The following is a 57,671-nucleotide window of genomic DNA, read 5'->3' as shown; positions in this document are numbered from 1 at the left end:
CCAGACCACGGCCGTGTGATCGACCTGGCGGGGGCCGCCGTGTGGGGTCTGGTCCGTGCCGCGCAGGCGGAGGACCCCGGCAGGTTCGTGCTCGTCGACCTCGACCTGCCGGGGGAGCCGTCCAAGGCGCTGCTGTCGGCCGTGCTGGCCTGCGGTGAGCCGCAGGTCGCGGTGCGCGACGGGGTGCTGAGCGTGGCGCGCCTGGCGCCGGTGGCGCCGGGCGAGGACGACGGCGACACCGCACGGCGGTGGGACCCCGAGGGCACGGTGCTGATCACCGGTGGTACGGGCGGTCTCGGCGTCGAGGTGGCGCGGCATCTGGTGAGTGGGCACGGGGTACGGCATCTGCTGCTGGCGGGCCGCCGGGGGCCGGAGGCGCCGGGCGCCCCCGCGCTGCGGGACGAGCTGGCCAGGTACGGTGCCGAGGTCACCATCGCCACGTGCGACGTGTCCGACCGGGACGCGCTCGCAGGACTGCTGGCCGCCGTCCCCGCCGAGCATCCGCTGACCGCGGTCGTCCACGCGGCAGGGGTGCTGGACGACGCGACGATTCCCTCCCTGACGCCTGAGCGGCTGGACACCGTGCTGTTGCCCAAGGCGGGTGCCGCCTGGCACCTGCACGAGCTCACCCAGGGCATGGATCTCACCGCGTTCGTGCTCTTCTCGTCGGTGGCCGGCCTGGCCGGGGGCGCGGGACAGGGCAACTACGCCGCGGCCAACGCCTTCCTCGACGGCCTGGCCCACCACCGGCGGGCCGCCGGGCTGCCCGCGACGTCGCTGGCCTGGGGGCCCTGGGCGCAGGACACCGGGATGACCGGTGGCATGACCGGCGGGCTTGACGACACCGATCGGCGGCGGATGGCGCGCGCGGGTATCCGCCCGCTGTCGGTGAGGCAGGGGCTCCGGCTGTTCGACGCGGCCGTCGCCGTGGACCGCCCGGTGCTGGCGCCGGTCCGGCTCGACCTGCCGGCGCTGCGGGCGGGTGAGGACGTTCCGCCGCTGCTGCGGGGCCTGGTATCCGCCAGGCGCCGTACGGCCACGGGCGGGCGGCGACAGGAACCGGAGACCCTGGTGCGCGGCCTGACCACGCTCGGTGCCGCCGAGCGTGCCGAGGTGCTCCTGGATCTCGTACGCGTCCAGGTGGCGGGCGTGCTCGGGCATGCCCGAGCCGACTCCGTCGAACCGGACCGCGCCTTCAAGGAACTGGGCTTCGACTCGCTCACCGCCGTCGAGCTGCGCAACCGGCTGAACGGCGCCACCGGGCTGCGCCTGCCGGTCACCCTGGTGTTCGACCACCCCACGCCGCTCGCTCTCGTGGACCACCTGCTCGACCGGCTCGGCCTGACCGAGCTGACGGGGTCCGCGGCGCTCCTGGCCGAGCTCGCGAAACTGGAGAAGGCCTTCACCGAGATGACCGTCGACATCGATGTGCACAAGCAGGTCGCGGCGCGGCTGGATATCTTGAAGGCCAAATGGGCGGCGCTGTCGCACGATTCCAGCGGCACGGACTTCGACCTCGATTCGGCCACGGACAGCGAGATGTTCGAGATCCTCGACAACGAGCTCGGCCTGTCGTGAACCCGTCACCGTTCCGGGTCGTGCGGAAGCCGGCCAGATCATGAAGGCGCCGGTGATCGCCCCGCATGTCGCCTGCGCCGAGAATCGGGGCGGGGCCTCCCGTCCGGCACGGCCGGCCGCACCGGCCTCCGAACTCACGCCATGATCGAGGCTCTGCTGCCCTGCGGGATCATCTCGTCGGAGGCGTTCGACGATTCGCGGCCGTGCGCCCTGTTCCTCGCCGAGGAGGCAGTGATCAGCGGGGCGGTGGAGAAGCGCCGCCGCGAGTTCACCACGGCGCGCTGGTGCGCCCGCGACGCCCTGGGCCATCTGGGATACCCGCCGGTGCCGGTGCTGCCGGGAGCGAAGGGCGCACCGGTCTGGCCCTCGGGGGTCGTCGGCAGCATCACCCACTGCGCCGGATACCGTGCCGCCGCCGTCGCCCGGGCCGACGACGTCGCGACCCTGGGGATCGACGCCGAGCCGAACAAGCCGCTGCCCTCCGGTGTCCTGGAGGTCATCACGGTCGACGAGGAGCTGCGCCGGGTGACGGACCTGCTGCGGCGCGACCCATCGGTGCGGTGGGACCGGCTGCTGTTCAGCGCCAAGGAGTCCGTCTACAAGGCGTGGTTCCCACTGGCCCCGCTGCGGGAACCGCGCCTCGACTTCACGGAGGCGTCGATCACCTTCGATCCGGTCTGGGGCGGCTTCCAGGCCCGGCTGCTGGGCGAGGGACCGAGGCTGAGCGACGGTGTCGAGTTGACGGAGTTCTCCGGTCGCTGGCTGGTGGGCAGAGGTCTTGTGATCACGGCTGTCGCGGTCGTGGCCGCTCCCTCGGACGCCTGGGACACCCCGGGGAGTTCGGACGACCGGGATCCTGCCTCGCGCGGAGTCGCCGAGCGACAAAGTATCCGTTTCTGACCGGTGAGGTCACCGGTTTCGGCGGCGGATCGCAAGGCGCCCGGCCGTGAGCTCGTGACCACTTCCGAACGAAGCGCTCCAGGCCGATCCGGCTCCGGGGCGGGCTCGAAGGGTGGTGCAGGCGGTTCCGTTCAGTGCGAAAGCCGCCGACGACGGGGCTTGGACTTCGTGCTGCCACTGTCCTGGAGATCGGCGAGGTGGCCGTCGTTGTCTGTCGGGGGTTCCGGTGGCGTCGGTGAGATCTTCAGCGGATACGCGGCCCAGGCTTTCCTGAAGGCCTTCGGACACAGCCTGCGAGGCGAAGCGTCGGCCCGCGTGTCCGTCCTTTGCCGCACCGACGCCACCGTGCCCCCGGCGGTAAGAGTGCCCCGATCGAATTCCGGCCGCAACACCTTTTGGTCCTGGCTGAAAAGGGGCGACCGGCCTTGCGCGGCCGCGATCCGCTACCGGCGAGTTTGAGATCTCGGCGGTGGCGGAGAAGGCGCGACGAGCGCCGACAGCGTGAACGTCAGCCGAAACCCCGGGGGGCGTTTCTGGCGATACTGGTGTATTACGGAGTGAATCAATGACCTGAATTGGCTAGCAAAAATCTAATATCCGGTCACAGAACATACCTCTTGACGCGAAAGTCCACAGGGGTAAAAATATGGTGACATCGTCTAGAAACCCGATATGTACTCTCCTTAACCATATTGCGGACTTAGTGTTTCATTTCGGGTGGCTTGACAGGCTGGCGCAAGGCCATTCCGGCCCATCGGACTCGCGACCGCCGCCCGTCGAGTCCCTCCAGCCTGCCGACGAAACCCAACCTGAAGGTGTGAAGGAGAGACCTGTGTTGTCGGTCATCGAGAGGCTCAGCGACCGGTTACTCACCCGCTTCGTCCCCAGGGCGGAGGCTTCCGCCGGAAGCTGTACGTGCAACTGCGCTTACAACTATTACTACAGCTGCAAGAACTGCGTTAAGTGTTACCGCTGCACCGACTGCACGTCCGGTGGGACCTGCCTGCGGTGCAGCGACTGGGACGCCTGCTGCTGACCTCGGTGAACTACCTCTCCATCGGCTGCGCCTGCCTGACCGTCGCCGTCTTCGCGCTGTCGGCGTTGAGTAAGGTGCGCAGCCGCAAGGCGTTCGGCGAGTTCCTGGCGGCGACGCGGACGCTGCTCGCCACCTCGGTCCGGGCGTCTCAGGTGAGCGGCACCGCAGCCAGGACCGCAGGGATGATGGTCGTCGCCGCCGAGGTGGCGATCACCGTGCTGGTCGCCTTGCCGTCGACCGCCCGTGCCGGGTTCGGCGTGGCGGCTCTCCTGCTCCTCTGCTTCAGCGTGGCCATCGTGGCGACCCTGCGCCGCGGTGTCCGTACGGAATGCCGGTGTTTCGGCCCGTCATCGGCACCGCTCTCTCGTCGGCATTTGGTGCGCAATGGGGTGTTGCTGGCGGTCGCACTCGGCGGACTGATCACAGCCGAAGGGCGTGGGGAGCGGGTTCACCCCGCCGGCGTGGCCATCGCGGTCGGTGCCGCGCTGGTGGCCGCCGCGCTGGTGGTCCGCTTCGATGACCTGGCCGATCTGTTCGTGACCCCCGCCAACGAGCGCCGGGAATCATAGCGAAGGGAACACGATGCCGTTTCTCACCGCCGCGGTGCTCCTGGTGGGGATGCTGTGCCTGCTGGATCTGCTGCTGACCTTCGGAGTCATCCGGCGGCTCCGGGAGCACACGGCGCACCTGGAAAAACTCCTGGGTGACTCCCGGAGCAACGATCCCTTCCCGGTGCTCGGGGAGCGGGTCGGTGAGTTCGCCGCGACGACCACTGACGGCGAGCCGGTCTCCCGCGACCTGCTGGCCGGGGAGACCGTGGTGGCCTTCTTCAGCCCCGGCTGCGGGCCGTGCCGGGAGAAGGTGCCGGTCTTCGTCGAGCTCGCCCGGGAACGGTCTCTTGACCGGCAGCGGATCCTCGCGGTCGTCGTCGACGAGACCAAGGAGCCTGCGGGAACGGCGGGAACGGCGGGAACGGCGGGAACGGCGGGAACACAGTCGGGGGGCGTCGAGGCGAAGGAGATGGCCGAGGCGCTGGCACCGGTCGCCCGGGTCGTGCTGGAGGGCGAGGAGCACCCTGTGGCGACGGCTTTCACGGTGCATGCCTTCCCGGCGTTCTGCCTGGTCGACGCCGACGGCGTGGTGCGGGCGGTCACATCCGACCTGGACCGGCTCCTGGTCGCGGCGCAGTCGTGAGCGTCGGCCAGGCCGCCCCCGGCGGTGTCCGGCCTGGCCGACGGGCACTGCTGGTCAGCGGGACGAAGGCGCTGCGGCTGGTGTGGCGTTCCGCACCGGGCCAGATGCTGGGCTTCTCGGCGATCGCCGTGGCAGGCGGAGTCATCCCGATCGTGGCGGCGTGGTCAACCAAGATTGTTCTCGACCGCCTGGTCTCCCCGGGACCGGTCGGCGTCGTGGTCGGTCTCGCGATCGGCCTGGCCTGCGTCGGGGTGATCGGCGCGGTGAGCGCGCAACTCGGCCGGTATCTGCAGGGAGAGGTGGACCGGCGGGTCGGACTGCGTGCCCAGGACGAGCTGTTCACCGCCGTGGAGGGGTTCGCCGGCCTGGGCAGGTTCGAGGACCCGGCCTTCCTGGACCGGTTGCGGCTCGCGCAGCGGAGCGCCGACTCGGCCGGGCAGATCGTGAACTCGGTGTTCGGTCTGGGCCGCGACGCGATCACCCTCACCGGATTCGTCGGCTCGCTGGCGGTGATCAGCCCGGTGTTCACGGCGGTCGTCGTGGCGGCCGCGATTCCCGCACTGATCGTCGAGCTCCGGGCCTCCCGGCGGCGGGCCGAGATGATGGTGCGGATCGGACCCGCCGAACGGTGGCGGTTCTTCTACGGCAACCTGCTCACGACGGTCGACGCCGCCAAGGAGATCCGGCTGTTCGGCCTCGGCCCCTACCTGCGCGGCCGGATGAACGACCAGCTGCGGACGGCCGACGCCGCGCACCGGGACATGGACCGGCGGGAGCTGGCCACCCAGGGCGTCCTGGCTCTGGCGTCGGCGCTCATCTCCGGCGGCGGGCTGATCTGGATCCTGGTGGTCGCGGGCCGGCAGGGGTTCACCGTCGGCGACGTGTCCGTCTTCGTCGCGGCGACGGCCGGTGTGCAGAGCGCATTGGGCGGCCTGGTTCGCACCACCGCCATGACTCATCGGCAACTGCTGCTCTTCGATCACTACGTCGCGATCGTCGGGGCCTGCCCGGATCTCCCGGAGCCGGTGGCATCGCGGAGTCTGCCGCCGCTGCGCCACGGCATCGAGTTGTGCGACGTGTGGTTCCGCTACAGCGACGAGCATCCCTGGGTGCTGCGCGGCGTCGACCTGTACATCCCGTACGGCCGCTCGGTGGCGCTGGTCGGCCGCAACGGGGCCGGTAAGAGCACGCTGGTCAAGTTGCTGTGCCGGTTCTACGACCCGACGAAGGGCACGATCCGGTGGGACGGTGTGGACATCCGGGATGTGCCCGTCACCGAGTTGCGTGAGCGCGTCGGCGCGGTCTTCCAGGACTTCGTGGCGTACGACTTCAGCGCCGCGGACAACATCGCGATGGGCGATCTGGGCGCGATCGGCGACACCTCCCGGATCGAGGGCGCGGCCCGCCACGCCGGCGTCCATTACACCCTCGCGGCGCTGCCGCACGGCTACGACACGCTGCTGACCCGGACGTTCGCGAGCGCGTCCATCGACGACGACCCGCAGGTCGGCGTCACGTTGTCGGGCGGGCAGTGGCAGCGGGTGGCGCTGGCCAGGGCCTTCCTGCGCGAAGACCGGGACCTGATGATTCTGGACGAGCCCAGCGCCGGACTGGACGCCGAGGCCGAGCACGACGTCCACACGAGGCTGCGGCAGGTGCGAGCCGGTCGTACCAGCGTGCTCATCACCCATCGGCTCGGCGCCGTACGGGACGCCGATCTCATCGTCGTCATCTCCGGCGAGGAGATCATCGAACAGGGCGACCACCCGGAACTGATGGCCGCGGGCGGCGCCTACGCCCGGATGTTCGCCCTGCAGGCGGCCGGCTACGTCGCCGCGCGGGAGACCCCGGTGGACTCCGCCGATCTCAGCGGGGAGCGGCGATGAGCGCCCGGCCGGTCGCCGTCGTGGCGGTGTGCGGTCCACTGCTCCTCGCCGCCGCCACACTGCTGTGGCTGCGCCGTCGCTACGTAGTGATCACGGTGAACGGGCTGAGCATGCATCCCACCTACGGTGACGGCGAGCGGGTGCTGATCCGACGGGTCCCGGTCCCCGCAGTGCGGCCCGGCCAGGTCGTGGTCTTCGCCGCGCTACCTGACCGCGCGCGGCAGGAACTGGAAGCCGAGGCGGGCGGCCGGGGATCGCCTGAGGATCCCGTCCGCGTCGATGTTCCCCGATGGATGATCAAGCGGGCGATCGCGGTTCCCGGCGACCTCGTGCCGCGGCGAGAGTGCCCGGCGCTGCGTTCCGTTCCCGAGCCGACCGTTCCCGCCGGCCACCTCGTCGTTCTCGGCGACAATCCGAAATGGTCGTACGACTCACGGCAGTCCGGCTACGTGGCGCCGGGCAGGCTGATGGGTGTCGTCGTGCGCCGCCTGTCACTTCCGCCCGGGAGCGCCCAGCGCGTAGACCAGGGTCGCGGGCACCGGCCGGCCGATGTGCCCCCACCGCCTCTCGATCTCGAAGCCCGCGCCGTCGGGCAGCGGGATCCGCATGCCGTTGAACCTCCACGAGCGGCGTCGTGTCCGAAGTGATCGGTGAGCGTATCTGGTGCGCGCTCTCGGCGCGGCTCCACCGCGTTCTGACGGCCATTCAGATGTGAGGTATTCCGAAACTTTCACTCCCCTGATTACGCATTTCCAGGTCAGCTTGATGTGATCTTAATGGCGCTTGATGGTTGAAATATTTCTGTGATGCTCAGAAGGTTTCAAGAAGAGGAGAGCAGATGAAACGACTCCTGGGCATCGTGGCGGCGTTGCTCGTCGCCGTCGGCCTGATGACGGCGCCGCCAGCCGGGGCCGCCTCGCTCGTCGAGGTGACAGGCTTCGGCACGAACCCGACCAACCTTCGCATGCACCTGTACGTCCCGAACAACGTCGCCGCGCGTCCCGCGATCCTGGTGGCCGTGCACTACTGCACCGGGTCGGGGCCGGCGTTCTACTCCGGCACCGAGTTCGCGTCGCTGGCCGACCGGTACGGCTTCATCGTCATCTACCCGTCGGCCACCCGCAGTGGCTCCTGCTTCGACGTCTACTCGCCCGGAGCCCTCACCCGCAACGGCAACAGCGACCCCGTCGGCATCGTGTCGATGGTCAACTACGTGACGTCCCGCTACAACGCCGACACCGGCCGGGTGTTCGTCACGGGCGCCTCCTCCGGCGGCATGATGACCAACGTCCTGCTGGGCGACTACCCCGATGTGTTCAAGGCCGGGGCGGCGTTCATGGGTGTGCCGTTCGGCTGCTTCGCCACGACCGACGGCTCGACGTGGAACAGCGCCTGCGCCAACGGGCAGGTGACGAAGACGCCGCAGCAGTGGGGAGACCTGGTCCGCGGTGCCTATCCGGGCTACACGGGGGCGCGCCCGAGGATGCAGGTCTGGCACGGCACCGAGGACACGACGCTGCGCTACCCGAACTTCACCGAGGAGATCAAGCAGTGGACCAACGTCCACGGCCTCTCCCAGACCCCCACCTCCACCGACAATCCCCAGCCGACCTGGACCCGCACCCGGTACGGGTCCGCCGTCGAGGCCATCAGCCTCCAGGGGGTGGGGCACAACCTGCCGCTGGGCGGCCAGGCCGCGATGGTCGTCTCGTTCTTCGGCCTGGACGGCACGCCCTCGCCGAACCCGACCCCCACCCCGACCCCCACCCCGGGAACCGCGCCCTGCCGGGTCGCCTACACCACCAACGCGTGGAACACCGGCCTCACCGCCTCGGTGATCGTCACCAACACCGGCAGCTCCGCGATCAACGGCTGGACCCTGGGCTTCACGCTTCCTTCGGGCCAGACCGTCACCTCGGCGTGGAACGCCACGATCACGCCCGGGAGCGGCGCCGTGACCGCGAGGAACATGAGCTACAACGCGGCCATCCCGGCGGGCGGTTCGACCTCGTTCGGCTTCCAGGCCGGCCACACCGGCAACACCGGTGTACCGGCATCGTTCACCCTCAACGGCACGAACTGCACCACCTGATATCCGGCGGGCCGCCGACGCCGGGCACCGCCGTCGGCGAATGCCCGGTGGACCAGTCGTCGCGGCCCCCGCGGGGTTCCACGGCCCGACGCGACATCCGCCCGGTCGATGTCCCGCTCCTGCCGCGTCGGCTGAGGCCGGCCCGCCCCGGTGCCGTGAACGGTCCACGGCACCGGGGCGCCCCCCTCAGGCGAGAGCGCACCCCGCCACCGGCGCTGGCTCCGTAGAACGGTTGGGACCCGGTGTCATCGCCGTGCTCGGTGTGACCGCTCGGCCGAGGCCGATGAGCGGCTAGGTACAGGCCGAGTGAATCGATCACGGAGTGCCTGAGTATCTTGGCAAGGCCAGGCGCTACCGGCACGGGTCGCGCGGAATCGATCCGGAAGGAACAGCCGATGGCCGAGCTCCACGGGACCGGCGTACCGCCGCTCATCACCAAGGGGGAGGACCGGGCGCTCACCGGTGCGGGCCGCGCGCGCTCTTTCGGAGGCCGCGGATGAGCGCCACCCGCGCCGCCTACCTCGTCTCCGGGGTCCGCACCCCTGTCGGCAGGTACGCCGGCGCCCTCGCCGAGGTACGCCCCGACGACCTCGCGGCCCACGTCGTCCGCGAGCTGACCACCCGGTACGGCGGTATCGACTGGGAGGCGACCGACGAGGTCGTCTTCGGCTGCGCCAACCAGGCGGGGGAGGACAACCGCAACGTCGCCCGGATGGCCGCCCTGCTGGCCGGCCTGCCGGTGGCCGTGCCGGGGGTGACGGTGAACCGGCTCTGCGGGTCCGGCCTCGACGCCGTGGCATATGGAGCCCGCGCCATCGTCGCGGGCGACGCCGACCTCGTCATCGCGGGCGGCACGGAGAGCATGAGCCGGGCGCCGTTCGTGCAGCCGAAGGCGGCCACCGCCTTCGGCCGTACCGCGGAGATCCACGACACGACGATCGGCTGGCGCTTCGTCAACCCCGAGATGCAGCGGACGTACGGCACGGACGCCATGCCGCGCACCGCGCAGAACGTCGCAGACGACCACGGCATCAGCCGCGAGGACCAGGACGCCTTCGCGCTGCGCTCCCAGGAACGGGCGGCGAAGGCACAGGCGAGCGGACGTCTGGGGCGCGAGATCGTCCCCGTGCCGGTGCCCCGGCGCAAGGGCGACCCCGTGATCGTCGCCGACGACGAGCATCCCCGCGAGACCTCGCTGGAGCGGCTCGCCGCGCTGCGGCCCCTCTTCGAGGGGGGCTCCGTCACCGCGGGCAACTCCTCAGGGGTCAACGACGGCGCCGCCGCCCTGCTCCTGGCCTCGGAGCGGGCGGTGTCACGCCACGGCCTGGAACCTCTGGCGCGGATCGTCGCGACGACGAGCGTGGGCGTGGCGCCGCGGGTCATGGGCATCGGCCCGGTACCCGCGGTGCGGCGGCTCACCGAGCGGACCGGTGTCGGCCTGGACCGGGTCGGGACCATCGAGCTCAACGAGGCCTTCGCCGCCCAGTCCCTGGCGGTGCTGCGCGGGCTCGGGCTGCCCGATGACGCCGAACACGTCAACCCGCACGGTGGCGCGATCGCGCTCGGCCACCCGCTCGGCATGAGCGGCGCCCGCCTGGCGCTGAGCGCCGCGATGACCATGGCCGACGAGGGACACGAGCACGCCATCGCCACGATGTGCGTCGGCGTGGGGCAGGGGATCGCGACCCTTCTCGCACGCCCGTGACGCGCGGTGGCCGCCGGATCGGACGTCGCGTCCTGGTCCGGCGGCCACCGGAGCGACCGCCGGGTCCTGGATCCTCCGCTCCCGGCAGCCGGCCGGCAGGCGGGCGTGCCGGGGAGGCGTCACGCGTAGAGGAACCAGAGGCCGTTCTGAGGGGTGCAGGTGTAGGAGGTCCACCAGCCCTCCTGGATGCCGAGGTTCCCGACCCGGTGGCAGTCCCAGTCGTAGTAGTAGACGTTCCTGAGTGTGGCGGCCTGCGCGGGCAGCACGCCAACGGACAATGCCAGGCCGGTGGCCAGGAAGACCGAAACGAGTAAAGCTCGCACTCTGCGCATCAATTCTCCTGCGGCATCAACGAAGTGTGTTTCCCGGCACCGGAAGTATCACATCGGCGGCCGCTCGAAGGTAGGCGGCCACCAGCGCCGACTTCCGGTACGGGGATGACCTGCCAAAGCTTCGAAAAGGCGTGCGACGAGCATGAAACATTCATCTTGCAAGCGTTTCGCAATGGACCGCCCGTCACGGCGGACGGCCGAAGGGACGTGCCCTCCCGCTGGGAGGAGGCGCCGCGACCGGCCGGGGAAGGACCGCTGTATCTGTTGGATGACCAGCGGATATCGTGTCCTCTGTGTCAGAGTCCCACTCCCCCCTGCCCGCCGTCGATCTTGCCCGTACGGTCGTCTTCGCCGCCTTCATCGCAGTGCTCGGGATCTTTCCCGGAATCTACGTCGGCGGTTCGAGCGTCCCCATCGTGATCCAGAACGCCGGACCGTTGCTGGCCGGCAGCATCCTGGGCGCACGCCGTGGCGCCGCGTCCGTCGTGCTGTTCCTCGGGCTGGTCGCGATCGGCCTGCCGCTGCTCTCCGGCGGGCGGGGTGGTATCGCCTCGTTCTCCGTGCCGAGCAGTGGATTCCTGATCGGCTGGGTCCTGTCGGCGCTGGTCGCAGGTCTGATCGTGTCGCGCGCCAGGCGCGTCGGGCTGCCGGTGCTGCTGCTGGCCAACGTGGCAGGGCTGGCCGCCGACTACCTGATCGGCATCCCCTTCCTCGGCGTGTACATCGGGGACCTGCCGGCGGCCGCGCTGCAGTCGCTGATCTTCGTGCCGGGTGATCTGGTCAAGGTGGTGGCCGCCGCGCTGATCGCCGGCGTGGTGCATCGCGCCCTGCCGGGCCTGTCGGCGAGACCGGTGACGCGGACCGGATGACGCTCGTGATCCCCCGCTCCCGGACGAGGTGGAAGACGGCTCCGTGATCGAGTTCGAGAATGTCGGGCACAGCTACGGCGAGCGGGTCGTGCTGTCCGAGGTGAACCTCCGCCTGTCCGAGCGGCGGGTGGCCTTCGTCGGCGCGAACGGTTCCGGCAAGTCCACCCTGGCCCGCATGATCAACGGCCTGGTGCTGCCGAGCGCGGGCCGGGTGCTGGTCGACGGGCTCGACCCGAGCCGCAAGGGCCGTGAGGTACGGCGGCGCGTCGGGTTCGTCTTCACCAATCCGGACAGCCAGATCGTGATGCCGACCGCGGGGGAGGACGTCGCCTTCTCCCTGCGGCGCAGCGGGCTTTCCGCCGGGGAGCGGGCCGCGCGGGCGGCCGAGATCCTGGCCGAACACGGGCTCGGCGGCTACGCGGACCACCCCGCGCACCAGCTCTCCGGCGGGCAGAAGCAGTTGCTCGCGCTGTGCGGGATGCTCGTGCTCGACCCCGACGTGCTCGTCTGTGACGAGCCGACGACGCTGCTCGACCTGCGGAACAAGAGGCGGTTCTGCGCCCTGCTCGCGGGGCTGAGGCAGCGGGTGGTGCTGGTTACCCATGATCTCGACCTGCTCGGCGACTTCGACCGGGTGATCGTGCTCGACGGGGGCCGGGTGGTGGCCGACGACGAGCCGGAACCCGCGCTGCGCCACTACCGGAAGCTCGTCGGCTGATGGTGGGCGGATGGTACGAGCCGGGATCGAGCCCGCTGCACCGGACACCGGCCGGCTGGAAGCTCCTCGCCCTGCTCGGGCTCGCGGCGGTGGTGTTCGTCCTGCGCTCTCCCGCCTGGCTCGGCGGGATCTGCGCCGTCGTGGTCCTGGGATACGCGCTGGCACGGGTCTCGCCCGGGCGCTGCCTGCGCCTCGCCCGCACGCTCGGGACGCTGGTGGCGTTCATGTTCGCGCTGCAGTGGTGGCTGCTCGGCCTGGACGCGGCCGTGCTGGTATGCCTGCGGATCGTGGCCGCGCTGACCGCGGCGAACCTGTTCACGATCACCACCAGGGTCGACGACGTGGTGTCCGCCGTCGGGCGCGGGCTGCGGTCGCTGCGGCGGTTCGGGGTGCGTCCGGACCGGGTCGGCCTGCTCGTCGGGCTCACCCTGCAGTCGGTGGCCGTGCTGTCCAAGATCGCCGCTGAGGTGGGCGAGGCGGCGAGGGCCCGTGGGGCGCAGCGCTCGGTCATCGCGTTCGCGGTGCCGTTCCTGATCCGTACCCTGCGGCACGCCGACGAGCTGGGCGAGGCCCTCGCCGCACGCGGCGAGGGCGACCGCTGAGCCGGCGTCACCCGCCCACCGGGTCGTACGCCCGGTACGCCAGGTCGCGGATCAGCGAGGTGTCAAGGTGGTCCAGGCCGGCTTGGAGCAGCTTGCCGATCTGGGCGAGCCGGTATCGCGGGCTGTCGCGGTGCGTGTGCAGAGCCTGGGACGTCGTGTGCTGTCCGGAATCCAGCCGCAGACAGGTCCGCGGGGTGTGGAGCAGCTCGCCGCCGGCCTCGGCGTCGTGATCGATCGGCTGTGTCCCGGCGTGGAACGCCCCGGTCGTCCGTCCGGACGACTCCGGTCCGGGCTCCCCCCGTTGGAGCCGGGACCGGGGCGCTCAGCCGGTCACCAGGTGCTCGGCCTCGTGGTGCAGTACCTCGACCAGGATCAGCTCCAGACGGAGGTCCTGGTCCGCGACCATCTCGGATGATGCCATCGAATAACCTCCAGCCTCGCTGGTGGGGACGCTTCGCGCGCCGTGCGGGTTATCCGTCATAGCGGGCCGGTATGGACGGTGAGCGCCCGCCGGGAGCGGTAGGTCCCGGCGGGCCGGCCGAGAAGGCGGGTCAGCGGCCGGTGGCGAGGACGGCCGCGTGCATGAGCCGTCCCGGATCGGTGTCGGGGTCGTCGCGGACGACCGCCACGTCCAGGCCGGCGGCGGCCAGGCGGCCGAGTGACGCGGCGGCGTCGGCGGCCGTCCCGGCGGCGGCGAACAGGTCGAGCAGCGCGTCGTCGACGAGGTCGGTGCGCGGAGCGTCGGAAAGCCACCCCTCGCGGAACGCGGCGCACAACCCCGCGTCGAGTCCCGCGGTTCTGGTGATCTCGTGGTCGCCGTGCACGCCGAGGTAGGTCGCCACCATGGGGCGCAGCCGGTCGCGGGCCGCGCGCGCGTCCTCGCCCACCGACAGGCCGACGTAGGCGGCCAGTTCCACCCCGGCTCCGACGCGCTCGCGGACCGAGGAGACGTAGGGCGCGGAGGAGAGGATGGACAGCAGCAGGCCGTCCGCCCGCTCGGCGGCCAGGGCCAGCGCCCGCGGACCCTTGACCCCCAGCACGATCGGCGGGGTGCGGCGTGGCGGGGTGAAGGACAGCCCGGCCGACACGCGGAAGTGCTCGCCCCGGTGGTCGACGCGCTCGCCGGTCATCATCGCCCTGACGACGTCGACCGCCTCGGCCAGGCGGCCGATCGGCCGGTCGAAGGGGATGCCGAGCTGGTCGGTCATCCAGCGGGAGTTGCTCGCGCCGAGGCCGAGGATCGCGCGCCCGCCGCTGATCTCCTCCAGGGCGGCGAGCTCCATGGCGATCAGCGCCGGGTGGCGGGTCCAGGGATTGACCACCCCGATGCCCACCCGGATCCGCCCGGTGACCGCGGCGATCGCGCCGGCCAGCGCGAAGGCGCCGCGCTCGCAGTAGTCCTCGGTGATCCACACGGTGTCGAACCCGGCGTCCTCGGCGAGTCTGGCGACCGCGACGGCGGAGGCGGCGTCGCGGTGCCCGGAGATGGAGAACGCGAGTCTCATCGGTCGCCCTCCGCGCCGAGGCCGCCGCCCCGCCGGTCGAGTGCGGCGAGCCCCCGGTCGAGCGCGGCGGGCGTGGGTTCCACGACGGGCACCGGCGGCAGGGTGGCGGCGGTGGCCCCGACGTCCTTCAGGCCGGTGGAGGTGCCGACCACGACCACCGTGGCGTCGGCGGGCAGCGCGCCGGAACCGGCCAGGTCCTCCACCGCGACCAGCGCGGTGACGGACGAGGCCTCCAGGTACAGGCCGGCCTCCCGGCCGAGCCTGCCCTGCGCGCCGAGGATGCGCGCGTCGTCGGGGACGGACACCGCCCGGCCGCCGGTCGCCCGCAGCGCGGCCAGGCCCTGGAAGGTCCCGTACGGCGAGGCGATGGAGAACGCGACCGACGAGGTGATCGGCACCGGTCCCGCGGTGTCCGTGCCGGCGGCCAGAGCGGTGCCGTGCGGGCCGAACGGCTCGGCCGCGACGAGGACCGGCATCCGGTCGGCCAGCCCGGCCTCCACGAGGTCGGCGAAGCCGCGCCGGATCCCGGCCAGCCCGTCGGCGTAGGCGACGGGCACGACCACGTGGTCGGGAGTCCGGCCGAGGTCGGCGACGATCTCGTAGGCGATCGTCTTGTAGCCGTCGATGCCATAGGGGATGGACCCCACCGGCGGGTCGGCGTGCCCGGACATCGCCAGCCAGCCCCGCTCCTCGACGAGCCGCCGCATCAGACGCCACCGATCCGGGGGGTTCTCCAGGGCGACGACGCGAGCACCGTACACCTGCATGAGGGTCTTCATCGTGGCCGGTACCGCCGCCACGGTCAGCACCACGCAGGGCAGCCCCGCGCGCGCCGCGTAGGCGGCGACCGCCGCCCCGTGGTTGCCGGTGCTCGCCACGACCACCGCGGGGGCGCCCAGTTCCACGGCCTTGGTGACCGCCACGGCGGCCAGCCGGTCCTTGTAGGACCAGGTCGGGTTGCGGGTCTCGTCCTTGACGAGGACCGCGCCGAGCCCGAGGCGTTCGGCGGTGCGGGGGAGCGGCACCAGCGGCGTGCCGCCCTCGCCCAGGCTCACCGCGGGTGTGGCACCGTCCAGCGGCAGCAGCGCGCGGTGGCGGAACAGCCCCGGCTGGGCGGGGTCACAGGGCAGGCCGCGCAGGCCGCCGAGGTCGTAGACCGGGAGCACGTTGGCGGGCGCCCCCTCCTTCTCGCAGGCCGGGCAGCCGCGCCCGACGAGCTCCAGTGAGGGGTCGGGGTAGGTCGCCGAGCACCGCTGGCAGGCAAGCCGGCCGAGGTAGCGGGAGGCCGGGGTCATGCCGGCACCACCGTCAGCTCCCTCGGCGAGCGGGTGAACAGCTCCGCTCCGTCGCCGGTCACCACCAGGGTGTCCTCCACCATCATCCCGCCCCATCCGAGGTTGTAGTACGGCGTCTCGAAGCAGAATGTCATGCCCGGTTCCAGCGCCGTCTCCACGCCGGGGGAGACGATGGGCGGTTCGTAGACGGCGAGGCCGATGCCGTGCCCGCAGTGCTGGCGGCGGTAGGGCGTGACCCCCTCCTGCCGCACCGTCCGCATCGCGACGTCGAAGACCTCCGAGGCGGTCACGCCGGGGCGGGTCAGGGCGACCTGCTCGTCCAGGCCGGCGAGGATCGCCGCGTAGTGACCGGCCTGGCGCGCGTCGGGCGCGCCGAGCACCGCGGTGCGTCCGATGTCGGACCAGTAGCCGGCGTACAGGCAGCCGATGTCGAAACGGGCCAGCTCGCCGGGGCGCCAGCGCCGGTCGGTCGGGTGGGCGTCGGCCAGGGCGGAGCGCGGGCCGGTGGTCGCCACCACGAAGCGGGGCTCGGCGCCCCCGGTGACCATCGTGGCGGCCACCGCCCGGGCGAGCTCGTGCTCGGTCACTCCCGCCACGGCGATCTCCAGAGCGGCGTGGACTCCGGCCTCGGCGAGCCGGGCGGCGTGGCGCAGCAGCGCCACCTCGCCGGGGAGCTTCACTCCGCGGACCAGGCTCGCCCAGCCGGTGGCGTCGGCAGCGGCGGGGTCGCCCGCGGCCTCGCGCAGGGCCGGGTCGCCGTCGAGCCCCTCGACGCCGTAACGGAGCCCCGCCCCGGCGGCGCGGGTCGCGGTGGCGAGCGCCGCGTACAGGTCGGGGTGCCGGTCGGCGGCACCGGTGAGGGGCGTGGGACCGGACGACTCGAAGTAGAACCGGCCGAACGGCACCACCCGGTCCTCCGGCACGCCGCCGTCCACCGCGGGGGCGGTGTCGGCGGCCGGGCATACCAGCCAGCAGTCGTCGCCGGTCACCACGGCCGCCATCCGGTGGGCGCGGAACAGCGCCCCGGCCACGCTGCGGTAGCCGGTGGCGTACAGGACGCTCTCCGGAGTGGTGAGGACGACGGCGTCGAACGGAGCCTCGGCCAGGGCACCACGCAGCCGGGCGACCCGCTCCGACGCCAGCCGGCGCAGGTCGACGTCCGGGGCGGGGGGAACGGTGCTCATGACGGTGCTCATGGCTGCCCTCCCGCCTGCTTGGCGATGACGGTCTCGCTGAACTCGTGCATGGCGTCGAGCGTCTCCGGTACGGTGTCGGCCGCGAACAGCAGCCCGGCGAGGGTGTCGACGCCGGCCTGCCGGTAGGCGGCGATCTGCTCGGCCACGCTGTCCGGAGTGCCGATGAGGTTGCGGCTCGCCAGGTCGGAGACGCCCTGGTCCTTCAGCGTCGTGCCGGACAGCGAGACCATGTGGTTGTGGAGCTGGGAGGCGCGGAATCTGCGCCAGGCCTCCTCATGGGTGGGCGCCACGCAGACCGCCACCTGCAGCGCGACCTCGAACCCGCCGGGCAGCTCGCGGCCCGCGGCCGCCGCCTGCGCCCTGATGTCGGCGATGCCCGCGGCCACCTCGCCGGGGGTGAGGCAGGCGGGCAGCCACCCGCCGGCGTGCAGCGCCGCGCGGGTGCGGGAGCCCGGCGCGTTGCCGCCGGACAGGATCGGCAGCGCGGGCTGTGCCGGCTTGGGGTAGGACTCCACGTCCTCGAACTCGACCCAGCGCCCCTTGAAGGAGGCCCGCCGCTCGGTGAACAGCGCGTTGAGCGCCTGGATGGCCTCGGCCGCGTGCTCGCCCCTGTTGATGCGCCGCCCGGGGTTCATCGCCTCGAACTCCTCGCGGTAGGCGCCGATGCCCACGCCCAGCACGGCCCTGCCTCCGGACAGCCGGTCGAGGGTGGCGACCTGCTTGGCGGCCACCACCGGGTTGCGGAACGGCAGCACCATGATCGCCGTGGCCAGCCGGATCCGGCTGGTGAGCGCCGCGACGTAGCTCAGATAGGCGAACGGGTCGTAGTAGCGGGGCGGAGTGTCGAACTCCTCGCGCACGTAGCCCTGCGTGGTCACGTGGTCGTTGCCCCAGACCGAGTCGAATCCCAGCCGCTCGGCCTGGACTGCCAGCTCGACCGCCTCGGCGGCGTCGGCGTAGGGGACGGGATACATCAGTCCCTCCGTGCCCGTGGGCACCCCCAGACCGAATCTCATCGAACATCTCCTTCCCGTGCGTCGGCCGTGACCGGGACCGGGGCGTTCCGCCTGAGAGCGGTCACCGCCCAGCCCAGTACGGCATAGCAGACGAACCCGTAGACCAACCCCTCGATCGCGTCGGTCAGCAGGACGTCGGTGTACTTCGCCAGCAGCGCCGCCACGACCCAGGCCACGAGGGCCTCGGCCCGCACGGCCGGTGCCGACTCCAGCAGCTGGTCGCCCGTGCGGTGGCGGGCCAGGATCCAGAAGTGCGCGATGAGCACGCCGGCGAACGGCGGTGCGATGATCGCGATGACGTTCAGGAAGACAAGGAACTGGGCGGCCAGGCCGGCGAAGGCGACCAGGACCGCGATGACGATCGAGATGATCGTCCAGGTGGGTTTGCCGACCCGCAGCCCCAGGGTGTTGGAGGCGTTGGTGAAGGCGAGCGAGGCCGAGTAGAGGTTGTTGTCGGCGGTGTTCCACAGGGCCAGCACCAGCATCACCGCGGCCGGGGCCAGCAGGCCCAGTCCCTGCATGACCAGCACGAAGTTGCTGTTGCCCACGGACATGGCCGAGACGGTGGCGATGATCTCGAAGACGCCCGCGCCCACGACGAATCCGGCGAAGCAGGAGATGATCACGTCGCGGCCGCGGGAGGCGAAACGCGTCACGTCCCCGACGAGCGCGGCGCCGGTGACCCACGTCGAGATGACGGCGCCGACCGCGACGGCGAAACCGATGGGCACCGCGGGCTGCTGGGCGGCCACCTCGGCGAATCCGCCGTCCCCGCCGCCGATCTTGAAGAGCGCCAGCAGCGCGATCGCGACCTCGATGGGCACCGCGATCGCGGAGAACTTCGCCAGCCCCTTGAACCCGAAGATCGCCGTCGTGGTGATGGCGGCACCGAACGCCAGAATGAAGGCCCACGGCGGGATCGCCGGAATCAGCTTGTGCACCGCCCCGCTCCAGGTGTCCATCAGCACCCCGATGAACCCCATGGCGATCACACCGAGCAGCAACGAGACCACGACGGCGCCCTGGCGGCCGAAGACGACCCTGGCGGCGAGGTAGCTGGACAGACCGGTCCGGTAGCCGACCAGTCCGATCAGCGCGGACACGGCCACCAGGACCAGGTTGCCGACGAGGATCGCTGCCATTCCCTCGCCGAAGGTGGTCCCGCCTCCCACGACACCGCCGACGAGGAAGCTGCTGACGCTGATGTTCCAGCCGATCTGGACGATGATCATCTGGATCAGGGACTTGCGCCGGTGCGCGGGCACAGGTTCCAGCGCGTGGTCGTCGAGGTCGGTGGCGATCGACTCCGACTCCACTTTTGTACTCATAGCGCCCTCCTTGACTGGGACTGTGCCCTGGGATAGTCCATAGTCCATTAAGGGGCGTATGCCCAACTACGTGGCTCTGCCGGAAGATGGAGAGATCGCTTTTGTGGACATGACACAAAAGGCCCGCGGCCTCCTCGCGCAGGTTGAGGAGATCGCGGCCACCCTGGTCGGCACCGTCTGGGAGCGCCTGCCCGGATATGACCAGGCGCGGATGGAGGTCGAGGACCTCACCGGGGTGGTCGCGCCCAACCTCACCGCCGTGCTCTCGGCGGTGGCCGAGCGGCGGGCCCTCAGCGAGGCCGAACTGCTGTCCGCGGCGGCGCTCGGCCAGCGGCGGGCCATCCAGGGCGTGCCGATCGAGAGCCTGGTGGCCTCCTGGCACACCGCCGAGCGGGCGTTGCTGGAGCGGCTTGCCGCCGCGGCCGGGCCGTCGGCCCAGGGCCACGACCTCGCCGGACTCGTGCAGCGGCTGGCCGCGCTGACCGATTCCATGATCGACGCCTCGACCGACGCCTACCGTCAGACCCGCAGCGAGGCCGCCGCCCATCTCGACCAGATCGCCACCGACCTGGTGTCCCGGCTCGCCGGCGGGGAGCCGCTGGATCCCGCCGACGTCGAGGAACGCGCCCGGCTCGTCGGAGTGCCCGCCCAGGTGCCGCACCGCGCGGCCGCGATCGGCATGGCCGAGGTGACCAGCCCGCTCGCGCTCGCCAGGGCGCAGAAGGCGGTGCTCGACTCGCTGCGCCCCCGGCTGCGCAGCCGGATCCTCGCCGGGAGCAAGGGGGCCACCACGCTGCTTCTGCTCGCCGACGCGCCCGGCCTCGACGAGGCGCTGACCCGCGCCGCCCGCCGGCCGGGCATCCCGCCGGGCCTCGTCCTGGGCCTCGGCGAGCCGCGGCCCAGGCTCGGGGAGGCGGGCGGGTCGTGCCGGGAGGCGCTGGCCGCCCTGGAGGCCGGGCTGCGAATGGGGGCCGATCGCGTGGTCGTCCACTTCGAGCGCGTCATTCCCGAGGTGCTTCTCATCGGCAACCCCCTCGACGCCGGCCGCCTGGTGGACACGGTGCTGACCCCGTTGAGACCCAGCCCGGTGCTCATCGAGACCCTGCGGACCTACCTCGCCTGCGGCCTGTCGGTACGGCTGACCGCGCAGCATCTGTCGATCCACGAGAACACCGTCAGCTACCGGCTGCGCCGCATCCTCCGGCTACTGGACCTGGACGCCCCCTCCCGGCTGCTGCGCCCCGACGTCCTCCTCGCACTGCGGGCCGACGAACTCGGCCAGGGCAGGCAGGACGCGCGCCTCGACGACCGCGGTCCGGAGTGACCGGCCCCGGCCTGCCCGGGGCGCCGGGCAGGGAGACGGCGGCGTGCGCCGTGCTCCCCGGCCCCGGCCCACGGCGGCCGAGGCCGGCGGATCCCGTTGAGGACACCGCGGCCGGTCGGACGGTGAGCCGGACCTCACCGGGAGGCGTTCACCTGCATCCGCGCCGTCAGTCGAGGCCCGGTTCGGCCCAGAAGACCGTCCCGGAGCCGCGCAGGCGGACCGGTCCGGCGGCGCGGACGAAGACGGACTCGCCCGGCCGCAGCATCCGCCCGCCGACCTCGACCTCGCCCTGGGTGCACACCAGGATGCGCGGCACTCCGCCCTCCAGGGTGAGCCCGGAGCCCGGAACGGCCGTGCCGAGGCGGAACTCCGGGGCGGGAGTGCGGTAGAGGTTGCCGACCGGCTCGACCGGCAGGGGCGAGATCGAGGGGTCGGTGACGCGCAGCAACTCGTCGATGTCCATCGGCTTGCTCGTCAGCCCCGCGCGGAGCACGTTGTCGGAGCTGCCCATGATCTCCACACCGAAACCGCCCAGGTAGCAGTGCAGGACTCCCGCGCCCAGGAACAGCGCCTCGCCGGGCCGCAGCTCGTGGCGGCGCAGGAAGAGCGGGGCGAGACAGGCCGGGTCTTCCGGATGGATACCGGTCAGGCGCACCACAAGTTCGCGGTCGGGGCCGCCCGCGGCCGACGCGGCCCGCGCGATCGCGGCCACCAGGTCCGCCCTGCCCTCCTTCGGCCACTCCACCAGCGTGCGGAGCGCGGTGGAGGCGTCCCCGACGGCCAGCGGCGCCACGACGGGCTCCAGTTCCGGGACGCCAAGCCCGCCGATGAGCGCCGCGGCCTCCGCGGGCGGGCGGAATCCGGCCAGCGCGGTGAACGGGGTCAGCGCGCAGATCAGCTCGGGCTTGGGGAACGGGTCGACGTAGACGCCCCTGGCGTAGCCCTCCGCCGCCTGCTGCCGCGACGGATGAACCTGCAGTGACAGCGGCAGGTCCACGGCGATCAGCTTCAGCAGGTACGGCAACCGCGAGCCGAACCGCTCAACGGTCCTCTCTCCGAGCTCGGCCACCGGATCGGCGGCCACCGTCTCGGCGAGGGAGTGCCACGTCCCCCGCCGCAGCACCGACGAGGAGCCGGACGGGTGGGTGCCGAACCACATCTCCGCCTCGGGCCGCTCCGCGGGGGAGGGGCGCCCGGCCAGCGTGGCGATGGCCGTGTGCGAGCCCCAGTCGTAGTTCTTCACGGGATTGCGCAGCAGGCTCGTCACGACGCCTCCACCGTCTCCGCCGTCTTCGGCAGGGGAGAGCGCCGCGACGCGGGGATCTCGCCCGGCCCGGTCCGGTCGGCCGCCGCGCGGGCGGCGGGGATGAAGGGGCCGTTCATGATCCTCCGAGTCCATGAGTCCGAGCAGGAAACGAATGAAAGCCGCAGAACGCCGATGCTACGCGTCTTCGGCGCCCCCCGGCCGCTAATGCACGACCAAGACCGGGTGAACAAGTCCGTCGACCGCGGGGGCTCACCGCCTGGGGCCCCGCACCGCCACGCGGCGGTCCCTACCGTGCCAGGCCGCGGGCGGAATCCGGTTCCTTCTCCTGGCCTTCCACCAGAACGGCGAGACCGTCGAGAAGGCGCCCCAGGCCGAACTCGAACCACTCGTCGATGTCGATCACGTCCCCCCGCTCCGCGTGGAGTCTGGACAGTATCGGGAACCGCCCGGACTCCAGGATCTCCAGGAGCGCCGGCGCCCTCGACACGCGCCACTGCCCGGCCGTGACCCCGGTACGACGCTCGGCCTCCACTTCGTTCACCAGCAGCAGGGCCGCGCCCTGCACCTGGGCGCTCACCGTCATGGCCACCCAGTGCGTTGTCGTCGGGTCGAGACCGAGGCCGTCCAGGGCGCGCATCGCCCACTCGACGTCGGCCAGCACGTTCGGCCCGATCGGCGGCCGGGGGGTGGCGATGACCCGCAGCACCCAGGGGTGCTTGGAGTACATGCGCCACTCCCGCCTCGCCGCGGCCTCCAGCCCCGTGCGCCAGCCACCGGGAACGGAGTCCGGATGCGGGTCCTCGCCGAAGACGGCCTCGACCATCAACTCGACGAGCGCGTCCTTGCCCGGCACGTAGCGATACAGCGACATCGCGCCGGTGCCCAACTCGGTCGCGACGCGGCGCATCGACAGCGCGTCCAGCCCCTCGGCGTCGGTGATCCGGACCGCGGTGCGCACGATCCGCTCGGTGCTCAAGCCGGCTGGGGGCTCGTGCCGTCCCGCCGGATCGCCGGTGCTCGGCGGGGGCGTGGGGAGAACGGTCCGCGGCGCGGGCTCGGCGCGGCGCACGGCTCGTCCGGCGGTGCGGATCCGGTAGGCCTGTGCCTGACAGGCACGGGAGCAGTACCGCGGGCGTCGCCCCCGGGGCGCGGCGTCCAACGGCTTTCCACATTGCGCACACGTCAACATGCGTCCTCGTCCAATTCCGGCACACCCACTGGTGTGACGAAATTCTAACACGTGTTTTTTGTGACGTAATGAGAGGCGGTTGTGTGACGTTATGGCGAGCGGGATGCGCCGCCATCTGGCTGGACCTCCGTGCTTTGAAGGTATTTCTGCACGTTAATTCGTGCCGCTTTGGCCTGGATATCAACTCTTGCGCACGTCCAAAAATTTTGCGTACGATGTATGCGCATATTTGGCGTACAGGATATCCGAGGAGGTTTCGGCAATGGTGCGAACGGCGGCCACGGCAGGGCGGAGGGAATGGCTCGGACTCGCGGTGCTCGTCCTGCCCGTCCTGCTCGTCTCGGTGACCGTGACGGTGCCCTACTTCGCGCTGCCCTTCCTGAGCGCGGACCTCATGCCGACCGGCTCCCAGCTGCTGTGGATCGTCGACATCTACGCCTTCCTGCTGGCCGGTCTGCTGATCACGATGGGTGCCCTGGGGGACAGGATCGGCCGCCGGAAGCTGTTGCTGATCGGAGCCGCCGCGTTCGGCGTCACGTCGGTCATCGCCGCGTACGCCCCCAGCGCCGAGTCGCTCATCGCGGCCCGTGCCCTGCAGGGCGCTGCGGCGGCGAGCCTGATGCCGCCCACCCTCGCGCTGATCCGGGACATGTTCCGCGATCCGCGGCAGCGCCGGACGGCCGTCGCGGTATGGGCCGCCGGCTTCGCCGGGGGCGGCGTGCTGGGGCCGATCGTGGGCGGCCGACTGCTGGAGCACCTCTGGTGGGGGGCGGTGTTCCTGATCAACGTGCCGGTCATGGTCCTGCTGCTGGTGCTGGGGCCGATCGTGCTCCCCGAGTACCGTGATCCGCGCCCCTGGAGCTTCGACCTGCTCAGTGCCGCGCTCTCACTGGCGGCCGTGCTGCCGACGGTCTACGGGATCAAGCAGTTCGCCGTCGACGGCCTCGGCCTCCAGGCGCTGCTCGGCGTCGTCGCCGGGTCGGTGTTCTGCGTCGCCTTTCTGCGCAGGCAGCGGACGCTGCCCACCCCGATGCTCGACCTGAGACTGTTCGCCGACCGGGGCTTCACCGTGTCCCTGATCACGAGCACGCTCGCGGTCTTCGCCCTGGTCGGGCTGTTCTACTTCGTCGCGCAGTACCTGCAGATGGTGCTCGGGCTACGGCCGTTCGTCGCGGGGCTGCTGACCCTGCCCGCGGCCGGAACCGCCCTCGCCGGCTCGATGCTGGCCGCCGTGATCGCGCAGCGGGTACGCCCGGGACACATCATGGGCGGCGGCATGACGCTCGTCGCCGGAGGCTTCCTGGTGATGAGCGGGATCGAGGTGGACTCCGGGCGGTGGCCCCTCATCGGCGGCCTGCTCCTGCTGGGGACGGGGATCGGAGCGGTGCAGGCGACGGCCTCCGACATGATCGTCGCTGTCGCCCCGCCGGAGCGCGCGGGCTCGGCATCCGCGATCATGGAGGCCGCCACCGAGCTGGGCGGCGCGCTCGGCGTCGCGATCCTGGGCGGCATCGGGCTGGCCGTCTACGGCGAGAGGCTCACCGCGGCGGATCCCGCACTGCCCCCCGAGTACGCCGAGGCGGCGCGCGAGACCCTGGGCGGCGCCGTCGAGGTGGCCGCGCGGATACCGGGAGCGGAGGGAGCGGCCCTGCTCGACGTCGCCCGCTCGGCCTTCACCGACGGCATGCACCTGGCCGCCCTCCTCGGGGCAGCCTGCATGGCACTGACGGCGCTGCTGACCGTGCTCCTGCTCCGGCCGGTGCGGGTGGACACCTCGACGGCGGCCGGCGGCGCCGACTGATCCTGTTCGCGCCGCGGTTCAACGGCGACCGGCCAGAAGACCACGAAGCCGCCAAGGCCCCGAACCGGGATCTTGACGGCTGTTCGATCCGCTCATGGTCGCCATGAGCGGTGGTGGACGATACAGGGATTGAACCTGTGACCTCTTCCGTGTCAGGGAAGCGCTCTCCCGCTGAGCTAATCGTCCTCGCTGCGAACCAGAGGTGGAGACGGGATTTGAACCCGTGTACACGGCTTTGCAGGCCGTTGCCTCGCCTCTCGGCCACTCCACCGAGTGGGGGACCGAAGTCCCTTCCGAGCGGAAGACGGGATTCGAACCCGCGACCCTCACCTTGGCAAGGTGATGCTCTACCACTGAGCCACTTCCGCGTGCCTCCGGGGCCTGCCCGGACTCACTGCGAGAACTCTAGCGAATACCCGGCCACTCCCCAAACCGAGCGCTACCGGTATCGTGAGATGTAAGGAGCCAGTAATAGGTTCACCAGTTACCGGGTTCAACCTACGCGAGAGAGTGACAGCATGCGCGACAACGAGGTCGTGAACGTCGGGCCGGAGCCGCTGAGCTTCGAGCAGGTCGTCGAGGTCGCCAGGTACGGTGCCCCCGTGCGCCTCACCGACGACGCCGTGGCCGCCATGGCCGCGGCCCGCACGCGCGTGGACGAACTGGCCGAGAGCCCCACCCCCGCCTACGGCGTCTCGACCGGGTTCGGCGCCCTGGCCACCCGGCACATCGACCCGGCGCTCCGCGCGCAGCTGCAGCGATCCCTGGTCCGCTCGCACGCCGCCGGGTCCGGCCCCGAGGTCGAGGTCGAGGTGACCCGCGCGATGATGCTGCTGCGCCTGCACACCCTGGCCACCGGCCACACCGGGGTCCGCCCGAAGACGGCCAGGGTGCTGGAGAGCCTGCTCAACGCGCGGATCACCCCCGTCGTGCACGAGTACGGCAGCCTCGGCTGCTCGGGCGACCTCGCGCCGCTCTCCCACGTGGCCCTCACGATCATGGGTGAGGGTGTCGTCCGGGACGCCGCCGGAGAGCGGGCCGACGCCGCGGAGGCGCTCAAGCAGGCGGGCATCGAGCCCGTCGAACTGGTGGCCAAGGAGGGGCTCGCGCTCGTCAACGGCACCGACGGCATGCTCGGCATGCTCATCCTGGCCATGGACGACCTCGCCCGCCTGTTCAGGACCGCCGACATCGGCGCGGCCATGAGCGTGGAGGCGCTGCTGGGCACCGACCGGGTCTTCGCCGCCGACCTGCAGGCCCTGCGCCCGCACCCTGGGCAGGCGGCCAGCGCCGCCAACCTCAGGGCGCTGCTCGCGGGCTCGCAGATCATGGACTCCCACCGGGACGGCACCTGCACCCGGGTCCAGGACGCCTACTCCCTGCGGTGCGCCCCGCAGGTCGCCGGCGCCGCCCGGGACACCCTGGCGCACGCCGCCTCGGTCGCCGGACGGGAGCTCGCCTCGGCGATCGACAACCCGGTGGTCCTGGCCGACGGCCGGGTGGAGTCCAACGGCAACTTCCACGGCGCCCCCGTCGGCTACGTGCTCGACTTCCTCGCCATCGCGGTCGCGGACATGGCGAGCATCTCCGAACGCCGCACCGACCGCATGCTGGACGTGGCACGCAGCCACGGCCTGCCGGCCTTCCTCGCCGACGATCCCGGCGTCGACTCCGGTCACATGATCGCCCAGTACACCCAGGCGGCGGTGGTCTCCGAGCTCAAGCGCCTGGCCGTGCCCGCGAGCGTCGACTCGATCCCGAGCTCCGCCATGCAGGAGGACCACGTCTCCATGGGCTGGTCGGCCGCGCGCAAGCTGCGCCGCTCGGTGGACGGCCTCACCCGGGTGCTCGCGGTGGAGATCCTCACCGCCGCGCGGGCCCTGGACCTGCGCGCCCCGCTGCGGCCCGCCCCGGCGACCGGGGCGGTGCTGGCGGCCCTGCGCCAGGTCGTCCCCGGCCCGGGACCCGACCGCTTCCTCGCTCCGGAGATCGAGGCGGTGGTGGGGCTCGTCGCGGGCGACGCGATCGTCGCCGCCGCCGAGACGGTCACCGGCCCCCTGGCCTAGTACCGTCCCGCCGGGATGGCGGCGACCACGTCCACCTCGATGAGCAGCCCCGGCGAGAACAGCCGTGACACCTCCACCGTCGTGCTGGCCGGGGGCTCGCCGGTGATGTGGCGCCCGCGCACGGCCGCGTACTCCGGCAGCAGTGACATGTCCGTCAGGTAGGTCCGGATGTGGGTCACGTCGTCGAACGTGCAGCCCTGGTCGGCGAGGACGCGGGACAGCCGGTCCATCACGTACTCGGACTGGCGGGTCATGTCCTCCTCGCCGACCACCTTCCCCTCCCCGTCCATGGCCACCTGCCCGGAGACGAACAGCAGATCCCCCGCCCTGGTGGCGTGCGAGTAACGCCCGTTGGTGGCGGGGACCGTGGCCGGGTTTATCCTCTCCACGCCGGTACGGCCCCGCCGATCGCTCCGCTCCGTGTCCCGGGCCGCCCCCGCGGGACCGGTCGCGGTGAGGTACGCGAAGATCGCCGTCAGGTCCGCGTCGCCCAGCCCGGCCGCCGCCGCGCCGGCCAGCCGCCTCCCGGCCGCGGCGGCGAGGGTCCGGGTCCCGTGCGCGGCCAGCGCCATGTCCTTGGCGGCCAGTCCGAGGGCGTAGCGCGTCTCGCCCGGGCCGTTCTCGACGGCCGGGCGGACCCGTTCGACGAGCGCTCCCAGCGGTGTGCCGCCGAGCACGTCCAGCAGCGTCCCGGTGTCCACTCCGGTCGCCTCCGCGCGGGCGACGGTCTCGGCGAGCAGCACCTGGGCGGGCACCAGCGCGCTCATCACGGCCAGCTTCATCGCCGCGCCCGCGCCGGGGCCGCCCACCTCGCGCACCCGGCCGAACACCTCCAGCGCCTTCCGGCAGTGGGCCAGGTCCTGGGCGAGCCCGCCGGCCAGCACCGTCAGCGTGCCGTCCCCGGCGGGCCCCACGCTGCCCAGGACCGGCGCGTCGACCAGTCCCACCCCGGGGGGAAGCAGGTCGCGGAGCCCGGCCACCGCCTCGGGTCCGATCGTGGACATCTCCACGACCACGGTCCCGGCCCGCAGCCCCGGCGCCGCGTCCGAGAGCACCCGCCGCACCACCGCCGGGTCGCTGAGCATCGTGATCACTAGTTCCGCGCCCGCCACCGCCGTCGCCGGTGAGGTCGCCGCGGTGGCCCCCTCGACCACGCGGGGGGTGCGGTTCCACACCGTCACCTCGTGCCCGGCCGCCACGAGCCGCCGGGCCATCAGGGCGCCCATACGCCCCAGACCAAGAAAAGAAATCACGCGCCTCACGCTAGGGGGCCGATAAGGCATTCCACCAGCGACTAGATTGCATGTAAGCCATGCGAAGGGGGAATGTGTTCGACATCGAAGGGCTCCGCCTGCTGGACACCGTGGCCCGCACCGGGTCTTTCACCGCGGCCGCCGCCAGGCTCAGCTACACCCAGTCCGCGGTCTCCCGGCGCATCGCCGCGCTCGAACACCGCGCGGGCGGACCGCTGTTCGAGCGGCTGCCGCGCGGGGTGCGGCTGACGCCCGCCGGCGAGGCGCTGCACCACCACGCCCAGGTGGTGCTGAACCAGCTGACCAGGGCGGAGGAGGAACTGGCCGGCATTCACGGCGGTTACCGGGGGCGGCTGCGGGTGGGCGCGTTCGCCACCGCCAACGTCGCGCTCGTGCCGGGTGCCCTGCGCGAGTTCTGCGAGGAGTCCCCCGAGGTCGAACTCGTCCCGATCGAGGGGCCGAGCCGCAGCCTGCTGCGCCGCATGCGAGAGGGTGGCCTGGATGTCGCGGTGGTCAGTGACCACCTCGCCGAACTGCCCCGCCAGGAGGAGGTGGAGATGGTCCAGTTGGCCGACGACGAGCTGTTCGTCGCGCTCCGCCGTGACCACCGGCTGGCCGGGGAGGAGGTCGTCGACCTGCGCGAGCTGCGGGAGGAGACCTGGATCGAGGCGTCTTTGCCGGGCCGGGCCACCGCTCTCGCCGCGGCCTGTGCCAGGGCCGGGTTCACCCCCCGTGCCTCGGTCAGGATCAGCGAGTGGACGGGCAAGTTCGGGTTCGTCGCGGCCGGGCTCGGCATCACGCTGGTGCCCGCCATCGCCGCGCACGCCGTACCCCCCGATCTGGTGCTCCGCTCCCTCGGCGAGCTCGCCCCCCGCAGGGCCGTTTACGCGGCCCTGCCGCCCGTCCCGCTGCCCGCGGCCCGCACCCTGGTGCGTCTGTTGATCGGACAAGCGAGACAATAGGGAAGTGCATGACTCTTTTGCGCATGTCACTGGACATCTGGCCACGGGGCTCCGGGATGTCACCACCGACCTGACCGCTTTGGACGGCGAGGGGTGGTGGGCCGTCGTGGTCGACTACGAGGGCAAGGTGACGTGCGCCAGGTTCGACGACGTCCGTCAGGCCCCGCTGCCCGTGCCGCGCGGCCCCTGGCGCGGGCCGCACCCGTCGTCGTGGCGCAGCTCCCTGGACCGGGCCGGGTACGAGGACGGCGTGCGGCGCATCCGCTCGTACATCGAGCGTGGCGAGGTCTACCAGGCCAACCTGTGCCGGGTGCTGAACGCGCCGCTGCCCGCGGGAGGGGAGGCGGACCCGCTGGCACTGGCCGTACGGCTGGCGGAGGGCAACCCCGCCCCCTACGCCGCGATGGTGAGCCTGCCGGGACTGAGCGTCGTGTCGGCCTCTCCCGAGCTCTACCTGTCCAGGGACGGCGACGTGGTCGAGTCCAGACCGATCAAGGGGACCGGAGTCACCGAGGAGGACCTGCAGGAGAAGGACTACGCGGAGAACGTGATGATCGTCGATCTCGTCCGCAACGACCTGGGCAGGGTCGCCGAGGTCGGCTCGGTGAGCGTGCCCGCCCTGTGCGAGGTGGAGGAGCATCCCGGTCTCGTGCACCTGGTCTCCACGGTCAGAGCGCGGCTCGCGCCGGGATGCGGGTGGCCCGAGCTGTTCGGCGCGACCTTCCCGCCGGGGTCGGTGACCGGGGCCCCGAAATCCTCGGCCCTGCGTATCATCGATGAGCTCGAACCCGAGCCGCGCGGGCCGTACTGTGGGACCGTGGGCTGGGTCGACGCCGACCGGCGGCGGGCGTCGCTGGCCGTGGGGATCCGCACGTTCTGGCTGTCGTCCGGTGAGATCCGTTTCGGCACGGGCGCGGGCATAACCTGGGGGAGCGACCCGCGCCGCGAATGGGACGAGACCGAGCTGAAGGCCTCCCGGCTCGTCGCACTGGCATCAACATCAGGTTCAGAAGGAGTCGCGTCAACGACCCCCTCCTGAAGGAGAGGGCTTGAGGCGCGGTAATGCGCTTTACAAGCCCCGCGTTGACCAGCCCTGGCCGTCAGCTCAAGGAGGTGCGTTTTGATGGCTACGTTGAACACAAGATCGCAGACCGACCCTGGGGTGCTTCCTCAGCCCCAGGCTCTCGAATCCGTGGGAGCGGGCACGCCCGGGGGTGGGCACGAAACGGCTCACGGACACCGCCGCCAGGCGGTACCTGGTGTTCAACCTGGGCGAGGGGAGATCGAACCGACCGGCACCCGGTCCGTTCGGCGTCACCCCGAGGACGCTTCGGTGTCCGAGGGAGCGAACCGTGAGGTTCACCCCGCCGTGTTCGTCCTCGACGAGCGCGGCCACCCGCTCGACCTCTGTCACCCCGCCCGTGCCCGCCGCCTGCCGGCGGTCGGGCGGGCGGTGGTGGTGCGTCACCCCCCGTTCGTCATCCGCCTCAAAGACCGGTCGGTAGCCGATTCCACCGTGGCAGGCGTACAGGTCGGTATCGACCCCGGCTCCAAGCACACCGGCCTGGCCATATTCACCGACCGCGACGGGAGCCGGACCGGACGGTACGCGATCCAGTTCGACCACCGAGGCGCGGCGATCCGCGACAAGCCCGCTTCGCGGGCCGCGTACCGGCGGGGGAGACGGTCACGCAACCTGCGCTACCGCGCATCCCGTTTCTCCAACCGCACCAAGCCGAAGGGGTGGCTCGCGCCGTCGCTGCGACACCGCATCGAGACCACCATGTCGCAGGTGGCGCGGCTGACCCGGTGGGTGCCCGTGATCGCCGTGCACGTGGAGAAGGTCTCCTTCGACACGCACGCCCTCTCGGCGGGCAAGCCGTTGGAAGGAGTGGAGTACCGGCAGGGCACCCTCGCCGGGTACGAGGTCCGCGAATACCTGCTGGCCAAATGGGGGCGCACCGCCGCGGTCAACGCCACCCGGTGGGCGCTGTGGCGGGCCCTGGAAGCGACCGGCCTACCTGTGGCCACCGCCTCCGGTGGCCGCACCAAATGGAACCGCTCCCGCACCGGCGCCGCCAAGTCCCACACCTTGGACGCGCTACACGTCGGCGACCTCGACACCGTGACCACCTGGCCGTCCACCGTGCTCGTGGCCAAGGCGACCGGGCGCGGCAGCTACGCCCGCACCCGCACCGACCGCTACGGCTTCCCTCGGCTACGACTGCCCCGGACCAAGCAGGTCAAGGGGTTCGCCACCGGAGACCTGGTCCGCGCCACCGTCCCGACCGGTAAGAAGGCCGGAGTCCACACCGGGCGGGTCGCGGTCCGCAGCACCGGCAGTTTCAACATCACCACCCGGCACGGCACCGTGCAGGGCGTCGGCCACCGCCACGCCCGCCTGCTCCAACGAGCAGACGGCCACGGCTACACCACCCACCCAGAAGCGCGGCACGGTGCCGCGTCTCCTCCCCCGCCTGAAGGCGGGGGTATCCACACTGGAGGTACCTGATGAAGACACCTGTATGGCTCAACGGGGAACTCGTCTCTCCGGATCAGGCCGCCGTTTCAGTTTTCGATCATGGTTTGATGGTCGGCGACGGGGTGTTCGAGACCATCAAGTGCGTGAACGGCGCCACGTTCGCGCTCACCCGCCACCTAGACCGGCTCACGCTCTCGGCGCGGCGCATGGAACTGCCCGATCCCGACACCGACGCGATCGCCGCCGGGATCCATGCCTGTCTGGCCGAAGCCCCGCCGTGGCGGCTCGGCCGCGTCCGGGTCACCTACACCAGCGGCCCGGGGCCGCTCGGCTCGGACCGGGGCGAGGCGGGTTGCACGACCGTGGTGATCGTCGACGAGCAGAAGCCGTTCCCGGCCACCGCCGACGTCACGGTCGTGCCCTGGCCGCGCAACGAGCGCGGTGCGCTCGCCGGGGTGAAGAGCACCTCCTACGGTGACAACGCCAGGGCGCTGTTCTACGCCAAGGCCGCCGGCGGCGGTGAGGCGATCTTCGAGAACACCGCGGGAGACCTCTGCGAGGGCACCGGCAGCAACGTCTTCATCGTGCGTGACGGCCGGCTGGTCACTCCCACGCTCGCCTCGGGCTGTCTGGCCGGGGTCACCCGCGCGCTCGCGCTGGAGTGGTGCGGGGGAATCGAGGAGGACGTCCCGCTCTCGGCCCTGTACGAGGCGGACGAGGCGTTCCTGACCTCCACCACCCGTGACATCCAGCCGATCCGCGCGGTCGACCAGACCGTGCTGCCCGCCGCGCCCGGCCCGATCACCGCCAAGGCCATGCGGGTCTTCGCCGAGCGCTCCGCCGCCGACCTCGACCCCTGAGGCCCGGGGTTTCCGATTCCGGCGAGGGCGCGCCCTCGCCGGAAGACCGGTCGCCCGGCGATCACGGATCGGCTAGTAGGACACCTGGGTCTGCGCGTTCAGCTCCTTGATCCTGACCTTGGCGGCCGGGTCGGTCAGCGGGTCGTCGATGCGGAGCACGTCCAGACCCCTGGTGATGTCACTGGAGTAGATGTGGCCGTTGTAGTAGTACGCCGACCACGAGCCGCCGACTCCCTGAATCGGGCCCCGCTCGAAGAAGCCGATCTCCTGGGGGCTGGCCGCGTCGGTGAAGTCCCAGATGGACACCCCGCCCTGGTACCACGCCTGGACCATGATGTCCTTTCCCGGCACGGGTAGCAGCGATCCGTTGTGCGCGACGCAGTTCTCGTCGGACGTCTGCTCCCTCGGGATCTTGAAGTAGCCGCGGAGCGTGAGCCTGCGGTCCTCGCCGAGGTCGTACACGGCGCTGGCGCCCTTGGTCTTCGGGGTTCCGGAGTCGCAGGTCGCGCTCACGCCACCGCCCAGCTCGTCCCCGAAGACGATTTTGGTGGCATCGTTGTTGAACGTCGCCGAGTGCCAGATGGCGAAGTTCTCCTTGTCGCTCACGTGCTGGAGCACCTTGGGGTTGGCCCGGTCGGTGATGTCCAGCAGGACCCCGTCTCCGAAGCAGGCCGCGGCGGCCAAGTTCTTCTCGGGGTAGGCCGTGATGTCGTGGCAGCCGCCGAGGCCGTCCTCGCCCGGCTGGTCGGAGAGCAGCGGCGCCGAGACCACCTTGGCCGTCTGGGGTGCCTTGACGGGCACCTCGACCACGGAGATCTTGTTGTACGGCGCCGCGCAGGTCGTCGACTGGGCTTCGGGGCCGGGGGCGGAGATGTAGAGGTAGACCGTGTCCGCGCTCTTGCCCGGAACCAGGGTGTGGGTGTGTGAGCCGCAGTCGGTGCGGACCGCCGAGACGAACCTGGGATGGGACTTGTCGGTGATGTCGAAGATCCGGATGCCCTCCCAGCCGTCCGACTCCGGGTTGCCGCGCGGGGCGTCGCACTCCGGGCCGCCCCGGACGGAGTCGATCGACAGGAACAGCAGGTTCCCGCTCACCGAGACGTCGTTCTGCTCGCCGGGGCAGAGCACCTGGCTGACCACCGAGGGGTGGGAGGGGTCGGAGATGTCGAAGACGCTGAAGCCGTCGAAGTTGCCGACGAACGCGTAGTCGCCCTGGAAGGCCAGGTCGGTGCCCCACGCCTGGGGCCCGTTGAGCGGGGCGCCGAGCGGCACGTTGGCCAGGTGCGTGACGTTGTCACTGTGGGTGCCGTCCCCGGAGATCCCGGGGGAGGGGGTCCCCGCCGCCTGCTCGGTGGCGCCCGGGCTCTTCTCGGAGGCGGCCGCGGGCGGTGGGTCCTGGGGTGTCGGATCCGCCCCGCACCCGGCCACAAGAAGTAGCGCGGCCAGGCCGAACGCCATGGTCGATCGCACGGTGCCCCCATTACGTCGGTCCACTTGCCCCATTATTGAAGCTATGCGGAGGATTCGTATGCCGAGTCAGATTATCGCGGTGATCATGGCGATATCGGTTCTTGGCGGATGCGCGGAGGCGGCGCAGCGAGGGCCGGCACCGCTCGTCGCGGAGACCGGCGCGCCGGTGATAGTCCCGGGCGGCCCCGGTGAGGCGGGCCGTACGGCGCGGCCGGGCGAGAATCTCGGGGAGTCCGAGGCCAGGGTCACGGCGGCCGACGTGAGGTTCGCCGAAGGCATGATCCCGCACCACCGGCAGGCACTGGAGATGGCGGAGCTGGTCCCGGCCAGGTCGTCCTCGCCGGTCCTGCGGAAGCTCGCCGAGCGGATCACCGCGGCGCAGCGGCCGGAGATCGCGGCCATGACGTCGTGGCTGGAGGCGGTCGGCCGGGCGCCGCAGGGGCACGAGGGGCATGACGAGCACGCCGTCACGCTGGAGGAGATGAACCGGCTCAGGGGGGCCAGGGGAGCGGCCTTCGACACGCTCTTCCTGACCCTCATGATCACCCACCACGAGGCGGCGGTCACGATGGCAGGGCTCCAGCTCCGCGAGGGCGCCGACCGGGCCATGCTGGCCGTCGCCAAGGACGTCGTCTCGGGCCAGGGCATCGAGATCGCCCGGATGCGGCGCCTGCTCAAGCCCGCGGCGTAGGCCGAGGTCCCGCCGGGGCGCGGGGAGAGCCGGGTCAGGAACTCCAGAGCATGTTGCTGAGCTCGGCGTCCAGATCCATGAAGTCGGTCTCGCGGCCCGCGGGCACCAGCTCGTACGTCCGGTGCAGGAACTCCGTGAGCGGAGCCAGCGGCACCTCGAACAGCGCCTGTCCGAACGGCGAGGTGAGGCTGATGTGCAGCGTGCGCTCGCCGTCGGCACGCGCCGGCCACACCTGCACGTCACCGTCGCCCACCCGCCGCACGATGCCGACGGTCAGCAACTCGCGGGCGAAGATCCACTCGACCGGCTCGTCGTTCCCCACGTGGAAGGCCATTCTGATCGCGTAAGGATCATCGGCCGTGTAGCTGAGTCCGGCGAGCAGGGGGACGGTGGTACGGTCGGGGACCACAAGCCGAAGGCCTAGCTCGGCAGAGACGGTGGCGCTGTTCATCGTCAGCCAAACCTTTTCGTCGTCGGTCCCCTCTTCGGGGCTTTCACTGCTCTCAAGCGGGCTTCGCTCCGCATGAGCCATCACGCGGAACAAAGAAACCTGTAGGAAAGATTCCGCCTCTGCGCCCTTCTGTAACGCACATCACAGCGCGACATTTGGGCATCTACCGGGCTAAACATCACCAACAGGGCCGTATTTGCAAGGGTTTTGCGTCTCGTTTTGGTCACCGTCGACTCCCTGGCGGGGCGTCTCGGGTGATTCGGGTCGAGCCCGGGTCGTTCGGTGCTTCTGTGGATCAGGACGATGCTATGACACCGTAGCCCCCCGTCGGATGCATCCTCAGAGCTTTGCCTCCCTGGCGCGTCATCTCTCAAGATCAATTTAGTGGCGGACACCGCTTCGCGGGCACTCCCGAATTGCTGTATGGTTTTCCACGTCGGCACCGCGAGGGGCCGGACAGGGCGGGCGATTAGCTCAGCGGGAGAGCGCTTCGTTCACACCGAAGAGGTCACTGGTTCGATCCCAGTATCGCCCACACTAGCAAGACGCAGATCAAGGCCCCCTGGTTGACGCCGACCGGGGGGCCTTCGTCCGTCCACAGGGGCGCCGCGCGGCCGACTCCGCCTCCTTGGCGGTGCCCGGGAAGATCCGATCCATCGCGGCCGCACCCTCCAGGCACCGGTCGGAGCCGGACCGTCTCTGTCACCGTGGTGTCGCCTGGCCGACCAGGCGAGAGACGTTCTCAACCGGCACACCGTGGTCCGACGGCAGCGAGAAGAAGCCGTGGCGCATCTCGCGCGGCGTCCACTTCTCCGCATCCGGCCCCGCCTTCGTGGCGATGGCGTGGAAGGACCGGTGGACATTGCCCGCGTTCGACGCCGTACCGTCCCGTGCGGCGAACAGTGGCCGCGGTGAGGGGCGACCAGGGTGGGCCGGTAGTACGGATGCACGTTGGAGGCGTTCGGGTTTCGGCACGCGCGCGTAGCGTTTGGCGGTGCCCGGAGGCAGGTTCGGGTGGCGCGCGCATTCCCGTGGTCCGACGCCCTTGCCGAGCAGGTTGTGGACCCGGTGCCGGCGCTGCAGGGCCATTCTGCGGGGGCGGTCCGGCCTGGGCCCAGCAGGCGTTGTGCGCGGTGACCTCCTTCGTGACGGGCGGGAACCGCGTCGGGGCCGGCCGCCGGCGGATCCACGCCCGTGAGCCAGGGCACATCATGTTCACTTCGAGCTCACGGACGTCGTCTTGCAGCCGATGACACGTTCGTGACCGGTGCCGATGGCCGGACCGGGCCCTGTCCCGGCAGCTCACCCCGGTATCGGAGCACCCAGCGATGATCAATCCGTAAATAAGATCACAAATCGCCCAAAGGATTCTTGTTATCGATAACTTTTTGGCCTGAAAATTGTAAAAATCGCCTGACTTGAGCGTTAACATCCTCCTGATCGATCAACCCGGGAAGCGCTTAGTAAGGACGGCCGTGTCAGACAACAAGCAGGACTGGGGCTGGGCCAGGCGCGACCCCGACTACGTGCCCCCGGAGATCGACACCTCCAAGCCGAGCGTCGCCCGTGTCTACGACTACTTCCTCGGCGGCAAGGACAACTTCGCCGTCGACCGCCAGGTAGCCGAGATGGTGCTCAAGACCGCGCCGGACGCCTCCGACGCCGGGAGGGCCAACCGCGCCTTCCTGCAGCGCGCCGTGCGCTTCATGGCCGCCGAGGCCGGGATCCGGCAGTTCATCGACATCGGCTCCGGCCTGCCCACCCAGGGCAACGTGCACGAGGTCGCCCAGGCCGTCGACTCCGAGGCCCGCATCGTCTACGTGGACAACGACCCGATCGTGCTCGCCCACGGCCAGGCACTGCTGGCGACCAACGGCTCCACCACGGTGATCCAGGCCGACCTGCGCGATCCCGAGGCGATCCTGGGGCACCCCGACCTGCGGCGCTTCATCGACTTCGACCAGCCGGTCGGCCTGCTGCTGCTGGCGATCCTGCATCACATCCGGGACGACGAGGACCCGGCAGGCCTGGCCGCGCGCCTGCTGGCCCCCCTGCCGTCCGGCAGCTACCTGGTGATCTCCCACTTCCACAACCCGGGGGAGGAGCACCCGGACGCCTCCGCGCAGGCCCTTGACGCCGAGAGGATCTTCAACGAAAGCCTGGGTTGCGGCCGTTGGCGTACCCGCGAGGAGATCCTCGGCTACTTCTCCGGCACTGAGATCCTCGAACCCGGCCTGGTCCCCCTCGCCGAGTGGCGTGCGCAGCCCGACGACTTCACCTATAGCGGCATCACCTACCACACCTTCGTCGGCGCGGTCGGCCGCAAGAACTGATGCCTCCGGAAGCGGCCCCTCCCTCGTCGGAGGGGCCGCCCCCGTCCCTTCGCCGCTCGGGCTTCGGGGGTTGTTTCGCGTGTCGGTCAGACCACGGTGCAGGGGACGCCGTTGAGGGTGAAGGCGGTCGGTTCGGCGGTGTCGCCGGTGTGGGTGGCCTGGAAGCCGATGTCGATGGTGGCCCCGGGGGCGAGCGTGCCGTTGTAGCCGACGTTGCGGGCGCTCACCTGGCCGCTGGAGGGGGTGTAGGTGGCGTTCCAGCCCGAGGTGATGGTCTGGCCGGGGGGCAGGGTGAAGCCCAGCGTCCAGCCATTGATCGTCGAGGTCCCGGTGTTGGTGATGCTGATGCCGGCGGTGAAGCCGTTGTTCCAGGAGCTCATCGTGTAGGCCACCCGGCACGGGCCGGTGCCACCACTGGGCGACGGGCTGGGCGAGGGGCCGGGGCTCACGCCGGTCACGAAGGTCATCATGCTTCGGGCGGGGAGCGTGACGGTGAGGGAGCCGTTCGACACGCCGGTCGTTCCCTGGGGCGCGACGTTCCTGCTCGCGTCGGTCAGCCAGGACGAGACGCCGGCCGCGGTGCTGTTCGCCAGGGTGAACTGCTGGCTCACCGCAGAGGTGCCCTTGTTGACGGCGACGATGACGACCGTGGAGTCACCGCCCCGGTACGCCGAGACGTAGACGTTCGACGCCGGGTTCGCCGTCGCTTCGATCCGCACGTATCCGGGGCGGACGAACCTGGCGAAGTGCGCCATGACGGCGCCGCGCTTGCTGATCTGGCCGTCCTCCCGCATGGGGCCGTAGCCACGCCGGATGTACCACCAGATGTACGCCTGGAACTCGGCGTCCACCATGGCGCGGTGGATGTGCTCCCCTACGTCGAGCGCCTGGGGCCAAAGATCCGCCGAATCGCTGCTGTTGGGGTAGTAGACCTCGGTCATCCAGAGCTCTTTGCCCGCGCCCTTCTGCTTGAAGAGGGGATAGGGGAAGTTCGCGAAAGACGTGCCGTAGAGGTGAGCCCCGATGATGTCCACATTGGCGAGCGCCGCGGAGTCGTTGAGGATCGGGTCTGAGATGTTCTTCAGGTACTGGAAGGACTCGGGCGCGATGACCCTGGTACCGATCGAACCTGCGTTCTCCCTCAGGAACCGGACCAGCTCGGCGGGAGTCCACCACGTCCAGTCATGCGCGTAATCGGGCTCGTTCTGCACCGATATGCCGTACAGGTTCACCCCGTTGTTCCGCATGAAGTCGTTGAAGGCGTTCAGGTGCTGGGCGTAGGCGCCGTACATGTTGTACCTGAGGCGTTTCGCGTCGGTCTGACTGCCGCGGACGAAGGTCTCGACCATGTTGGCGGGGGGATTCCACGGCGACGCGATGACGGTGGCCCCGAGCTCGATCGCGCGCCTCGCCGTCGCCAGATCACGGCTCCAGTCCGCCTGGTTCTCGGGGACGGGGATCCGCAGCACGGAAAACCCCAGCCGGCCCTCGCCGGCGCCGAAGGCCGTGTCCCGCTGGGCGGCTGTCAGGTCGCCGATCCAGGCCGCGTGGGCCATGCCGCCGAAGCCTCGGATCGTCTGCCGCGGCGCCGACGGATCGATGACCGCCGTGGCGGCCGCGGCCTCCGAGGCCCCCAGGACCGAGGTCGTGGCCGCGAGGACCGGCAGGGCCCCCATCGTCGCCAGAACGGTTCTCCGGCTCAGCGATCCTCGCTCGCTGCCCGCGGTCTCATTCTGATCTTGCGTCATGTCTTCTCCACTTGGCTGTTGGTGCCGCTCCGCGCCGGTCGCCGGCGTCGCCACGGGATGAACCTTGATCGTGTTGTCGGTGACGCTCTCCGCTTTGACCGGCCCCCGTAATTGTTAGCGTTAACATCACCTCGCGTGGACCGGCACGCGAGCGCGACGGGGGTGCGGACCGCTCAGGTGGTCGCGCGGAGGGACGACACCCCGCAGAGTGTGGTTCCGCCCTCGGTAGGGGGCAAGCGCCAGGCGGGCCCGAGGGGGGCGAGCTGCGGGAACGTCTCGCCGGACGGTGAAATTTTCAAGGTCGGGAATCCGTGCCTCGCATCGGCTCCGCTGTCGAGGACCGGCCGCGGGCCCGCGACGGGTGAGACGGGTTTCCGGCGGGGCGGGTCGTGCCCGGCGGCCGCGCGTCGGAGTCCGGTCCTCGGGGGCGGCTCCGCCTTCCCGGCCGCGGCCGCCCGAGGCGCCTCCCGCTCCGGGCTCGCCGTGCCGGCTCTTCCCCGCGGGTCCATGGGTGTTTTTTCGCGCGGGCCTGAGGGGGTCCGTGGGCCCCGGGGTAAGGGGTCGCACCCAGGACGGCAGGGCGAAGTAAGCCGTCCTTCTCGGCCCGTTGACGCGGCCGTAGCACGTATGTAACCTTTGGCCAACGCAATGCAAGAATATTGCAAAGTCCTGTTAAATTTTCTCTCTTCTTCGCAACTTCCGCTAGTGATGCGCCGCGCCACGCATCCGCCGTACCCCTCCGGAAGAGCCCCGGATGACGTCGTTCGCGACGTCGCGCGGGCGCACACGGCGACCAGCACCCCCCAGCGACGAACGAGGCGAGCTTCGCGGACCGACCCGCCGCAGGTCACAGCGGTCGGCCCAGCGGATGTCATGGACTCCGCGCCTCGCACCGCACGGCGGAGGCCCCGGCCTCCCATCCCGACCCTGTCGTTCCAGCCGAGAGATAGAGGAACGCGATGAGAAAGCAGTACCTGGCGTTAAGGCTGGTGGCGGCGACGGCCGCGACCAGTCTGCTCGTCCTGGCCGGGGCGGTCACACCCGCCGCGGCGGCCGGCCCCAACCTCGCGGTGGGCAAGGCGGCCTCGTCAAGCAGCACCACCGCCCCCTACGGCGCGGCCAACGCCACCGACGGCGATGCCAACACCTACTGGGAGAGCGGCAACAACGCCTTCCCGCAGTGGCTCCAGGTGGACCTCGGAGCCGTCACCAACGTGGACCAGATCGTCCTGAAGCTGCCCCCGGCGGCGGCCTGGGCCACCAGGACGCAGACCCTGTCGGTGCTGGCGGGCACGAGCGCCTCGCCCACCGCCACCATCGTCGGCTCCGCCGGCTACACCTTCAACCCGGCGACCGGCAACAGGGTGACGATCAACTTCGCCGCGACCACCGCCCGCTACCTCCGGCTGAACATCACCGCCAACACGGGCTGGCCGGCCGGCCAGGTCTCCGAGTTCGAGGTGTACGGCCCCACCGGCTCCGGCGGTGACACGTCGCCGCCGACCACGCCGTCGAACCTGGCCTACACCGAGCCGGGCTCCGGCCAGATCAGGCTGACCTGGGGCGCCTCGTCCGACAACGTGGGCGTGACCGGATACGACGTCTACGCCGACAACGCCCTGCGCGCCAGCGTGGCGGGCAACGTGCTGACCTACACCGACACCCAGCCGGCCACCGCGACGGTGTCCTACCACGTCAAGGCCAGGGACGCCGCGGGCAACCAGTCCGGCAACAGCAACACCGTCACCCGTACCGGCGGCCCCGGCGGCGGCTCCAACCTGGCCGTCGGCAAGGCGATCACCGCCTCCTCCTCGGTCTTCACCTTCGTGGCCACGAACGCCAACGACAACAACACGGCGACCTACTGGGAGGGCAACGGCGGCAGCTACCCCAACACGCTGACCGTCAGCCTGGGCGCGAACGCCACGCTCAACTCGGTCGTGCTGAAGCTGAACCCCGACAACATCTGGGCGACGCGCACCCAGAACATCCAGGTTCTCGGGCGTGAGCAGAGCTCGACCTCCTTCACCAGCCTGGCGGCGGCGGCGAATCACACCTTCAATCCCGCCTCCGGCAACACGGTGACGATCCCGGTCGGCGGCTCCTACGCCGACGTCCAGCTCAAGATCACCTCCAACACCGGCGCCCCCGCCGGGCAGGTCGCCGAGTTCCAGGTCATCGGCACCCCGGCGCCGAACCCGGATCTGACGATCACCGGCCTGACGGCGTCCCCCGCCTCCCCGGTCGAGACCGACGCGGTCACGTTGTCGGCCACGGTCAAGAACAACGGCAACGCGGCCGCCGGCGCGACGAACGTCAACCTCTACCTGGGCGGCACCAAGGTCGGCACCGTCCCGGTCGCCGCGCTGGCCGCGGGGGCCTCGGCCACCGTCTCGGCCGGCATCGGCACCCGTGACGCCGGCAGCTACCCGCTCAGCGCCAAGGTCGACGAGGCGAACAGCGTCATCGAGCAGAACGAGTCGAACAACGACTTCTCCAGCGCCTCCCCGCTCGTGGTCAGGCCCGTCGACACCTCCGACCTGGTCGCGACGACCAGCTGGACCCCGAGCAACCCGGCGAACGGCAACGTCGTCACCTTCTCCGTGACGATCAGGAACCAGGGCACCGTGGCCTCCGCGGGCGGCGCCCACGGCATCACGCTGACCGTCGCCAACGAGGCGGGAACCGTGGTCCGCACGCTGACCGGCTCCCACACCGGCGTGATCGCGGCGGGCGCCACCACCGGCCCGGTAAACCTGGGCACCTGGACGGCGGCCAACGGCAAGTTCACCGTCAGGACGGTCCTCGCCGACGACGCCAACGAACTGCCGGTCAAGCGGGCCAACAACACGGTCACCCAGCCGTTCTTCGTCGGCCGTGGCGCCAACATGCCGTACGACATGTACGAGGCCGAGGACGCCGTCGTCGGCGGCGGGGCGGCCGTGATCGGCCCGAACCGCACCATCGGCGACCTGGCGGGTGAGGCGTCAGGCCGCAGGGCGGTGACGCTGAACACGACGGGCAGCTACGTCGAGTTCACCACCAAGGCCAGCACCAACACCCTCGTCACCCGTTTCTCCATCCCCGACTCGGCGGGCGGCGGTGGCATCGACTCGACGCTCAACGTCTACGTCGACGGCACCTTCCTCAAGGCCATCAACCTGACCTCCAAGTACGCCTGGCTGTACGGCCCCGAGGCCGGCCCGGGCAACTCGCCGAGCGCCGGCGCGCCGCGTCACATCTACGACGAGGCCGGCATGATGCTCGGGACCACCGTCCCGGCGGGCAGCAGGATCAGGCTGCAGAAGGACCCCGCCAACACCACGACGTACGCGATCGACTTCATCAACACCGAGCAGGTGTCGCCGATCGCCAACCCCGACCCCGCCAGGTACACGGTTCCCGCCGGATTCACCCACCAGGACGTGCAGAACGCGCTCGACAAGGTGCGGATGGACAACACCGGCACCCTCGTCGGCGTCTACCTGCCGCCGGGCACCTACCAGACGGCGAGCAAGTTCCAGGTCTACGGCAAGGCGGTCAAGGTGGTCGGCGCCGGCCCCTGGTACACCCAGTTCCGGGCGCCGTCGAACCAGGACAACACCGACATCGGGTTCCGGGCCGAGGGAACCGCGAACGGCTCGTCCTTCGCCAACTTCGCCTACTTCGGCAACTACACCTCGCGCATCGACGGTCCGGGCAAGGTGTTCGACTTCGCCAACGTCGCGGACGTGGTGATCGACAACATCTGGAACGAGCACATGGTCTGCCTCTACTGGGGTGCCAACACCGACCGCGTGACGATCAAGAACTCCCGCATCCGCAACATGTTCGCCGACGGCATCAACATGACCAACGGCAGCACCGACAACCTCGTCAGCAACAACGAGGCCCGTGCCACCGGTGACGACAGCTTCGCGCTGTTCTCGGCCATCGACGCCGGCGGCGCCGACATGAAGGGCAACGTCTACGAGAACCTGACCTCCATCCTGACCTGGCGGGCCGCCGGCGTCGCGGTCTACGGCGGGTACGACAACGTCTTCAGGAACATCTACATCGCCGACACGCTGGTCTACTCCGGCATCACGATCAGCTCGCTGGACTTCGGCTACCCGATGAACGGCTTCGGCGCCAGCCCGCCCACCCGGTTCGAGAACATCTCGATCGTCCGCGCCGGCGGCCACTTCTGGAACGGGCAGGTCTTCCCGGCGATCTGGCTCTTCTCCGCCTCCAAGGTCTTCCAGGGCATCCGCGTCAGCGACGTGGACATCGTGGACCCGACCTACGGCGGCATCATGTTCCAGACCAAGTACAACGGCAGCCAGCCGGAGAACCCGGTCACCGACACCATCCTCACCAACATCACGATCACCGGCGCCAAGAAGAGCGGCGACGCCTTCGACGCCAAGTCCGGCTGGGCGATCTGGGCGAACGAGATGCCCGAGCCCGGTCAGGGACCGGCGGTCGGCTCGGCGACGTTCAACAACCTCCGGATGAGCGACAACTTCCAGAACATCAGGAACACGACGTCGACCTTCACGATCAACGTCAACCCGTGAACCCGTAGCAGGGGCGGGAAGGCGGCGCCGGTGCCACGGCGGCACCGGCGCCGTCCGTCCTTGTGGCCGGTTCACCCCCGGCTGTCGGGGGGGCCTCGTACAATGACCCGATGCCTTTCCCCGAGAACGACCCCGAGGTGAGCGACGCGTCGCGGGTCCTGCAGCGCGTCTTCGGCTACGACTCGTTCCGGGAGGGCCAACAGGAGATCATCGACCACGTCGTGGCCGGCGGCGACGCCCTGGTGCTCATGCCGACGGGGGGCGGCAAGTCGCTGTGTTACCAGATCCCCGCGCTCGTGCGGAAGGGCACGGGGGTGGTGATCTCACCGCTCATCGCGCTCATGCAGGACCAGGTCGACGCTCTGACGGCGCTCGGCGTGCGGGCCGGGTTCCTCAACTCCACCCAGGAGTTCGAGGAGCGTCGCCAGGTCGAGTCGGCCTTCCTCGCAGGTGAGCTGGACCTGCTCTACCTGGCGCCGGAGCGGCTGCGGGTCGACGCGACGCTGCGCCTGCTCGACAGCGGGACGATCTCGCTGTTCGCCATCGACGAGGCGCACTGCGTGGCCCAGTGGGGACACGACTTCCGGCCCGACTACCTCGCCCTGTCCGCGCTGCACGAGCGCTGGCCCGACGTGCCGCGCGTCGCGCTGACCGCCACGGCCACCAAGGCCACCCACGCCGAGATCGCCTCCAGGCTCGATCTGGAGCGGGCCCGCCATTTCGTGGCGAGCTTCGACCGGCCCAACATCCAGTACCGCATCGCTCCCAAGAACGAGCCGAAGCGGCAACTGCTCGAACTGCTCCGCGCCGAGCACGCCGGGGACGCGGGCATCGTCTACTGCCTGTCGCGCAACTCGGTCGAGAAGATCGCCGAGTTCCTGGTGCAGAACGGTGTCCAGGCGCTGCCCTACCACGCGGGCCTCGACGCCCGCACCCGCGCCGCCAACCAGGCGCGCTTCCTGCGCGAGGACGGCCTCGTCATGGTCGCCACGATCGCGTTCGGCATGGGCATCGACAAGCCCGACGTGCGGTTCGTCGCCCACCTCGACCTGCCCAAGTCCATCGAGGGTTACTACCAGGAGACCGGCAGGGCGGGGCGCGACGGCCTGCCCTCCACCGCCTGGCTCGCCTACGGCCTCCAGGACGTCGTGCAGCAGCGCAAGATGATCGACACCTCGGAGGGTGACGACGCCCACCGCCGCCGCCTGGCCACCCACCTGGACGCCATGCTCGCCCTGTGCGAGGCGGTCGAGTGCCGCCGCGTGCTGCTGCTCGCCTACTTCGGCCAGCAGGCCGCCGCCTGCGGCAACTGCGACACCTGCCTGTCGCCGCCCGAGTCCTGGGACGGCACGGTCGCCGCGCAGAAGGTCCTGTCGACGGTGTTCCGGCTGATGCGCGAGCGCCGTCAGAAGTTCGGCGCGGGCCAGATCATCGACATCCTGCTCGGGAGGAAGACGGCCAAGGTCATCCAGCACGACCACGACGGCCTGACGGTGTTCGGCATCGGCACGGAGCTGGGCGAGGCCGAGTGGCGTGGCGTGGTGCGCCAGCTGCTGGCGCAGGGGCTGCTGGCCGTCGAGGGGGACTACGGCACGCTGGTGCTGACCGAGGCGAGCGCGGAGGTGCTGGGGCGCCGGCGCCAGGTCCCGCTACGGCGCGAGCCTACGATGACGGCCCGGCCCGCCAAGGCCGCGAAGACCTCCTCCTCGCGCCGGGCCGAGCCCGTCGAGCTGCCCGAGGAGGCGGTGCCGGTGTTCGAGCTGCTGCGGGCCTGGCGTGGAGCCACCGCGAAGGAACAGGGCGTACCCGCGTACGTGATCTTCCATGACGCGACCCTGCGTGAGATCGCGACCAGGTCCCCCTCGTCCCTGGCCGAGCTGGGCACGGTGAGCGGGGTCGGGGAGAACAAGCTGGCCAAGTACGGCCGGCAGGTCCTCGACACCCTCGCAGGCGCCGATTCCGGTACCGATCCGGCGGGAAGCGAGGAAGGCCTCCTGGCCTTCCCCTGAGGTAGAATCGGGCGGAATCCGGGCCTTGGCACCCCAGTGACACGCAGGTAGGGGCCTGGAGGCTGTCGTCCACCTCCGGGCTCCTCGCGTTGACGGCCCCCCGCGGCTGCGGACTCCCGAAAGAGGACGATCGTTGCCTGACAGAAGGAACGACCCCGTGGTGGTCGTCGGGCTCGGCCGCTTCGGCGGCTCCCTCGCACTCGAGCTCTTCCGGAGGGGGACCGAGGTGCTGGCCATCGACAGCCGCCCCAAGGTGGTGCAGAGCCTGGCGGGGAAGCTCACCCATGTCGTCGTCGCCGACTCCACGGACATCGAGGCGCTGCGGCAGATCGGGGTGCCCGACTTCTACCGGGCGGTGGTCGCCATCGGCACCGACCTGGAGTCCAGCATCCTCACCACCTCCCTGCTCGTCGAGCTGGAGATCGAGGACGTCTGGGCCAAGGCGGTCAGCCGCGATCACGGCCGCATCCTGGAGCGGGTCGGCGCCCACCACGTGATCCTTCCCGAGCACGACATGGGGGAGCGGCTGGCCCACCTGCTCAACGGGCGGATGCTCGACTACATGGAGGTGGACGGCGACTACGCGGTGGTCAAGACCCGGCCGCCCCGCGAGTACGTCGGCGTGCCCCTGGGCGAGTCCAACCTGCGGCGCAAGTACGGAGTGACGGTGGTCTGCGTCAAGGGCCAGTACGACGAGTTCACCTACGCCGACTCCGGGACGGTGCTGAGCTACGGCGACGTGATCGTCATCGCGGGCAAGATCGAGCAGGTGGAGCGGTTCACCGAACTCCCGTGACCCCTCCGGCCCGATGGCCGTGTGCGAGCGCCGCCGCCGATCTAGACTGGACGGAATCACTAGAACGGAGTTCGGTAGCGATGCGATTCGGACTGTTGCTCAACGAACCCAAAGAGCCGGACGTGCTCGGCAAGCTACGGGAGCGCATCGCCCGTGCGGCCGACGACGGCTTCTCCTCCGCCTGGATGTCCCACATCTTCGGCCTCGACGCGCTGACCGCGCTCGCCGTGGCCGGGAACCGGGTGCCCGGGATCGAACTCGGCACCGCCGTCGTCCCGACCTACCCGCGCCACCCGGCGGCCCTCGCCCAGCAGGCGCTCACGGTCAACGCCGCCCTCGACGGGCGGCTCACGCTCGGCATCGGGCTCTCGCACCAGCTGGTGATCGAGAGCATGTACGGCATCGGCTTCGAGCGGCCCGCCCGGCACATGCGCGAGTACCTGTCGATCCTGATGCCGCTGGTACGCGGGGAGAACGCGTCCTTCCAGGGGGAGACCCTCACCGGACAGCTCGGGCTGAGCACGCCGGGACCGAGGGACATGCCCGTGCTCATCGCCGCGCTGGCCCCCAGAATGCTCAGGCTGGCCGGGGAGATGGCCGACGGCACCGTGCTGTGGATGACCGGTCCCAGGACCGTGGCCGAGCACGTGGCGCCCGCCGTCACCGAGGCCGCGCGGGCCGCGGGGCGCCCCGAGCCGAGGATCGTGTGCGCGCTGCCCATCTGCGTCACCGACGACGCCGAGGCGGCCAGGGCGCTGGCCGCGGAGCAGTTCGAGATCTACGGTCAGCTGCCGTCCTACCGGGCGATGCTGGATCGGGAGGGGGCCGAGGGCCCGGCCGACGTGGCGATCGTCGGAGACGAGGACGAGGTGGCGGCGCGGATCGAGGCGCTCGCCAAGGCCGGGGTCACCGACTTCGTCGCCGCCGAGTACTCTCCCGGCACCCGGACGAGGGAGTTCCTCAAGAGCCTTCTCTGACCCCCGCGCCCGCCCGGGTCAGACGCCGAAGGCGGTCAGGGCCGCCCAGGCCGTGCCGGCACCGGTCACGGCCCCGGCGGCGACCTGGGCGGGGGTGTGGTGGGTGAGCCGGACCCGCGCCCAGCACACCGTGGCCACCACCAGTGCGCCCACGACGAGGGTGGGCGCCGCGGGCAGCACGTGGGCCAGCACCACCACGGTGCCCGCGGACACGGCCGCGTGGAAGGAGATCTTCCACTTGAGAGTGATCGGGACCGTCACCGCGAGCGCGGCCAGCATCGCGGTCACCGTGGCCACCAGCAGACGCGGCGCGCCGAGGAAGATCAGCAGCACCAGCGCGACGACCACCGCCGCGACCGCCACCAGCAGCGGCCTGGTCCGGCTCGCCCGGTCCACCAGATGGTGGGAGTCCAGGCGTCCGGAACGGACCCCGGCCAGGATCACCAGGGCGGGAATGCCGCCGCACAGGGCTGAGGCCACCAGGCCCCATGCTCCGCCCCGCCACCCGTCGGCCATCAGCCCGACGACCGGGGGCAGCCCGATGACCAGCACCTGCGGTGCGAACAGCCCCGTCACCCACCGGGCCGCCGCCGTCGCGCCGCTCCCGTCGCCCGCCATCTCCTGACCGGTCATCTGAATCCTTCCAGCGCCAGGACCTCGGTCCAGGAGGCGCCCGCGTCGGGATGAGGTCCGTGGGGGCCACCCTGCCAGCTGGGAGACCCGGGGACGAGCACTCGCGGGCCCCACGGCCTCCGTCACGTCTCCGTCACGTCTCCGTCACGCCTCCGCGAGCGCGGCGTGCCGGTGATCAGTCGTTGGCGTGCAGGATGCTGTTGAGCTCCACGCCCGTCCCCTGGCGGGGCACCGCCTCGACGGCCCCCGAGGTGGAGTTGCGGCGGAACAGCAGGCCGGAGGCGCCGGAGAGCTCGGCCGCCTTGACCACCTGCCCCTCGGGCAGGGTCACCTTGGTCCCGGCGGTGACGTAGAGGCCCGCCTCCACGACGCAGTCGTCGCCGAGGGAGATGCCGATACCGCTGTTGGCGCCCAGCAGGCAGCGCTGCCCGATGGAGATGACCTGCTTGCCGCCGCCGGACAGGGTGCCCATGATCGAGGCGCCGCCGCCGACGTCGGAGCCGTCGCCCACGACGACGCCCGCCGAGATACGGCCCTCGACCATGGAGCCGCCGAGCGTCCCGGCGTTGAAGTTGACGAAGCCCTCGTGCATCACGGTCGTGCCGCTCGCCAGGTGCGCACCGAGACGGACCCGGTCGGCCTCGGCGATCCGGACGCCGCTGGGGACCACATAGTCGACCATGCGCGGGAACTTGTCCACGCCGTAGACGGTCACCTGGCCCCGGGCGCGCAGACGCAGGCGCACCTGCTCGAAGCCCTCCACCGCGCACGGGCCGTGGTTGGTCCACACGACGTTACCGAGCAGGCCGAACAGCCCGTCCAGATTCAGGCCGTGCGGCTGGACGAGGCGTGCCGACAGCAGGTGCAGGCGCAGGTAGACGTCGTAGGTGTCGGCCGGGGCCTCCGACAGCTTGGCGATCTGGGTCCGCACCGCGACCACCTCCACGCCGCGGTCCTCGTCCACGCCGAGCAGCGCGGCGACCCCGGAGCCGAGCTCCTGGGCGGCCTCCTGCGCGCTCAGCCGCCTGGTGCCCGGAGCGGAGGACTCACCCAGCTGCGGGGACGGGAACCAGGTGTCGAGCACGGTCCCGCCGGAAGTTATGGTCGCGATGCCGGTCGCGTACGCGCCGGAGATCTGAGCTGCTGCGTTCACACCGACCAAGCCTAGCCAAAGCGGCCGCAACGGCAGTATGCCGAGGGAGCGTCGGGCGTGTGCCCGCGGCGCCCACCGGTTAGCGTGACCGCCATGCTGCAGGGGATCGACGTGTCGAACTGGCAGGGCGCCGTCAACTGGGGCGCGCAGGCGAAGGGCGGGGTCTCCTTCGCCTTCGCCAAGGCGAGCGAGGGGAGCACCTTCACCGACAAGTGGTTCGGCACCAACTGGAACGGCATGCGCGAGAGCTGGATCGTCTGCGGCGCCTACCACTTCGCCCGCCCCGCGGGCGACCCCGAGGTGCAGGCGGTGCACTTCCTGAAGATCGTGCAGCGGGCCGGGGGGCTGCGCAGGGGCGATCTGCTCGCCCTCGACCTGGAGACCAACGACCACCTGCCCGCCGCCAGGGTGGCGCGGTTCGCCCGCAGCTGGTGCCAGGCGGTCATCGCGCTGGCCGGGGTGAAGCCGGTGGTCTACACGTTCCAGGCGTTCGCGCAGAACGGCAACTGTGCCGGGCTGGAGATCTACCCGCTGTGGATCGCCGCGCCCGACGCGCCCCGGGGACGGCCACAGGTGCCCAGCCCGTGGCGGAGGTGGACCATTCACCAGCACTCGCACAAGCCGTTGGATCGCAACGTCTTTCGCGGGACCCGGGCTGAGCTGACCTCGCTGGGCTACCGCCGGAGCCGCGACGCCTGAGAAAACGCGTCGCCGACACCGGTAGCATCGATTCCAGACCATCCATCGACGTCTCCCAGGGAGCAACCGTGTCGGCCGTGCCAGAACTTCGTATCACCCTCGCCGGAGCCGCGCGTGTGGTGGCGGGGGGCACGACGTACGGGGAGGCGCTGGAGGCGGACGGCCGCTCCGTGGTCGCCGCCCGGGTGGGCGGCGAGCTGAAGGACCTCGCGGCCCCGGTGGCCGAGGGCGACGTGATCGAACCGGTCGAGGCGGCCAGCCCCGACGGGCGCGCCATCGTCCGCCACTCCACCGCGCACGTCATGGCCCAGGCCGTTCAGGAGATCTTCCCCGAGGCCAGGCTGGGCATCGGCCCGCCGGTCGAGAACGGTTTCTACTACGACTTCGACGTCAAGAACCCCTTCACCCCCGACGACCTCAAGCGCATCGAGAAGCGCATGCGCGAGATCGTCAAGCAGGGTCAGCTCTTCTCCCGCAGGCCCGTCTCCGACGACGAGGCGGCCGAGGAGCTCGCCGCCGAGCCGTACAAGCTGGAGCTGATCGGTCTCAAGGGCGGGGCCGCCGACGAGGAGAGCGTCGAGGTGGGCGGTGCCGAGCTCACCATCTACGACAACCTCGACCCCAAGACCGGCGAGCTGTGCTGGAAGGACCTGTGCCGCGGCCCTCATGTGCCGACCACCCGGTCCATCCCGGCGTTCAAGCTGATGCGCGCCGGCGGCGCCTACTGGCGGGGCAGCGAGAAGAACCCGCAGCTCCAGCGGATCTACGGCACCGCCTGGGAGTCGCGCGAGAAGCAGGACGAGTACCTCCACCTGCTGGAGGAGGCCGAGAAGCGGGATCACCGCAAGCTGGGCGCCGAGCTCGACCTGTTCTCCTTCCCCGACGAGCTGGGCTCCGGCCTGCCGGTCTTCCACCCCAAGGGCGGCGTGATCCGCCGCGTCATGGAGGACTACTCGCGCAAGCGGCACGAGGAGGCGGGCTACTCCTTCGTCAACACCCCGCACATCACCAAGAGCAAGCTCTACGAGATCTCCGGCCACCTCGACTGGTACAAGGACGGGATGTTCCCGGCCATGGAGCTGGAGGGGGCGGAGTACTACCTCAAGCCGATGAACTGCCCGATGCACAACCTGATCTTCAGGTCCCGCGGGCGTTCCTACCGGGAGCTGCCGCTGCGGCTGTTCGAGTTCGGCACGGTCTACCGCTACGAGAAGTCCGGCGTCATCCACGGCCTGACCCGGGTGCGCGGCATGACGCAGGACGACGCGCACATCTACTGCACCCACGAGCAGATGCGCGACGAGCTCAAGTCGCTGCTCCGCTTCGTGCTCGACCTGCTCCGCGACTACGGGCTCGACGACTTCTACCTGGAGCTGTCGACCAAGGACCCGGAGAAGTTCGTCGGCCCCGACGAGGTGTGGGAGGAGGCGACCGAGACGCTGCGCGAGGTCGCCGAGTCCGAGAAGCTGGAGCTCGTCCTCGACCCCGGCGGCGCCGCCTTCTACGGTCCGAAGATCTCCGTCCAGGCCCGCGACGCCATCGGCCGCACCTGGCAGATGTCGACCATCCAGCTGGATTTCAACCTGCCCGAGCTCTTCGAGCTCGAATACCAGGCCGCCGACGGCACCCGCCAGCGTCCCGTCAAGATCCACCGGGCGCTGTTCGGCTCGATCGAGCGCTTCTTCGGCGTCCTGGTCGAGCACTACGCGGGCGCGTTCCCCCCCTGGCTCGCGCCGGTCCAGGTGGTCGGCATCCCGATCGCCGAGGCACACGTGTCCTACCTTCAGGACGTCGCCAAGAAGGCTCGCGAGCGGGGCATCAGGATCGAGGTCGACGCCTCCGACGACCGGATGCAGAAGAAGATCCGCAACGCGCAGAAGGCCAAGGTGCCCTTCATGCTCCTGGCGGGCGACGACGACATCGCAGCGGGTGCCGTCTCCTTCCGCTTCCGCAACGGCGAGCAGAAGAACGGGGTCCCGGTCGACGAGGCGATCGCCGAGATCGTCGACGCGATCGAGCGCCGCCTCCAGGTCTGAGCCTCCTCCGAGGCGTTCCGGGTCCGGCTTCCCCGCGGGGGCCGGACCCGTCCCTTTGGCGGGGCCCGTGGGGAAGCCGTGGCCGGGCTTCTCCACGCCCCCGGATGTCGCCCCTGGGCGTCCCTAGTCGCGCTTCGCGGGTTCGGCGGGTGTCTCGGGCCGGACCTCGCCCGGCAGGCGGACGTCCTCCACGTCGACGTTGACCTCGACGACCCGCATGCCGAGCATCCGGCTGACGGTCCGGGCCACGTTGGTCTTCACCTCGTTGGCCACGTCCATCACCACGTGCCCGTACTCCGCCACGATCGACACGTCCACCGCGGCCGTGCGGTCCTGCACGTGGGCGCTGACGCCCCGGGGACCGCGCCTGGCACCGACGCCGGCCCGCTCACGCACCGGTTCCACCGCGTGGGCGGCGTCGCCTCCCAGCTCGGCGACGCCCGTGACCTCAAGGGTGGCGAGGGCCGCGACCTTCTCCACCACCTCGTCCGCCACCTTGATCCGGCCCTTCACCACGGCCGAGGACACCGGAGTGACCGGGGCCGGGGGAGCCGGCGGAGAGAGCGGAGACACGGTCGCCGTCCCGGCGGGGGAAAGGGGGGACACCTCGTCCGGCGCCGGGACGATCGTCTCGACCACGGCCAGGACGGGCTCGCCCGTGGAGGACGCCGGCGGCTCCGTGTCGGCGGACAGGGACAGGCTGAGGGAGAACGGGCGGGTGGGCCTGCCGCCGATCTCGGCGGGAGACACGGTCTCCTCGGTCGGCTCCTCGACGGAGACGTCGGTCATGGCTACTCCTCGGCTGTCGGTGGTCTTGCTGGGGGATTCTGCCGGAAATTTGCGGCATTCGTCCGTTAATACGGTGAGATATAGATCAAGATCCCGTCCACCCGTCGAATCCCGGCCGGTCCCGGTGCCCCGGCGGGGGAGGCGCCAGACCGAAGGAATCGGCTTGGCAATATGCTGGCGACCATGAGCAACGAGCCGGAGGCGCAGTACGGAGCGGGAACACCGGACGCGTTCCAGAGACTCTGGACTCCACACCGGATGGCCTACATCAAGGGGGCCAGCAAACCGACGGGTTCGGGCCCCGAGGACGGCTGCCCGTTCTGCGAGATCCCCCACATGAGCGACGAGGACGGCCTGATCGTCGCCCGAGGCGACGCGGTCTTCGCGCTGCTCAACCTCTACCCGTACAACTCCGGCCATCTGATGGTCTGCCCCTACCGCCACGTGCCGGACTACGCGGACCTGGACGAGGCCGAGACCACCGAGCTCGCCGACTTCACCAAACGGGCGCTGGTCGCCCTGCGCAAGGCCAGCGGCGCGCAGGGTTTCAACGTGGGCATGAACCTGGGCGGTGTGGCGGGCGCCGGGATCGCCGCCCACCTTCACCAGCACGTGGTGCCCCGCTGGGGCGGCGACACCAACTTCATGCCCGTCGTCGGCCAGACCAGGGTGCTTCCTCAGCTGCTGCGTGACACCAGGGAACTGCTCGCCGGCTCCTGGCCCGCGTCGTCGTAGCGCGGGGCTCCGCCCAAGGTCCTGATGCCCACCGACAGTGTCAGCGGCACGGCGAGCGCCAGTGCCATGGAGAGCACCGCGGCGCCCGAGTCGTTGACGAGCATGCCGACCACCCCGCTGACCAGGGTGCCGATCAACCCGGCCCGCAGCGCGGGGGAGTGCGCGAACGCGGCGGGCAGCACCCCCGCGGTCGCCTGCTCCGGCCGTAGCAGCGCGTAGACGAGGAACGCCGTCGCGGCGATCACGACCGGCATCAGGTTGGGGCTGAGCAGCGTGCCCAGCATCGCGCCGAGCTTGCGGCCGATCACCTCGACGGCCTCACCGGTGAACACCTGGCCGACGAAGCGCCCCAGGTGCGTCTGGAAAGCCGGCGGGCGCAGGTAGTCGAGGTAGGCGATGCCCATCACGGTGACGCCGCCCGCCACGCAGAACGCGCCCAGCTTGACGATCGAGACCCGCCTGCCCGCGATCAGCAGCGCGGTCACCGCGATCCCCGGTACGAACGCGATCACGCCGCCGAAGTCGCTGCCCACACCCGGCCAGCCGCCCAGGATCATCGCGAAGCCGCCCAGCACCGCCACGGCGGTGACCGCCGCACCCGTGTGGCCTCCGCGGGTCAGCCGGTGTGCGATCGTGGCGGCCAGCAACAGCACCGAGGTGGCGAAGAGCGCGAACGGGATGTTGCCCAGGCCGTAGTAGCGGGCCCCGACCACGGCGCTGTAGCCCATCACGCTGTTGAGCTGCAGGGTCGTGCCGGTCAGCAGGTCGCCCGCGAGTACCGCCGCGGTCACCCCGGCCACCACCGCCAGCGGTCCGAGCGGTGCGCGCCGCCACGGCCCCGCCAGCGCCACCGCGGCCAGCAGCAGCGCGCATCCGGCGATCCCGCCGACCAGCGCGAGCAGCGGCGTCCGCACGTCCTGCCAGGGGGTGAGGTTCACCAGGTACGTCGAGGCGGGCACCGAGGCCAGTGCCACCGAGGCCACGCGCACGCGCCTCAGCCCGCGCCTGCGGCGCAGCAGCAGGAACGCGGTCAGGTAGAAGGCGACCTGCAGCACGGCGACCGAGGTGAAGAAGACGCCGCCCACGCTCCTGATCGTCTGCCCGGCGACGTCGGCCTTCTCCAGGTCGGCCCGCGCGGCCTCGGTGGTGCCGGTCCGCCTCTCGCTCGCCTGCCAGGGGAGCCCGACGATGCCCGGCGGTGCCTCGACGCCGGCCAGGGAGAGCATCGTCGCGGTGACGTCCGGCAGGATCGTGATGTCGTCGCGGTGGGTGGAGGCCGCTCCCAGGAATCGGCCGGAGGGGTCTCCGTCGCGCATCATGGCCACCCGAAGGTGCGGGTCGACGCCGTGGTCGGACAGGCCCGCCAGCAGCACGCGCGCATCCTTGGGCAGCACGCTCAGCACCGCCCCGGCCTTGGCGTCGGCCAGGCGCAGCGCCGCCGCCCGCTGCTGCGGGGTGAGCCGCTCCTCGACCTTGGGCAGCCGTCCGTCGGTGATGTAGGGCCTGATCAGATCGTCGACGTCGACGGCGATCACGCGGCACCTGGTGAGCACGCCTGAGCGGATCTGCGCGGGGGAGGGAGCGTACACGTCGACCCTGCCCGACCTGTCGGCCAGTGCCAGCGCGGCCCCCGGGCCGATCGCCAGCGTGCACTCCCCGGCGGCGTGCACGGCCTCGCCGAGGGCGCCCGCGTTGCGCTGGCCGGCGACGTCGCGCAGATATCCGTAGCCGGGGATGACGGCACCCGTTCCGCCGGACTCGGGCAGCGGAGGGAGCCCGCAGCCGTAGCCGACCGCGGACCTCACCCCGGCCGAGATCGTCAGCCACCCGTCATAGGGACAGGTCACCCGGCCCACCGCGCGGACCGACAGCGAGCCGATCGCGCTCTGGGTGGCCAGCCGCCACAGATTCGGGGTGCCGCCGGGGCTGAGGTCGCTCCACTGCAGGCCAGGAACGCCGATCAGTACCACCCGCCCGTCCACCCGCGCGGCGGACTGCGCGACACCCGGCCACAGCAAGCCCAGGACCAGCGCAAACGCGAAAAGCGTCCGCTTCACCGACGACCTCCCCTTTAGCTTCTGCCAGGTGCTCGCACCGTAAGGGAAGATCGTGTCACGGGTCCAGCGAATCCGGAGGCAGGTCGCGGGCGCTCACCGCCTCGCCTCGCCCGTCCCCCGGACACGCCCGCGCCCGCACGGACGCGTGTCCGAGCGGGCGCGGGCAGGTCCGGGGGGTCAGGTCCCGGTGGGGTCGCTCTCGTTCTGCAGGCGGTCCAGGGCGGTGACCAGGTAGGTGCCGCCGCGCGTCGTGGTGAGGCTCTGACGGTCGCCGTCCACCGCGGGCACGACCGCGACCAGGTTGCGGGCGTCGGCGGTGGCGCACTCGCCCGGCTTGCCGGAGGCGATCCGGTAGACCGCGTACGAGCGGGCCTCCGGGGAGCTCTTCCAGCTGAGCGAGGTGCCCTGGAGCCGCAGGTCCGAGGGCTTGGCCGGGGCCTGCCCGCCGAGGTCCTTGATCAGCGGCAGCAGCGCCGGGCGCGAGTAGTGGCTCTTGACGACGCGGTCCAGCACGCCCAGGGGATCGGTGGACAGCTGCTTGGCGCTGAAGTAGACGTCGCCGGTGACCTGCTTGTGCCTGCGGTTCTGGGTGAGGTGGGAGGGCAGCTCGCCGGGCCTGGTCCAGGCGGGGGTGTCGGTGGCGCCGACCCGGTACAGGGCCTGGCCGATGTAGAGGTGCACGTCGGTGCCCTTGACCTCGTTCGCCCACCAGGGCATCAGCACGTCGTAGTCGGCGGCCTTGAAGCCGCGCGGCCAGTAGAGCTGCGGGATGACGTAGTCGACGGTGCCCTTGCGGATCCAGTGGCGGGCGTCGGCGTAGATGGAGTCGTACGCCGACATGCCGCCGGTGGCCGAGCCGGTGGGGTCCTCGGACTTGTTGCGCCAGATCCCGAACGGGCTGACGCCGAACTTCACACTGCCCCTGACCTCGTGCACCGCCTTGTCGACCTGCGCGATCAGCTTGTTGACGTTGGCGCGGCGCCAGTCGGCGAGCTTGGCGTCCTTGCCGTACCTGGCGAAGGCGGCGTCGTCGGCGAACCTCGCGTTCCCCGACGGGTAGGGGTAGAAGTAGTCGTCGAAGTGGACCCCGTCGACGTCGTAGCGGGTCACCACATCCTTGACGACCTTGGTGACATGGTCGCGGACCTCGGGCAGGCCGGGGTTGTAGTAGGCCTGGCCGCCGTGCCTGACGATCCAGCCGGGGTGGACCCGGGCAGGGTGGTTCGCGGGCAGCCTGGACAGGTCGCCGTCGGCGGAGGCGCGGTAGGGGTTGAACCACGCGTGGAACTCCAGGCCGCGCCGATGGGCCTCGGCGACGAGGAAGGGCAGCGGGTCCCAGCCGGGGTCCTTGCCCGCGGTGCCGGTCAGATACTGCGACCACGGCTCCAGGTTCGACCTGTACAGCGCGTCGGAGGCCGGACGGACCTGGACGAACACCGCGTTGAACCGCCGCTTGACCGCGTCGTCGAGAATCCTGACGTACTCCGCCTGCTGCCGGGCGGCGGACAGGCCGGTCCGCGAGGGCCAGTCGATGTTCTTGACCGTGGCGATCCACACTCCGCGCAGCTGCCGCTTGGGGTATCTCGCGTCCACCGGGCACTGCGCCGAGGCGGAGGTCGTCGCGCCCGCCGTTTCGGCCGAGACCACCGTGCTCTTGGTGCCCTTGGGCCGGGCCGGCGCGGTGTCGGGGCCGAAGGTGTACGCGGCACCCGTGGTCAGAACGGCGAGGGCGGCAGCGGCCAGAAGAGGGCGTCCGTTTCGCATGGTTCCCAAGTCTGACACCTGGACCGGTGTGCTCTGACCGAAAAAAAGAAATCGTTTCGTGATTACTTTGTTACGTGAGTGTGTGCTGGGAGGCGTGTGTCCGATGGGGTGTGTCCACCTGGTGGCGACGTGCCGCCGGGCACACGCCTCATCGCCCGGTCAGCCGGTGACCTTCTCCACCAGATGTGACGGAAGCGGCTCGTAGCGCAGGAAGTCCCGCTGGAAGGTCCCCGTGCCGTGTGACATGGATCTCAGGTCGATCGAGTACCGGGTGATCTCCAGCTCGGGCACCTCGGCCCTGACCAGGGTACGTCC

General features: G+C 70.9%; 47 protein-coding genes and 4 tRNA genes (2 of these 51 cut by a window edge). 28 read left to right on the top strand and 23 right to left on the bottom strand.

Annotated features, from left to right (window positions below; translation table 11 throughout):
* The 8 genes from AB0J58_RS14380 to pcaF form a co-directional block, all read left to right on the top strand.
* Positions 1-1,578: the final stretch of an SDR family NAD(P)-dependent oxidoreductase gene (locus tag AB0J58_RS14380; protein ID WP_364214957.1), read on the top strand. The gene continues 7,314 nt to the left of window position 1, outside the view; the window shows 1,578 of its 8,892 coding nt (coding positions 7,315-8,892); its start codon lies beyond the left edge, outside the window; the stop codon is at positions 1,576-1,578.
* A gap of 141 nt (positions 1,579-1,719) precedes the next feature.
* On the top strand, positions 1,720-2,478 hold the full coding sequence (locus AB0J58_RS14375) for a 4'-phosphopantetheinyl transferase superfamily protein (protein WP_364214954.1): 759 nt from the start codon (positions 1,720-1,722) through the stop codon (positions 2,476-2,478).
* A gap of 963 nt (positions 2,479-3,441) precedes the next feature.
* Entirely contained in the window at positions 3,442-4,083 is a 642-nt protein-coding gene (locus AB0J58_RS14370; RefSeq protein WP_364214951.1) for a MauE/DoxX family redox-associated membrane protein, read from the top strand.
* A gap of 13 nt (positions 4,084-4,096) precedes the next feature.
* Positions 4,097-4,708 carry a TlpA disulfide reductase family protein gene (locus AB0J58_RS14365; protein WP_364214948.1) on the top strand — a complete coding sequence of 204 codons (612 nt, stop codon included), beginning with the start codon at positions 4,097-4,099 and terminating at the stop codon, positions 4,706-4,708.
* Positions 4,705-6,594 (top strand): ABC transporter ATP-binding protein, encoded by a 1,890-nt coding sequence (locus tag AB0J58_RS14360; protein ID WP_364214946.1) that lies wholly within the window; start codon positions 4,705-4,707, stop codon positions 6,592-6,594. Before AB0J58_RS14365 ends, AB0J58_RS14360 begins: the two co-directional genes overlap by 4 nt.
* Complete coding sequence (locus AB0J58_RS14355) at positions 6,591-7,241, top strand: S26 family signal peptidase (RefSeq protein WP_364214943.1); 651 nt, start codon at positions 6,591-6,593, stop codon at positions 7,239-7,241. Before AB0J58_RS14360 ends, AB0J58_RS14355 begins: the two co-directional genes overlap by 4 nt.
* A 191-nt stretch (positions 7,242-7,432) precedes the next feature.
* Positions 7,433-8,686 carry a PHB depolymerase family esterase gene (locus tag AB0J58_RS14350; protein WP_364214940.1) on the top strand — a complete coding sequence of 418 codons (1,254 nt, stop codon included), beginning with the start codon at positions 7,433-7,435 and terminating at the stop codon, positions 8,684-8,686.
* A 496-nt stretch (positions 8,687-9,182) separates the two neighbouring features.
* Complete coding sequence (gene pcaF / locus AB0J58_RS14345; protein ID WP_364214937.1) at positions 9,183-10,391, top strand: 3-oxoadipyl-CoA thiolase; 1,209 nt, start codon at positions 9,183-9,185, stop codon at positions 10,389-10,391.
* 119 nt (positions 10,392-10,510) lie between these two features.
* Here the strand turns inward: pcaF and AB0J58_RS14340 are convergent, their stop codons facing one another.
* Positions 10,511-10,723, bottom strand: a complete 213-nt coding sequence (locus tag AB0J58_RS14340) for a hypothetical protein (protein ID WP_343982663.1) — start codon at positions 10,721-10,723, stop codon at positions 10,511-10,513.
* A gap of 293 nt (positions 10,724-11,016) precedes the next feature.
* Here AB0J58_RS14340 and AB0J58_RS14335 point away from each other — a divergent pair, with 293 nt between their 5' ends.
* Genes AB0J58_RS14335 through AB0J58_RS14325 form a run of 3 tightly spaced genes read left to right on the top strand, consistent with a single transcriptional unit; the run spans position 11,017 to position 12,912 of the window.
* Positions 11,017-11,592 carry a biotin transporter BioY gene (locus AB0J58_RS14335; protein ID WP_364214934.1) on the top strand — a complete coding sequence of 192 codons (576 nt, stop codon included), beginning with the start codon at positions 11,017-11,019 and terminating at the stop codon, positions 11,590-11,592.
* A 43-nt stretch (positions 11,593-11,635) separates the two neighbouring features.
* Positions 11,636-12,310 carry an ABC transporter ATP-binding protein gene (locus AB0J58_RS14330; RefSeq protein ID WP_364214931.1) on the top strand — a complete coding sequence of 225 codons (675 nt, stop codon included), beginning with the start codon at positions 11,636-11,638 and terminating at the stop codon, positions 12,308-12,310.
* Positions 12,310-12,912: an energy-coupling factor transporter transmembrane component T gene (locus AB0J58_RS14325; protein ID WP_364214928.1), complete on the top strand. Its 603-nt coding sequence runs from the start codon at positions 12,310-12,312 to the stop codon at positions 12,910-12,912. Before AB0J58_RS14330 ends, AB0J58_RS14325 begins: the two co-directional genes overlap by 1 nt.
* 7 nt (positions 12,913-12,919) lie before the next feature.
* Here AB0J58_RS14325 and AB0J58_RS14320 read toward each other — a convergent pair whose 3' ends face one another.
* From AB0J58_RS14320 to AB0J58_RS14295, 6 genes are all read right to left on the bottom strand, one after another.
* Positions 12,920-13,117: a helix-turn-helix domain-containing protein gene (locus AB0J58_RS14320; protein WP_364214966.1), complete on the bottom strand. Its 198-nt coding sequence runs from the start codon at positions 13,115-13,117 to the stop codon at positions 12,920-12,922.
* 346 nt (positions 13,118-13,463) lie between these two features.
* A complete protein-coding gene (locus AB0J58_RS14315; RefSeq protein ID WP_364158658.1) occupies positions 13,464-14,417 on the bottom strand; it encodes an LLM class flavin-dependent oxidoreductase in 954 nt (317 codons plus the stop codon).
* Positions 14,414-15,712: a pyridoxal-phosphate dependent enzyme gene (locus AB0J58_RS14310; protein ID WP_364214925.1), complete on the bottom strand. Its 1,299-nt coding sequence runs from the start codon at positions 15,710-15,712 to the stop codon at positions 14,414-14,416. Before AB0J58_RS14310 ends, AB0J58_RS14315 begins: the two co-directional genes overlap by 4 nt.
* On the bottom strand, positions 15,709-16,908 hold the full coding sequence (locus AB0J58_RS14305) for a Xaa-Pro peptidase family protein (RefSeq protein WP_364214922.1): 1,200 nt from the start codon (positions 16,906-16,908) through the stop codon (positions 15,709-15,711). The genes AB0J58_RS14310 and AB0J58_RS14305 overlap by 4 nt, the downstream gene beginning before the upstream one ends.
* Positions 16,905-17,924 carry an LLM class flavin-dependent oxidoreductase gene (locus tag AB0J58_RS14300; RefSeq protein WP_364158667.1) on the bottom strand — a complete coding sequence of 340 codons (1,020 nt, stop codon included), beginning with the start codon at positions 17,922-17,924 and terminating at the stop codon, positions 16,905-16,907. Before AB0J58_RS14300 ends, AB0J58_RS14305 begins: the two co-directional genes overlap by 4 nt.
* Positions 17,921-19,252, bottom strand: coding sequence for a cytosine permease (locus tag AB0J58_RS14295; RefSeq protein ID WP_364214919.1), 1,332 nt, complete (start codon positions 19,250-19,252; stop codon positions 17,921-17,923). The genes AB0J58_RS14300 and AB0J58_RS14295 overlap by 4 nt, the downstream gene beginning before the upstream one ends.
* A 109-nt stretch (positions 19,253-19,361) precedes the next feature.
* On the opposite strand from AB0J58_RS14295, the gene AB0J58_RS14290 reads away from it, so the two are divergent.
* Positions 19,362-20,576 (top strand): helix-turn-helix domain-containing protein, encoded by a 1,215-nt coding sequence (locus AB0J58_RS14290; protein ID WP_364214963.1) that lies wholly within the window; start codon positions 19,362-19,364, stop codon positions 20,574-20,576.
* A 166-nt stretch (positions 20,577-20,742) separates the two neighbouring features.
* Here the strand turns inward: AB0J58_RS14290 and manA are convergent, their stop codons facing one another.
* Both manA and AB0J58_RS14280 read right to left on the bottom strand, forming a co-directional pair.
* Complete coding sequence (gene manA / locus AB0J58_RS14285) at positions 20,743-21,843, bottom strand: mannose-6-phosphate isomerase, class I (RefSeq protein ID WP_364214916.1); 1,101 nt, start codon at positions 21,841-21,843, stop codon at positions 20,743-20,745.
* A gap of 286 nt (positions 21,844-22,129) precedes the next feature.
* On the bottom strand, positions 22,130-22,819 hold the full coding sequence (locus AB0J58_RS14280; RefSeq protein ID WP_364214913.1) for a TetR/AcrR family transcriptional regulator: 690 nt from the start codon (positions 22,817-22,819) through the stop codon (positions 22,130-22,132).
* A gap of 475 nt (positions 22,820-23,294) precedes the next feature.
* On the opposite strand from AB0J58_RS14280, the gene AB0J58_RS14275 reads away from it, so the two are divergent.
* Complete coding sequence (locus AB0J58_RS14275) at positions 23,295-24,833, top strand: MFS transporter (protein ID WP_364214910.1); 1,539 nt, start codon at positions 23,295-23,297, stop codon at positions 24,831-24,833.
* A 111-nt stretch (positions 24,834-24,944) separates the two neighbouring features.
* On the opposite strand, the gene AB0J58_RS14270 is transcribed toward AB0J58_RS14275, so the two are convergent.
* From AB0J58_RS14270 to AB0J58_RS14260, 3 genes are all read right to left on the bottom strand, one after another.
* Positions 24,945-25,019: transfer RNA gene (locus tag AB0J58_RS14270), tRNA-Val, on the bottom strand.
* A gap of 14 nt (positions 25,020-25,033) precedes the next feature.
* Positions 25,034-25,104: transfer RNA gene (locus AB0J58_RS14265), tRNA-Cys, on the bottom strand.
* A gap of 25 nt (positions 25,105-25,129) precedes the next feature.
* Positions 25,130-25,201: transfer RNA gene (locus tag AB0J58_RS14260), tRNA-Gly, on the bottom strand.
* 150 nt (positions 25,202-25,351) lie between these two features.
* Between AB0J58_RS14260 and hutH the strand changes: the two genes are divergently transcribed.
* Positions 25,352-26,899, top strand: a complete 1,548-nt coding sequence (gene hutH, locus AB0J58_RS14255) for a histidine ammonia-lyase (RefSeq protein ID WP_364214907.1) — start codon at positions 25,352-25,354, stop codon at positions 26,897-26,899.
* On the opposite strand, the gene AB0J58_RS14250 is transcribed toward hutH, so the two are convergent.
* Positions 26,896-28,152: an NAD(P)-binding domain-containing protein gene (locus tag AB0J58_RS14250; protein ID WP_364214905.1), complete on the bottom strand. Its 1,257-nt coding sequence runs from the start codon at positions 28,150-28,152 to the stop codon at positions 26,896-26,898. The genes hutH and AB0J58_RS14250 overlap by 4 nt on opposite strands.
* 59 nt (positions 28,153-28,211) lie before the next feature.
* On the opposite strand from AB0J58_RS14250, the gene AB0J58_RS14245 reads away from it, so the two are divergent.
* The 4 genes from AB0J58_RS14245 to AB0J58_RS14230 all read left to right on the top strand — a co-directional run bounded on the left by AB0J58_RS14245 (position 28,212) and on the right by AB0J58_RS14230 (position 32,456).
* A complete protein-coding gene (locus AB0J58_RS14245) occupies positions 28,212-29,114 on the top strand; it encodes a LysR family transcriptional regulator (protein WP_364214902.1) in 903 nt (300 codons plus the stop codon).
* Positions 29,115-29,118: 4 nt separating this feature from the next.
* Positions 29,119-30,153 carry a chorismate-binding protein gene (locus AB0J58_RS14240; protein WP_364214899.1) on the top strand — a complete coding sequence of 345 codons (1,035 nt, stop codon included), beginning with the start codon at positions 29,119-29,121 and terminating at the stop codon, positions 30,151-30,153.
* A 294-nt stretch (positions 30,154-30,447) separates the two neighbouring features.
* Positions 30,448-31,626, top strand: a complete 1,179-nt coding sequence (gene iscB, locus AB0J58_RS14235) for an RNA-guided endonuclease IscB (RefSeq protein WP_364214896.1) — start codon at positions 30,448-30,450, stop codon at positions 31,624-31,626.
* On the top strand, positions 31,626-32,456 hold the full coding sequence (locus tag AB0J58_RS14230) for an aminotransferase class IV (protein ID WP_364214893.1): 831 nt from the start codon (positions 31,626-31,628) through the stop codon (positions 32,454-32,456). Before iscB ends, AB0J58_RS14230 begins: the two co-directional genes overlap by 1 nt.
* A gap of 72 nt (positions 32,457-32,528) precedes the next feature.
* Here AB0J58_RS14230 and AB0J58_RS14225 read toward each other — a convergent pair whose 3' ends face one another.
* Entirely contained in the window at positions 32,529-33,950 is a 1,422-nt protein-coding gene (locus AB0J58_RS14225) for a hypothetical protein (protein WP_364214890.1), read from the bottom strand.
* A gap of 34 nt (positions 33,951-33,984) precedes the next feature.
* Between AB0J58_RS14225 and AB0J58_RS14220 the strand changes: the two genes are divergently transcribed.
* Positions 33,985-34,617: a DUF305 domain-containing protein gene (locus tag AB0J58_RS14220; RefSeq protein ID WP_364214888.1), complete on the top strand. Its 633-nt coding sequence runs from the start codon at positions 33,985-33,987 to the stop codon at positions 34,615-34,617.
* Between the two features lie 34 nt (positions 34,618-34,651).
* On the opposite strand, the gene AB0J58_RS14215 is transcribed toward AB0J58_RS14220, so the two are convergent.
* Positions 34,652-35,068: an SsgA family sporulation/cell division regulator gene (locus tag AB0J58_RS14215; protein WP_012892610.1), complete on the bottom strand. Its 417-nt coding sequence runs from the start codon at positions 35,066-35,068 to the stop codon at positions 34,652-34,654.
* A 463-nt stretch (positions 35,069-35,531) separates the two neighbouring features.
* Between AB0J58_RS14215 and AB0J58_RS14210 the strand changes: the two genes are divergently transcribed.
* A tRNA-Val gene (locus tag AB0J58_RS14210) sits at positions 35,532-35,603 on the top strand.
* 167 nt (positions 35,604-35,770) lie between these two features.
* Here AB0J58_RS14210 and AB0J58_RS14205 read toward each other — a convergent pair.
* Entirely contained in the window at positions 35,771-36,157 is a 387-nt protein-coding gene (locus AB0J58_RS14205; protein ID WP_364214886.1) for a hypothetical protein, read from the bottom strand.
* A gap of 386 nt (positions 36,158-36,543) precedes the next feature.
* Here AB0J58_RS14205 and AB0J58_RS14200 point away from each other — a divergent pair, with 386 nt between their 5' ends.
* Positions 36,544-37,401: an SAM-dependent methyltransferase gene (locus tag AB0J58_RS14200; RefSeq protein WP_364214883.1), complete on the top strand. Its 858-nt coding sequence runs from the start codon at positions 36,544-36,546 to the stop codon at positions 37,399-37,401.
* Between the two features lie 86 nt (positions 37,402-37,487).
* Here the strand turns inward: AB0J58_RS14200 and AB0J58_RS14195 are convergent, their stop codons facing one another.
* Positions 37,488-39,149: a cellulose binding domain-containing protein gene (locus AB0J58_RS14195; RefSeq protein ID WP_364214880.1), complete on the bottom strand. Its 1,662-nt coding sequence runs from the start codon at positions 39,147-39,149 to the stop codon at positions 37,488-37,490.
* Between the two features lie 959 nt (positions 39,150-40,108).
* On the opposite strand from AB0J58_RS14195, the gene AB0J58_RS14190 reads away from it, so the two are divergent.
* From AB0J58_RS14190 to AB0J58_RS14175, 4 genes are all read left to right on the top strand, one after another.
* A complete protein-coding gene (locus AB0J58_RS14190; protein ID WP_364214877.1) occupies positions 40,109-43,708 on the top strand; it encodes a discoidin domain-containing protein in 3,600 nt (1,199 codons plus the stop codon).
* Between the two features lie 110 nt (positions 43,709-43,818).
* A complete protein-coding gene (recQ, locus tag AB0J58_RS14185; protein ID WP_364214874.1) occupies positions 43,819-45,717 on the top strand; it encodes a DNA helicase RecQ in 1,899 nt (632 codons plus the stop codon).
* Between the two features lie 133 nt (positions 45,718-45,850).
* The gene (locus AB0J58_RS14180; protein WP_364214871.1) at positions 45,851-46,513 is read left to right on the top strand and encodes a TrkA family potassium uptake protein; all 663 of its coding nucleotides are present in this window, start codon (positions 45,851-45,853) and stop codon (positions 46,511-46,513) included.
* A gap of 80 nt (positions 46,514-46,593) precedes the next feature.
* Entirely contained in the window at positions 46,594-47,490 is an 897-nt protein-coding gene (locus AB0J58_RS14175) for an LLM class F420-dependent oxidoreductase (RefSeq protein WP_343965149.1), read from the top strand.
* Between the two features lie 18 nt (positions 47,491-47,508).
* On the opposite strand, the gene AB0J58_RS14170 is transcribed toward AB0J58_RS14175, so the two are convergent.
* Together AB0J58_RS14170 and dapD are read right to left on the bottom strand one after the other, a co-directional pair.
* Complete coding sequence (locus AB0J58_RS14170; protein WP_364214868.1) at positions 47,509-48,123, bottom strand: hypothetical protein; 615 nt, start codon at positions 48,121-48,123, stop codon at positions 47,509-47,511.
* Positions 48,124-48,298: 175 nt separating this feature from the next.
* Positions 48,299-49,276, bottom strand: a complete 978-nt coding sequence (gene dapD, locus AB0J58_RS14165) for a 2,3,4,5-tetrahydropyridine-2,6-dicarboxylate N-succinyltransferase (protein WP_364214865.1) — start codon at positions 49,274-49,276, stop codon at positions 48,299-48,301.
* A 93-nt stretch (positions 49,277-49,369) separates the two neighbouring features.
* On the opposite strand from dapD, the gene AB0J58_RS14160 reads away from it, so the two are divergent.
* Together AB0J58_RS14160 and thrS are read left to right on the top strand one after the other, a co-directional pair.
* Entirely contained in the window at positions 49,370-49,975 is a 606-nt protein-coding gene (locus AB0J58_RS14160) for a glycoside hydrolase family 25 protein (RefSeq protein ID WP_364214862.1), read from the top strand.
* Between the two features lie 68 nt (positions 49,976-50,043).
* A complete protein-coding gene (gene thrS / locus AB0J58_RS14155) occupies positions 50,044-52,011 on the top strand; it encodes a threonine--tRNA ligase (protein WP_364214859.1) in 1,968 nt (655 codons plus the stop codon).
* 123 nt (positions 52,012-52,134) lie between these two features.
* On the opposite strand, the gene AB0J58_RS14150 is transcribed toward thrS, so the two are convergent.
* A complete protein-coding gene (locus tag AB0J58_RS14150; protein ID WP_364214856.1) occupies positions 52,135-52,800 on the bottom strand; it encodes an Asp23/Gls24 family envelope stress response protein in 666 nt (221 codons plus the stop codon).
* A 183-nt stretch (positions 52,801-52,983) separates the two neighbouring features.
* Between AB0J58_RS14150 and AB0J58_RS14145 the strand changes: the two genes are divergently transcribed.
* Complete coding sequence (locus AB0J58_RS14145; RefSeq protein ID WP_343965137.1) at positions 52,984-53,535, top strand: HIT domain-containing protein; 552 nt, start codon at positions 52,984-52,986, stop codon at positions 53,533-53,535.
* Here AB0J58_RS14145 and AB0J58_RS14140 read toward each other — a convergent pair.
* The 3 genes from AB0J58_RS14140 to AB0J58_RS14130 form a co-directional block, all read right to left on the bottom strand.
* Positions 53,478-55,592, bottom strand: coding sequence for a hypothetical protein (locus AB0J58_RS14140; protein WP_364214853.1), 2,115 nt, complete (start codon positions 55,590-55,592; stop codon positions 53,478-53,480). The genes AB0J58_RS14145 and AB0J58_RS14140 overlap by 58 nt on opposite strands.
* A 177-nt stretch (positions 55,593-55,769) precedes the next feature.
* Positions 55,770-57,356, bottom strand: coding sequence for a family 10 glycosylhydrolase (locus AB0J58_RS14135; RefSeq protein ID WP_364214850.1), 1,587 nt, complete (start codon positions 57,354-57,356; stop codon positions 55,770-55,772).
* A gap of 159 nt (positions 57,357-57,515) precedes the next feature.
* Positions 57,516-57,671: the final stretch of an elongation factor G-like protein EF-G2 gene (locus AB0J58_RS14130; RefSeq protein ID WP_364214848.1), read on the bottom strand. The gene runs 1,977 nt beyond the window's last position; only the last 156 of its 2,133 coding nucleotides appear in the window; its start codon lies off the right edge, out of view; it ends in the stop codon at positions 57,516-57,518.

The sequence above is a fragment of the Streptosporangium sp. NPDC049644 genome (assembly GCF_040675205.1).
In the GTDB taxonomy this organism is placed as follows: Bacteria; Actinomycetota; Actinomycetes; order Streptosporangiales; family Streptosporangiaceae; genus Streptosporangium; species Streptosporangium fukuiense.
The sequence above is the reverse complement of the archived record's forward strand: the minus strand, read 5'-3'. Positions and strand labels throughout refer to the sequence as shown.

Coding starts and splice junctions, on each gene's coding strand:
- AB0J58_RS14375 (WP_364214954.1), top strand. CDS start 1,720: ATGATCGAGGCTCTGCTGCCCTGCGGGATCATCTCGTCGGAGGCGTTC.
- AB0J58_RS14365 (WP_364214948.1), top strand. CDS start 4,097: ATGCCGTTTCTCACCGCCGCGGTGCTCCTGGTGGGGATGCTGTGCCTG.
- AB0J58_RS14355 (WP_364214943.1), top strand. CDS start 6,591: ATGAGCGCCCGGCCGGTCGCCGTCGTGGCGGTGTGCGGTCCACTGCTC.
- AB0J58_RS14350 (WP_364214940.1), top strand. CDS start 7,433: ATGAAACGACTCCTGGGCATCGTGGCGGCGTTGCTCGTCGCCGTCGGC.
- pcaF (WP_364214937.1), top strand. CDS start 9,183: ATGAGCGCCACCCGCGCCGCCTACCTCGTCTCCGGGGTCCGCACCCCT.
- AB0J58_RS14340 (WP_343982663.1), bottom strand. CDS start 10,723: ATGCGCAGAGTGCGAGCTTTACTCGTTTCGGTCTTCCTGGCCACCGGC.
- AB0J58_RS14325 (WP_364214928.1), top strand. CDS start 12,310: ATGGTGGGCGGATGGTACGAGCCGGGATCGAGCCCGCTGCACCGGACA.
- AB0J58_RS14315 (WP_364158658.1), bottom strand. CDS start 14,417: ATGAGACTCGCGTTCTCCATCTCCGGGCACCGCGACGCCGCCTCCGCC.
- AB0J58_RS14310 (WP_364214925.1), bottom strand. CDS start 15,712: ATGACCCCGGCCTCCCGCTACCTCGGCCGGCTTGCCTGCCAGCGGTGC.
- AB0J58_RS14305 (WP_364214922.1), bottom strand. CDS start 16,908: ATGAGCACCGTCATGAGCACCGTTCCCCCCGCCCCGGACGTCGACCTG.
- AB0J58_RS14300 (WP_364158667.1), bottom strand. CDS start 17,924: ATGAGATTCGGTCTGGGGGTGCCCACGGGCACGGAGGGACTGATGTAT.
- AB0J58_RS14295 (WP_364214919.1), bottom strand. CDS start 19,252: ATGAGTACAAAAGTGGAGTCGGAGTCGATCGCCACCGACCTCGACGAC.
- AB0J58_RS14290 (WP_364214963.1), top strand. CDS start 19,362: ATGACACAAAAGGCCCGCGGCCTCCTCGCGCAGGTTGAGGAGATCGCG.
- AB0J58_RS14275 (WP_364214910.1), top strand. CDS start 23,295: ATGGTGCGAACGGCGGCCACGGCAGGGCGGAGGGAATGGCTCGGACTC.
- hutH (WP_364214907.1), top strand. CDS start 25,352: ATGCGCGACAACGAGGTCGTGAACGTCGGGCCGGAGCCGCTGAGCTTC.
- AB0J58_RS14245 (WP_364214902.1), top strand. CDS start 28,212: ATGCGAAGGGGGAATGTGTTCGACATCGAAGGGCTCCGCCTGCTGGAC.
- AB0J58_RS14230 (WP_364214893.1), top strand. CDS start 31,626: ATGAAGACACCTGTATGGCTCAACGGGGAACTCGTCTCTCCGGATCAG.
- AB0J58_RS14220 (WP_364214888.1), top strand. CDS start 33,985: ATGCCGAGTCAGATTATCGCGGTGATCATGGCGATATCGGTTCTTGGC.
- AB0J58_RS14215 (WP_012892610.1), bottom strand. CDS start 35,068: ATGAACAGCGCCACCGTCTCTGCCGAGCTAGGCCTTCGGCTTGTGGTC.
- AB0J58_RS14205 (WP_364214886.1), bottom strand. CDS start 36,157: ATGGCCCTGCAGCGCCGGCACCGGGTCCACAACCTGCTCGGCAAGGGC.
- AB0J58_RS14195 (WP_364214880.1), bottom strand. CDS start 39,149: ATGACGCAAGATCAGAATGAGACCGCGGGCAGCGAGCGAGGATCGCTG.
- AB0J58_RS14190 (WP_364214877.1), top strand. CDS start 40,109: ATGAGAAAGCAGTACCTGGCGTTAAGGCTGGTGGCGGCGACGGCCGCG.
- recQ (WP_364214874.1), top strand. CDS start 43,819: ATGCCTTTCCCCGAGAACGACCCCGAGGTGAGCGACGCGTCGCGGGTC.
- AB0J58_RS14175 (WP_343965149.1), top strand. CDS start 46,594: ATGCGATTCGGACTGTTGCTCAACGAACCCAAAGAGCCGGACGTGCTC.
- AB0J58_RS14170 (WP_364214868.1), bottom strand. CDS start 48,123: ATGACCGGTCAGGAGATGGCGGGCGACGGGAGCGGCGCGACGGCGGCG.
- AB0J58_RS14160 (WP_364214862.1), top strand. CDS start 49,370: ATGCTGCAGGGGATCGACGTGTCGAACTGGCAGGGCGCCGTCAACTGG.
- AB0J58_RS14150 (WP_364214856.1), bottom strand. CDS start 52,800: ATGACCGACGTCTCCGTCGAGGAGCCGACCGAGGAGACCGTGTCTCCC.
- AB0J58_RS14145 (WP_343965137.1), top strand. CDS start 52,984: ATGAGCAACGAGCCGGAGGCGCAGTACGGAGCGGGAACACCGGACGCG.
- AB0J58_RS14135 (WP_364214850.1), bottom strand. CDS start 57,356: ATGCGAAACGGACGCCCTCTTCTGGCCGCTGCCGCCCTCGCCGTTCTG.